Source organism: Streptomyces sp. JH14 (assembly GCF_029428675.1).
GTDB lineage: Bacteria > Actinomycetota > Actinomycetes > Streptomycetales > Streptomycetaceae > Streptomyces.
The window spans coordinates 1-56,792 of sequence record NZ_JAJNEL010000001.1 but is presented as its reverse complement, the minus strand read 5'-3'; the positions used below and the strand labels follow the sequence as shown (position 1 = coordinate 56,792).

Annotated in this window: 53 protein-coding genes and 1 pseudogene; 38 read left to right on the top strand and 16 right to left on the bottom strand. The window is 70.7% G+C overall.

Going from position 1 to position 56,792, the window contains the following annotated elements:
• Nucleotides 1-390: 390 nt before the first annotated feature.
• Both LRD69_RS00270 and LRD69_RS00265 read left to right on the top strand, forming a co-directional pair.
• Nucleotides 391-1,626, top strand: a complete 1,236-nt coding sequence (locus LRD69_RS00270) for a cytochrome P450 (protein ID WP_277329573.1) — start codon at nt 391-393, stop codon at nt 1,624-1,626.
• A gap of 211 nt (nt 1,627-1,837) precedes the next feature.
• Nucleotides 1,838-2,746: an NAD(P)-dependent oxidoreductase gene (locus LRD69_RS00265; protein WP_277324502.1), complete on the top strand. Its 909-nt coding sequence runs from the start codon at nt 1,838-1,840 to the stop codon at nt 2,744-2,746.
• On the opposite strand, the gene LRD69_RS00260 is transcribed toward LRD69_RS00265, so the two are convergent.
• Nucleotides 2,710-3,237: a nuclear transport factor 2 family protein gene (locus tag LRD69_RS00260; RefSeq protein ID WP_277324501.1), complete on the bottom strand. Its 528-nt coding sequence runs from the start codon at nt 3,235-3,237 to the stop codon at nt 2,710-2,712. The two genes, LRD69_RS00265 and LRD69_RS00260, sit on opposite strands and share 37 nt — an antisense overlap.
• A 388-nt stretch (nt 3,238-3,625) precedes the next feature.
• On the bottom strand, nt 3,626-3,973 hold the full coding sequence (locus tag LRD69_RS00255; protein WP_277324500.1) for a cupin domain-containing protein: 348 nt from the start codon (nt 3,971-3,973) through the stop codon (nt 3,626-3,628).
• Nucleotides 3,974-4,315: 342 nt separating this feature from the next.
• On the opposite strand from LRD69_RS00255, the gene LRD69_RS00250 reads away from it, so the two are divergent.
• The 4 genes from LRD69_RS00250 to LRD69_RS00235 all read left to right on the top strand — a co-directional run bounded on the left by LRD69_RS00250 (nt 4,316) and on the right by LRD69_RS00235 (nt 7,829).
• A complete protein-coding gene (locus LRD69_RS00250) occupies nt 4,316-5,239 on the top strand; it encodes an NADP-dependent oxidoreductase (RefSeq protein WP_277324499.1) in 924 nt (307 codons plus the stop codon).
• Nucleotides 5,236-6,006, top strand: coding sequence for a GNAT family N-acetyltransferase (locus LRD69_RS00245; RefSeq protein ID WP_277324498.1), 771 nt, complete (start codon nt 5,236-5,238; stop codon nt 6,004-6,006). Before LRD69_RS00250 ends, LRD69_RS00245 begins: the two co-directional genes overlap by 4 nt.
• A gap of 202 nt (nt 6,007-6,208) precedes the next feature.
• Nucleotides 6,209-7,411 (top strand): PP2C family protein-serine/threonine phosphatase, encoded by a 1,203-nt coding sequence (locus LRD69_RS00240; RefSeq protein ID WP_277324497.1) that lies wholly within the window; start codon nt 6,209-6,211, stop codon nt 7,409-7,411.
• An 88-nt stretch (nt 7,412-7,499) separates the two neighbouring features.
• Complete coding sequence (locus LRD69_RS00235; protein WP_277324496.1) at nt 7,500-7,829, top strand: DUF6191 domain-containing protein; 330 nt, start codon at nt 7,500-7,502, stop codon at nt 7,827-7,829.
• 72 nt (nt 7,830-7,901) lie between these two features.
• On the opposite strand, the gene LRD69_RS00230 is transcribed toward LRD69_RS00235, so the two are convergent.
• Genes LRD69_RS00230 through LRD69_RS00220 form a run of 3 tightly spaced genes read right to left on the bottom strand, consistent with a single transcriptional unit; the run spans nt 7,902 to nt 9,870 of the window.
• Nucleotides 7,902-8,603 carry a phosphatase PAP2 family protein gene (locus LRD69_RS00230; RefSeq protein ID WP_277324495.1) on the bottom strand — a complete coding sequence of 234 codons (702 nt, stop codon included), beginning with the start codon at nt 8,601-8,603 and terminating at the stop codon, nt 7,902-7,904.
• The gene (locus tag LRD69_RS00225; protein WP_277324494.1) at nt 8,600-9,202 is read right to left on the bottom strand and encodes a phosphatase PAP2 family protein; all 603 of its coding nucleotides are present in this window, start codon (nt 9,200-9,202) and stop codon (nt 8,600-8,602) included. Before LRD69_RS00225 ends, LRD69_RS00230 begins: the two co-directional genes overlap by 4 nt.
• On the bottom strand, nt 9,202-9,870 hold the full coding sequence (locus LRD69_RS00220) for a DedA family protein (protein WP_277324493.1): 669 nt from the start codon (nt 9,868-9,870) through the stop codon (nt 9,202-9,204). The genes LRD69_RS00225 and LRD69_RS00220 overlap by 1 nt, the downstream gene beginning before the upstream one ends.
• Nucleotides 9,871-9,983: 113 nt before the next feature.
• Between LRD69_RS00220 and LRD69_RS00215 the strand changes: the two genes are divergently transcribed.
• The 8 genes and pseudogenes from LRD69_RS00215 to LRD69_RS00180 all read left to right on the top strand — a co-directional run bounded on the left by LRD69_RS00215 (nt 9,984) and on the right by LRD69_RS00180 (nt 16,802).
• Entirely contained in the window at nt 9,984-10,445 is a 462-nt protein-coding gene (locus tag LRD69_RS00215) for a BlaI/MecI/CopY family transcriptional regulator (RefSeq protein ID WP_277324492.1), read from the top strand.
• Nucleotides 10,442-11,332 (top strand): M48 family metalloprotease, encoded by an 891-nt coding sequence (locus LRD69_RS00210; protein ID WP_277324491.1) that lies wholly within the window; start codon nt 10,442-10,444, stop codon nt 11,330-11,332. The genes LRD69_RS00215 and LRD69_RS00210 overlap by 4 nt, the downstream gene beginning before the upstream one ends.
• A 484-nt stretch (nt 11,333-11,816) precedes the next feature.
• The gene (abc-f, locus tag LRD69_RS00205) at nt 11,817-13,466 is read left to right on the top strand and encodes a ribosomal protection-like ABC-F family protein (protein WP_277324490.1); all 1,650 of its coding nucleotides are present in this window, start codon (nt 11,817-11,819) and stop codon (nt 13,464-13,466) included.
• Between the two features lie 49 nt (nt 13,467-13,515).
• Nucleotides 13,516-14,184, top strand: coding sequence for an NAD-dependent epimerase/dehydratase family protein (locus LRD69_RS00200; RefSeq protein ID WP_277324489.1), 669 nt, complete (start codon nt 13,516-13,518; stop codon nt 14,182-14,184).
• Nucleotides 14,185-14,349: 165 nt separating this feature from the next.
• Nucleotides 14,350-14,569 (top strand): annotated as a pseudogene (locus LRD69_RS00195) (IS5/IS1182 family transposase); the annotation flags it as partial.
• A gap of 47 nt (nt 14,570-14,616) precedes the next feature.
• Complete coding sequence (locus tag LRD69_RS00190) at nt 14,617-16,011, top strand: IS30 family transposase (protein ID WP_277324488.1); 1,395 nt, start codon at nt 14,617-14,619, stop codon at nt 16,009-16,011.
• Nucleotides 16,012-16,371: a transposase gene (locus LRD69_RS00185; protein ID WP_277329572.1), complete on the top strand. Its 360-nt coding sequence runs from the start codon at nt 16,012-16,014 to the stop codon at nt 16,369-16,371.
• A gap of 215 nt (nt 16,372-16,586) precedes the next feature.
• The gene (locus tag LRD69_RS00180) at nt 16,587-16,802 is read left to right on the top strand and encodes a hypothetical protein (protein WP_277324487.1); all 216 of its coding nucleotides are present in this window, start codon (nt 16,587-16,589) and stop codon (nt 16,800-16,802) included.
• Nucleotides 16,803-16,913: 111 nt separating this feature from the next.
• Here LRD69_RS00180 and LRD69_RS00175 read toward each other — a convergent pair whose 3' ends face one another.
• Both LRD69_RS00175 and LRD69_RS00170 read right to left on the bottom strand, forming a co-directional pair.
• Nucleotides 16,914-17,765, bottom strand: coding sequence for an IS5 family transposase (locus LRD69_RS00175; protein ID WP_277324486.1), 852 nt, complete (start codon nt 17,763-17,765; stop codon nt 16,914-16,916).
• A gap of 172 nt (nt 17,766-17,937) precedes the next feature.
• Nucleotides 17,938-18,699 (bottom strand): GNAT family N-acetyltransferase, encoded by a 762-nt coding sequence (locus LRD69_RS00170; RefSeq protein WP_277324485.1) that lies wholly within the window; start codon nt 18,697-18,699, stop codon nt 17,938-17,940.
• A 183-nt stretch (nt 18,700-18,882) separates the two neighbouring features.
• Here LRD69_RS00170 and LRD69_RS00165 point away from each other — a divergent pair, with 183 nt between their 5' ends.
• Nucleotides 18,883-19,623, top strand: a complete 741-nt coding sequence (locus tag LRD69_RS00165; RefSeq protein WP_277324484.1) for a YoaK family protein — start codon at nt 18,883-18,885, stop codon at nt 19,621-19,623.
• A 42-nt stretch (nt 19,624-19,665) separates the two neighbouring features.
• On the opposite strand, the gene LRD69_RS00160 is transcribed toward LRD69_RS00165, so the two are convergent.
• Nucleotides 19,666-20,478, bottom strand: a complete 813-nt coding sequence (locus LRD69_RS00160; protein WP_277324483.1) for a helix-turn-helix transcriptional regulator — start codon at nt 20,476-20,478, stop codon at nt 19,666-19,668.
• 62 nt (nt 20,479-20,540) lie between these two features.
• On the opposite strand from LRD69_RS00160, the gene LRD69_RS00155 reads away from it, so the two are divergent.
• Nucleotides 20,541-20,846: a 4a-hydroxytetrahydrobiopterin dehydratase gene (locus LRD69_RS00155; RefSeq protein WP_277324482.1), complete on the top strand. Its 306-nt coding sequence runs from the start codon at nt 20,541-20,543 to the stop codon at nt 20,844-20,846.
• Nucleotides 20,847-20,996: 150 nt separating this feature from the next.
• Nucleotides 20,997-21,593: an MBL fold metallo-hydrolase gene (locus LRD69_RS00150; protein ID WP_277324481.1), complete on the top strand. Its 597-nt coding sequence runs from the start codon at nt 20,997-20,999 to the stop codon at nt 21,591-21,593.
• Between the two features lie 142 nt (nt 21,594-21,735).
• On the opposite strand, the gene LRD69_RS00145 is transcribed toward LRD69_RS00150, so the two are convergent.
• Nucleotides 21,736-22,140 carry a DUF5997 family protein gene (locus tag LRD69_RS00145; RefSeq protein ID WP_277324480.1) on the bottom strand — a complete coding sequence of 135 codons (405 nt, stop codon included), beginning with the start codon at nt 22,138-22,140 and terminating at the stop codon, nt 21,736-21,738.
• A 58-nt stretch (nt 22,141-22,198) separates the two neighbouring features.
• Between LRD69_RS00145 and LRD69_RS00140 the strand changes: the two genes are divergently transcribed.
• The 3 genes from LRD69_RS00140 (at nt 22,199) to LRD69_RS00130 (ending at nt 24,858) form a co-directional block, all read left to right on the top strand.
• Entirely contained in the window at nt 22,199-22,972 is a 774-nt protein-coding gene (locus LRD69_RS00140; RefSeq protein WP_277324479.1) for a LysR family substrate-binding domain-containing protein, read from the top strand.
• 77 nt (nt 22,973-23,049) lie between these two features.
• Nucleotides 23,050-23,793: a class I SAM-dependent methyltransferase gene (locus LRD69_RS00135; RefSeq protein ID WP_277324478.1), complete on the top strand. Its 744-nt coding sequence runs from the start codon at nt 23,050-23,052 to the stop codon at nt 23,791-23,793.
• Nucleotides 23,794-23,928: 135 nt separating this feature from the next.
• Entirely contained in the window at nt 23,929-24,858 is a 930-nt protein-coding gene (locus LRD69_RS00130; RefSeq protein ID WP_277324477.1) for a class I SAM-dependent methyltransferase, read from the top strand.
• 862 nt (nt 24,859-25,720) lie between these two features.
• Here the strand turns inward: LRD69_RS00130 and LRD69_RS00125 are convergent.
• The 4 genes from LRD69_RS00125 to LRD69_RS00110 form a co-directional block, all read right to left on the bottom strand.
• The gene (locus tag LRD69_RS00125) at nt 25,721-26,194 is read right to left on the bottom strand and encodes an RICIN domain-containing protein (RefSeq protein ID WP_277324476.1); all 474 of its coding nucleotides are present in this window, start codon (nt 26,192-26,194) and stop codon (nt 25,721-25,723) included.
• An 89-nt stretch (nt 26,195-26,283) separates the two neighbouring features.
• A complete protein-coding gene (locus LRD69_RS00120) occupies nt 26,284-27,120 on the bottom strand; it encodes an aldo/keto reductase (RefSeq protein WP_277324475.1) in 837 nt (278 codons plus the stop codon).
• A gap of 111 nt (nt 27,121-27,231) precedes the next feature.
• Nucleotides 27,232-29,031: a long-chain fatty acid--CoA ligase gene (locus LRD69_RS00115; RefSeq protein ID WP_277324474.1), complete on the bottom strand. Its 1,800-nt coding sequence runs from the start codon at nt 29,029-29,031 to the stop codon at nt 27,232-27,234.
• A 228-nt stretch (nt 29,032-29,259) separates the two neighbouring features.
• Nucleotides 29,260-30,171: a LysR substrate-binding domain-containing protein gene (locus tag LRD69_RS00110; protein ID WP_277329571.1), complete on the bottom strand. Its 912-nt coding sequence runs from the start codon at nt 30,169-30,171 to the stop codon at nt 29,260-29,262.
• 108 nt (nt 30,172-30,279) lie between these two features.
• Here LRD69_RS00110 and LRD69_RS00105 point away from each other — a divergent pair, with 108 nt between their 5' ends.
• Nucleotides 30,280-31,326, top strand: coding sequence for a bile acid:sodium symporter family protein (locus LRD69_RS00105; RefSeq protein ID WP_277324473.1), 1,047 nt, complete (start codon nt 30,280-30,282; stop codon nt 31,324-31,326).
• 132 nt (nt 31,327-31,458) lie between these two features.
• Here LRD69_RS00105 and fdhD read toward each other — a convergent pair whose 3' ends face one another.
• Together fdhD and LRD69_RS00095 are read right to left on the bottom strand one after the other, a co-directional pair.
• Complete coding sequence (gene fdhD, locus LRD69_RS00100; RefSeq protein WP_277324472.1) at nt 31,459-32,307, bottom strand: formate dehydrogenase accessory sulfurtransferase FdhD; 849 nt, start codon at nt 32,305-32,307, stop codon at nt 31,459-31,461.
• A 5-nt stretch (nt 32,308-32,312) separates the two neighbouring features.
• Nucleotides 32,313-32,651 (bottom strand): 2-dehydropantoate 2-reductase N-terminal domain-containing protein, encoded by a 339-nt coding sequence (locus tag LRD69_RS00095; protein ID WP_277324471.1) that lies wholly within the window; start codon nt 32,649-32,651, stop codon nt 32,313-32,315.
• A gap of 212 nt (nt 32,652-32,863) precedes the next feature.
• Between LRD69_RS00095 and LRD69_RS00090 the strand changes: the two genes are divergently transcribed.
• The 17 genes from LRD69_RS00090 (at nt 32,864) to LRD69_RS00010 (ending at nt 55,124) form a co-directional block, all read left to right on the top strand.
• The gene (locus tag LRD69_RS00090; RefSeq protein WP_277324470.1) at nt 32,864-33,820 is read left to right on the top strand and encodes a beta-ketoacyl-ACP synthase III; all 957 of its coding nucleotides are present in this window, start codon (nt 32,864-32,866) and stop codon (nt 33,818-33,820) included.
• 64 nt (nt 33,821-33,884) lie between these two features.
• Entirely contained in the window at nt 33,885-34,562 is a 678-nt protein-coding gene (locus tag LRD69_RS00085; protein ID WP_277324469.1) for a GntR family transcriptional regulator, read from the top strand.
• Nucleotides 34,563-34,805: 243 nt separating this feature from the next.
• The gene (locus LRD69_RS00080) at nt 34,806-35,987 is read left to right on the top strand and encodes an ROK family transcriptional regulator (RefSeq protein WP_277324468.1); all 1,182 of its coding nucleotides are present in this window, start codon (nt 34,806-34,808) and stop codon (nt 35,985-35,987) included.
• Nucleotides 35,988-36,132: 145 nt separating this feature from the next.
• Nucleotides 36,133-37,668, top strand: a complete 1,536-nt coding sequence (locus LRD69_RS00075) for a sugar ABC transporter ATP-binding protein (protein WP_277324467.1) — start codon at nt 36,133-36,135, stop codon at nt 37,666-37,668.
• Nucleotides 37,665-38,714, top strand: coding sequence for an ABC transporter permease (locus tag LRD69_RS00070; RefSeq protein WP_277324466.1), 1,050 nt, complete (start codon nt 37,665-37,667; stop codon nt 38,712-38,714). Before LRD69_RS00075 ends, LRD69_RS00070 begins: the two co-directional genes overlap by 4 nt.
• A gap of 99 nt (nt 38,715-38,813) precedes the next feature.
• On the top strand, nt 38,814-39,851 hold the full coding sequence (locus tag LRD69_RS00065; RefSeq protein WP_277324465.1) for a substrate-binding domain-containing protein: 1,038 nt from the start codon (nt 38,814-38,816) through the stop codon (nt 39,849-39,851).
• 68 nt (nt 39,852-39,919) lie between these two features.
• Nucleotides 39,920-41,152 (top strand): Gfo/Idh/MocA family oxidoreductase, encoded by a 1,233-nt coding sequence (locus tag LRD69_RS00060; RefSeq protein ID WP_277324464.1) that lies wholly within the window; start codon nt 39,920-39,922, stop codon nt 41,150-41,152.
• Between the two features lie 12 nt (nt 41,153-41,164).
• Nucleotides 41,165-42,169, top strand: a complete 1,005-nt coding sequence (locus tag LRD69_RS00055; RefSeq protein WP_277324463.1) for a sugar phosphate isomerase/epimerase family protein — start codon at nt 41,165-41,167, stop codon at nt 42,167-42,169.
• Between the two features lie 442 nt (nt 42,170-42,611).
• The gene (locus LRD69_RS00050) at nt 42,612-46,337 is read left to right on the top strand and encodes a ThuA domain-containing protein (protein WP_277324462.1); all 3,726 of its coding nucleotides are present in this window, start codon (nt 42,612-42,614) and stop codon (nt 46,335-46,337) included.
• Between the two features lie 141 nt (nt 46,338-46,478).
• Nucleotides 46,479-47,597, top strand: a complete 1,119-nt coding sequence (locus tag LRD69_RS00045) for an inositol-3-phosphate synthase (protein ID WP_277324461.1) — start codon at nt 46,479-46,481, stop codon at nt 47,595-47,597.
• Nucleotides 47,594-48,922, top strand: coding sequence for a UbiA family prenyltransferase (locus LRD69_RS00040; protein ID WP_277324460.1), 1,329 nt, complete (start codon nt 47,594-47,596; stop codon nt 48,920-48,922). The genes LRD69_RS00045 and LRD69_RS00040 overlap by 4 nt, the downstream gene beginning before the upstream one ends.
• On the top strand, nt 48,919-49,800 hold the full coding sequence (locus LRD69_RS00035; protein WP_277324459.1) for a sugar phosphate isomerase/epimerase family protein: 882 nt from the start codon (nt 48,919-48,921) through the stop codon (nt 49,798-49,800). The genes LRD69_RS00040 and LRD69_RS00035 overlap by 4 nt, the downstream gene beginning before the upstream one ends.
• Nucleotides 49,791-50,480: an EboA domain-containing protein gene (locus tag LRD69_RS00030; RefSeq protein ID WP_277324458.1), complete on the top strand. Its 690-nt coding sequence runs from the start codon at nt 49,791-49,793 to the stop codon at nt 50,478-50,480. Before LRD69_RS00035 ends, LRD69_RS00030 begins: the two co-directional genes overlap by 10 nt.
• The gene (locus LRD69_RS00025; RefSeq protein ID WP_277324457.1) at nt 50,480-51,328 is read left to right on the top strand and encodes a TatD family hydrolase; all 849 of its coding nucleotides are present in this window, start codon (nt 50,480-50,482) and stop codon (nt 51,326-51,328) included. Before LRD69_RS00030 ends, LRD69_RS00025 begins: the two co-directional genes overlap by 1 nt.
• Nucleotides 51,329-51,332: 4 nt before the next feature.
• Entirely contained in the window at nt 51,333-52,508 is a 1,176-nt protein-coding gene (eboE, locus tag LRD69_RS00020) for a metabolite traffic protein EboE (protein WP_277324456.1), read from the top strand.
• On the top strand, nt 52,505-53,914 hold the full coding sequence (locus LRD69_RS00015) for a nucleotide pyrophosphatase/phosphodiesterase family protein (RefSeq protein ID WP_277324455.1): 1,410 nt from the start codon (nt 52,505-52,507) through the stop codon (nt 53,912-53,914). Before eboE ends, LRD69_RS00015 begins: the two co-directional genes overlap by 4 nt.
• A gap of 49 nt (nt 53,915-53,963) precedes the next feature.
• The gene (locus tag LRD69_RS00010; RefSeq protein WP_277324454.1) at nt 53,964-55,124 is read left to right on the top strand and encodes a sugar phosphate isomerase/epimerase family protein; all 1,161 of its coding nucleotides are present in this window, start codon (nt 53,964-53,966) and stop codon (nt 55,122-55,124) included.
• 284 nt (nt 55,125-55,408) lie between these two features.
• Here the strand turns inward: LRD69_RS00010 and LRD69_RS00005 are convergent, their stop codons facing one another.
• A complete protein-coding gene (locus tag LRD69_RS00005; protein ID WP_277329570.1) occupies nt 55,409-56,782 on the bottom strand; it encodes an OFA family MFS transporter in 1,374 nt (457 codons plus the stop codon).
• Nucleotides 56,783-56,792 lie beyond the last annotated feature (10 nt).

The window sequence follows — 56,792 nt, the reverse complement described above, 5'->3', positions numbered from 1 at the left end:
CACCCTGATGGACGGTGCAACCGCCCCGCCCGGAAAGGGCGGCCCGCCGCGCCTCAACGGCGGCCCGCCGCACCGGCGGAAGTCCCGCCGGAACGCTGGGCCATTCGGGTGAGGGGACCCTCGGGCTGTGATGACCTCCCTTCGCGGGCCGGCAGCCGGAGGCGCTCTGCACGGGGCGTGCCCCGGCGGTCCGGCGGTCCGGCCCGTACCGGCGCCTCATCGGCCCCCGGTCAACCATCCCTCGTGCCAGGCGCGTTGACCGTAGGATTTGCATCCTGTCACCCGCAGCCCCGTCCGGCAGCGCCGTTCGCCGCCGGTCCGGAGCCGACGACCGCCAGGAGAGACCCGTTGAACACCCCGCCCGAACACGGCCAGGCCACCGCCCACCGCATGGACCCGGCCGGCCGGTGCCCGCACGCCGACAACGCCCGGCTGCTCGCCCGGGGCGCCGTGGCATCCGTGGTGCTGCCCGGCGAGGTGCCGGGGATGGCGGTGCTCGGGCACGAGGCCCTGAAGGAGTTTCTCGCCCATCCCGATGTGGCGAAGGACGCACGCCACTTCACCGCGCTGACCGACGGACGCATCCCCGACGGCTGGCCGCTGCGGACGTTCGCCACCGTGCAGGGCATGACCACCGCCGACGACGCGGACCACCGGCGGCTGCGTACCCTGGTGAGCTCGGCGTTCACCCCCCGGCGGGTGGAGGCACTCCGGCCACGCATCGAATCCCTCGCCGCAGACCTGCTCGACCGGCTCGAAACCGCGGCCGCGGCAGGGGGCGGGACGGTGGATCTGCGTGCCGGGTTCGCGATGCCCCTGCCGATGGGCGTCATCTGCGAGCTTCTCGGGGTGGACGAACGGCATCAGGATCGCCTGCACCATCTGTCGAACCAGATCGTTGCCACAGACATCGGGCCCGCGGAGGCCATGGCCGCCAACCGGGAGCTGGTGGAACTGCTGAGCGCTGTCGCCGCAGCCCGCGCCGAGCAGCCCGGCGACGACCTGACCAGCGCGCTGATCGCCGCCCGCGACGGCGGCGGTGACCGCCTCGGCCCCCACGAACTCATCGGCACCCTGCTCCTGATGATCATCGCCGGTCATGAGACCACGCTGAATCTCGTCACCAACGCCGTACGCGCCCTGTGCACCCACCGGGACCAGCTCGACCTGGTCACCACGGGCGGTGCCGCGTGGGCCGATGTCGTGGAGGAGACGCTGCGCTGGGACAGTCCGGTCAGCTACTTCCCGTTCCGCTACCCGACCCGCGACCTGACCCTCGACGGGACCGTCATTCCGAAAGGCACCCCCGTACTTGCGGGGTACTCCGCCGCCGGACGCGACACGTCCGCACACGGGCCCGACGCCGACCGCTTCGACGTCACCCGCCCGTCCAGGACATCGGCGGCCCGCCACCTCTCCCTCGGCCACGGCCCGCACTACTGCCTGGGAGCGCCACTCGCCAGGATGGAGGCGACGATCGCGCTGGAGCAGCTGTTCCGCCGCTTCCCGGCACTGGACGTCGTCGTTCCCGACGACGAACTGGTGCGCCATGCCAGCTTCGTGGGCAACAGCGTGCGGACACTGCCCGTACGGCTCCGCCCCGGTACGGGTTCCGCCGAGGGCTGAGGCCCTGCGGGACACCGTGTGCACCGCCTCACCCGAACCTGCACACGGACCCGGGGCCGCGGCCGAGCCGTTCGTGGTCCGCGCCCGTGGCGGGGATCGCGACTCGCCAGAGCCGGGCGCCGTGCCGCGCCCGACGGCGCACTGCGGCACCCTTGACCTCTCACCGCCCCGCGCCGGCGCGGGGCGCGGCCGACGAAGGGACCACGCTCTCATGACGTCCACACCTGTCCACGCCACCCCCGAGCGGCCGACCGTGGCCGTCCTCGGCACCGGGATCATGGGATCAGGGATGACGCGGAGCCTGCTCCGGGCGGGACTCGACGTCCGCGCCTGGAACCGTACGCAGGCCAAGGCGGCCCCTCTGGCCGCCGACGGCGCCACAGTCACCGAAACGGCGGACGAAGCCGTACGCGGCGCCGATGTCATCGTGACGATGCTCAACGACGGCCTATCCGTCGCCGCCGCGCTCACCGCCGCCTCGTCAGGAGTGCGTCGCGGGCAGATTCTGCTGCAGTGCTCCACCGTCGGAATCGACGCCACCACCGAACTCGCCCAGCGAGCCGCTGATTTGGGACTCGTCTATCTCGATGCTCCGGTTTCCGGAACCAAGCAGCCTGCGGAGCAGGGCGCGTTGACGGTCTTCGTCGCCGGACCGTCCGCTGCCCGGCCGTCGGTGGGGCCGGTGCTGGACGCGATCGGGCAGCGCACGGTCTGGGTCGACGAAGCACCGGGTGCCGCCTCCCGGCTGAAGCTCGTGGTCAACACCTGGGTCATCAACCTGGTGGGCGGCATCGCGGAATGCCTCAACCTCGCGGAGGGGCTGTCCGTCGACCCGCAGTCGTTCCTCGACGTGATGAAGGGCGGCCCGCTCGACTCCGCCTATCTCCAGGGCAAGTCCGCGGCGGTCCTCTCCGGCGACCTCACCCCCAGCTTCGCCCTGTCCACCGCACTCAAGGACACCCGCCTCATCCTCGAGGCAGCCCAACGGTCCGGGGTGACACTGGACTTGGTGGCCGCGTCGGCAAAACGGTTCGAGCGTGCGGAAGCGGCCGGTCACGGCGAAGAGGACATGATCGCCACCTACTACGCGGGCCGTCCGGCGGAGAAGGACGGCGACTGACCGTCTCCGGCCGCAGCGGGAGCGGGGGCCACGCGTTCCGTGGCCCCGCCGAACGCCAGGAACGTGGTGCGTGAGGCCAGCAGCCAGACCCCGTCGACCTTGCGGAACGTGTCCTCGTAGTGCCCGACATTGGCGGGCAGCCGGGGCTGGGGCAGGCTGTCGCTCCTGCCGTCGACCCGGTAGGTCGCGAAGTAGGTCGTCGACGAGGCCCTCGTCGCCGAGTCCACGGTGACGAGGATGTTCGTACACATCCGCCGCGAGAGACGGTCCGCCGGGCGGCCGCCGAAATAGTCCCGCAGCGCCTCGCGTCCCGCGATGCGACGCCCGCCCGCGGGCCAATCCCAGGTGCCGTCGGAGGTGAACAGCTCGGCGACCGTGCCCGGTTCGCCGAGGTCGAGACGGCGGACGAACTCGATGACGAGACGCCCGCAGGCCCGCTCGGCGAGCAGCAGGTCCAACGGGTCCGGTGTGACAGCGGAGTTGATCGTCATCCCGCAGTCCTACCAGCCCGTGCGGCGCGCGTGCCAGGGCATTTCCTCCGGCCGCCCGCGCATGCGACGAAGGCGGTGCGGGCGACGGACGGCGGGGCGCGCATGCGATGAACGCGATGTGGGCGACGGACGGCGGGCGTGCGGCACGGGAGCCCGGCACGCGGCGGATGTCGTCGGGCCGACCTGCGGGCAGGTGCGGCGGCGGGGCCCGCGCCCTCCTTCCGTGTCCGGAAGGAGAGGCAGCGCGCAGAACCGCCCCACCGGTACGGGGGAGCCCGGTGGGGCGGTCGGCACCAGACTGCCACAGGCGGCGGCCGAATGGGGACCGACCGGCGGGCATCCGTGGTGGTTGAGTCGAAATCGCTCCCGGACCGGGTACCGGATCCGGTCAGTCGCGCGGGTATCCCACGATCGCGTGTGTGACGGCGGGGGACTTCTTCGTCGTGTAATGGTGACTGCTGAGCCCCGGGAAGCGGGCCGTGTCTCCCGTCTCCAGCACCTGCGGCACGACGTCCACCCCCAGCGTCACCTGGCCGGACTTCATCAGCACATGCTCCACCGAGGCCGCACCGTGCGAGCTGATCCGGCGCGGTGCGTGCGGGTGCAGACGGGCGCGGTAGATCTCGATACGGCCCTGCTCGTGGCCGGCGGACAGCAGATTGACCGAAGTCTCGTCATCGGGCTCGTCCGGCGACGAGGCGCGGATGATCTCCGGCCGGAGCAGCGGCTGGCGCAAAAGATCCGTGCAACTGGTATCCAGAGCACCGGCGATCGGTACCAGCACATCTACGGTCGGATGGGCTTCGGCGCGCTCGATCTGGGACAGCAGCCCTTTGCTGACGTCGGTCGTGCCGAGGGCGGGTCGCGCAGACTCCCCACCACGGGCCAGACGGGTCGACGGGCGGCGGCGGTCGCGCCGGGCCGACCGGCGTGCACCGGCGCACCGGTCCGGATTCGTTGCGGCCCTGTGAACAGTCCTCCGTCCGGGAATACGTGCATGTTGCAGTCGGCTTTTGATGGGTGTAGCCGGCGCGGGCTGCCGCGGCAGCCGATGCCACGATCCGGAGCGAGGGAGCACATGCCCAAGGCGTACGTATTCACCCGCAGCGGCGGACCGGAGGTGGAAGCCCTCGTCGAGCAGGAGGTGCCCACGCCCGGGCCGGGGGAGCTGCTCGTCGCGGTGCGGGCGGCCGGGGTCAATCCGGTCGACTGGAAGCTGCGCAACGGATACACCAGGCCCGGCAGCACGCCGCCGCAGTTTCCCGCCGTGTTCGGCAGTGAGGCCGCCGGGGTGGTCGAGCGCGTCGGTCCCGGTGTCGAAGGGTTCGAGGTCGGGGACGCGGTCTTCGGCAACCCACTGACCGGCGGGTACGCCGAATACACCCTGCTGCCCGTGGCGGTCACCGCGCACAAGCCGGCGGGCCTGTCGTTCGCCGACGCGGCCGTCCTGCCGGTCGCGGCGGCCACCGCGTACGACGGCATCCGGCAGCTGGACCCCGCACCCGGGTCGACCTTGCTGGTCAACGGGGCCGGAGGCGGCGTCGGTGTGGCCGCCGTGCAGATCGCACGTCACTTCGGGGTCCGGGTCATCGGCACGTCGAGCGCGGCCAAGAAGGACTTCGTCGAATCGCTCGGCGCCGTGCACGTACCGTCGGGGCCCGGCGTCGCCGACCGCGTACGGGCAGTGGCCCCGGACGGTGTCGACGCCGTCTACGACCTGGTCGGCGGTGACGCCCTGCGGGCCGTCGCCGAGCTCGTCACCGACCGGAAGCGGCTGATCAGTGCCGGAGGCAAGCCGCTCGCCGTCGAACTGGGAGGAGCGGCCGTCGAACGGCTCCGTAACGCCGCAGTCCTCGACGAAGTGGCCCGCCTCGCTGTCAGCGGCGCCCTCAGCACGTACGTGACACAGACCTTCACGCTCTCCGACGCGGCCGCAGCCCTGCGAGCCGTGGAGAGCGGGCACACCCGAGGAAAGATCGTGATCGAGGTGGCCGGCGCATGAGTGCCCCGCACCACACCACCCCTGCGGCGCATCCGCTCGACAACCCGGCCCGCGCCTCGCTGACCGGAACGCACGCCCACTTTGCCGAGCGCCGGGGCCGCGTCCTGCGCTACCCGACGGATGTCTCGCCCTGGTTCGCGTTGCCGGATTCCCCGGACGCCGACGACTGGGCCGATGTCGCCGCGCTGGCCGGCCCCGGAGGGTCCGTCACTGTGATCGGGCTGCGCGAGCCGCCGCTCGGCGACTGGGAGGTCACCTTCCAGGCGGAGGGGGTCCAGCTCGTCGACGACGGGGTGGCGGCGGCCCCGGACGCGGAAGCCGTACGCCTCGGGCCGGCCGATGTGCCGGACATGCTCGAGCTGGTCGCCCGCACCCGCCCCGGACCGTTCCTGCCGCGCACCGTCGAGCTCGGAACCTACCTCGGGGTCCGCCGCGGCGGGGCCCTCGTCGCCATGGCCGGGGAACGGCTGCGCCCGTCCGGCTGGAGCGAGATCAGCGGCGTCTGCACGGACGAAACGGTGCGCGGCCAGGGGCTCGCCGGCCGGCTCGTCCGCGCCGTCGCCCACGAGGTCAGGGAGCGTGGGGAGACGCCGTTCCTGCACGCGGCTGCGGCCAACACCAACGCCATCCGGCTCTACGAATCGCTGGGCTTCCGGCTCCGCCGCCGGACGTCGTTCCTCTCCGTCGTCGTACCGCACGACCTGCCTGCGGGCGACCGCAGCGGCGCGCGCGGCGTGGACGAGGCGCAGGCCGCGGCTGTGCGCTGACGCCGGGCGCCGTCTCCTCCCCTCCCGGGCCGAAGGACTTTCGGCCCGGGACTTCCGGCCCGAATCCAGCCGGTTCTCCCCGGCCCGGGACCTTCGGCACGGCCCATCAGGCCGTAAGCCTCGTGCGCCGGCAGCCCGGTCCGAGTGGACTTGGTGGGTGAGTGCCGGTACGGGACCGGCGCCTGCCGGAGGAGGCAGCGCAGTGACCATCGGGCTCCAGCGCTCCGCAACCGAGTCCAGGGCGGCGCTGCCGGGCGCCTGTGCGGAGGCCGAGGCCTCCGCACCCAGGGTCGGGAACACCGCGCTGTTCGGCGGACTGGTGCTGCTGACCTTCGCGATCGTCGTCCTCGACATGAAGACCGGGGAGGGCCTGCGCCTCGTTCCCCTCCTGGTCGTCGTGCCCGCACTCGTCTCGGTCTTCGGCACCATTCGGCAGACGGTGGGCGTCGCTGCCTGGATCATGGCCGTCGTCGTCGCCTCCCGGCTCGTGTCCGGCGGCACGTTCTGGGATCTCGCCAGCGGTGTCGGCTTCACGGTTCTGGCCTGCGGCCTGGGTGTCGGTTCCTGTTCGATGCGGATCCGGCGCGCCACCGAGATCGCCAGACTGCGCACCGCGGCCGTCGCGCTCCAGCGGCAGATCCTGCGCCCTCTTCCCGTCCTGACCGGGCAGGTCGTCGCCCACGGGGTCTACGCCCCGATCGAGGAGGACCGGCTGGTCGGCGGTGACATCTACGAGGTCGTCGAGTCGCCGTACGGAACGCGGGTGATCATCGGCGACGTCCAGGGCAAGGGGATCGCCGCGATCGGAGCGGGGTTCGCCGCGCTCGGGGCGTTCCGCGAGGCGGCCATCCGCGAGCCCATGCTGACCGGGGTGGCGGACGCCCTGGAGGACGCGGTCGTACGCCACAACACCTTCTCCGCCCAGACCGGCGAGACCGAACGGTTCGTGACCGCCCTGATCCTGGGCTTCGACGGCGGCACCCAGGTGCAGGTCGTCAACTGCGGCCACCTGCCGCCCCGGCTGCTGCACGAAGGCACGGCGGTCGCGGTGCCGCTGCGGCACGCCTCCGTCCCGCTCGGCATGGCCGAACTCAGCAGCGAGGGACGCGTCGCGGAAGAGTTCCGCCTGCCGGTCGGCGCGACGCTGCTGGCGTTCACCGACGGAGTGACCGAAGCCCGCGACGCCGATGGCATCTTCTACCCGCTGGACACCCGCCTCGGCCGCTGGGCCGGGAACGGGCCCCGCGAGCTCCTGGACGCTCTCCACCGGGACCTCGTTGCCTTCACCGGCGGAGTACGACGCGACGACATCGCCGTGCTCGCCCTGCGCGGAGCGCCGGTCGGCAGCCGCCGACCCGTGGCGTCCGGCGGGGGTGCGCGGCGGTCCGCGCAGGCGTTCAGCTAAGGGCTGTCCCGTCGCCCCTGCGCGCCGGCCCGCAATCTCGTGCTCCGGACCGATACCCACGGCACGGCACTCCGTCGACACTGGACGGATGGAATTCGTCGCGCTGATGACGCTGCCCGGACTGGTGATCGGCCTGACTCTGGTCGCGTTTGTCGACCAGTTGATGCTGCGGGCCGGACGCGCCGGGATGCTGCCGTGGCGCAACGGCGCGCGGCAGGGCCAGGTGTCGGCGACCGGTTTCGAGCAGCTGCACGCGAGCTTCTCGCCGGGCAAGCAGAGTGAACTCAAGGAGCGCCAGAGCGCCCTGCTGCTCCGCGACGACGAGGAGGACGGCGCCCCGCCGAACCGCACCACCGTCGACCTCGACGCCGGCCGCGCCGTCATTCGCTCACCGCGGCGACTTCCTCCCGCGGCGTGAGCGCGCGGAGGCGCGACCGGCGGACGGGGCATCGTGCGGGACCTCCGTGAGGGTGGGACCGGCACCGGCAGGTCAACCGGGGCGCTCGGGCAGTGCCATCCGTACCAGCGCGGCCCCGAGCCCCAGCCAGCATGCGGCGAACAGCCAGCCGGCCACGACGTCTGTCGCCCAGTGCACCCCGAGCAGAATCCGGCTCAGTCCGACGGCCGCGGCCCAGCAGCCGAGCAGTACGGCCGCGATGCTTCCGACTCCGCTCCCGCGCGCCCGGTGGCCGATCGCCGCCACCAGCAGGCCCGCCATCAGCGTGGATGTCGTTGCGTGCCCGGACGGGAACGCGAACCCCGAGGCGTGCGTCGCCCAGTCACCCACCGGCGGGCGGGACCGGCCGATCGCCTCCATCAGCCCGTAGCGCAGCGCCTGCCCGAGCAGCAGGAAGGCCAGGGCTCCGAGCGCGAACCCCAGGCGGCGGCGTATGTCCCGGCCGGCGATCAGCCCGGCCGCCACCGCGGCGGCGTAAGGGAACACACCCGTCCCCGTTGCCGTGACGACCCCGGCCACCGTGACGAGCGAGCCGGGCCGATGGTGCATCGACCATGTGTGTGCGGCTCGGTCGATCGGCAGTACGGACCCGTGCCCGGCCGTGAGGACCAGCACCGTCAGGCCGAGGAGGCCACACGCCCCGGTCAGTGCGGCCCCGAGCGCCGCACCGAGTCGGAGGACCATCGGGCTGTCCGCGAACTGGGTGCGCGCCGTCACCCGCGCCTTGTCGGTCACCGCGCCGCCACCAGCGGGCGCAACCGGCTGTCGCGCAGCCGCTCCACCGCGGGAGCGCAGCGCCGCGCGGCGACCGTCAGCGGCCAGCCGACGAGCGCACCGGTGGCCAGACCGGTCAGCGCATCGTGTGGATAGTGCACACCGATCCAGACCCGGGACGCAGCCATCAGCAGCGCCGCAGGTATGGCGATGGCACCGAGCCGGCGGTCGGTCAGCACAAGGGCGACCGCCGCCGCTGCCGCGATCGCGGCGTGATTGCTGGGGAAGGACCAGTCGCCGAGCGGCGGGCACGACTCCAGCGTGACCGCGTGCAGCGTCTGGCAGGGCCGCTGCTCATGGACGGCAATCTTCAGCAGGTCGTTGACCGTGTAAGAGGCCACCACGACCAGCGGCGCGCAGAGTGCCATGGCCGCCCGTGCGGGGGCCGAGGAACGGGACCGCCACCAGGCCGCGAGCATCAGCAGGGCGAAGAGCCCGAGACCGAAGTCGGACCAGACGCGCACCGCGGTGTCGAGAGTGACGGGGGCGCGCTCGGCCAGCCCGGTGATCCAGGTGTACAGGCCACCGTCGAGCGAGGTGGCGGCAGAGGCGAGCGGCATCAGGTCCGGTCTCCTTCGACGGCATGCCGGTCGCGCGAGCGCAGCAGTTCGGCGGCGAGGGGGATGAGGGACACGACGACCACGACGGCGACGATCGGCAGCAGATAGCGGTCGACATTCGGCACCGACGACCCCAGCCCGTACCCCGCGAGCACCAGCCCGACCGTCCAGATCGTGCCGCCGACGATCTGCCATAGCGTGAACAGCCGGGCCGGTACGTTGAGCGCCCCGGCCAGCGGGTTGAGCACCGTACGCACCACGGGGACGAAGCGCGCCAGCACGATCGCCCGCGCATGGCCGTATCTGCCGAGCAGCTCCTCCGCGCGGGCCGCGCCCTCGTGCAGCCGCTTGGCCCGGCTCCGGGACAGCAGCGCGCGACCGCCACGACGCCCGATCGCGTATCCGGTCTGCGCGCCGAGCAGCGCTCCGGACACGGAGGCGATCAGCACCTGGGCCAGCGAGAGGTGGACCGGCCCGTGAGTGCCCGGCACGCTGAACAGACCCGCCGTGAAGAGCAGGGAGTCGCCGGGGAGGAAGAAGCCGACGAGCAGCCCCGTCTCGGCGAACAGCACGGCGGCGATGCCGAGCGCGCCGAAAGCGGCGAGCAGTGATCCCGCGTCGAGCAGGTTCACCGCTTGTGGCGCGGCCGCCAGTGAGGATACGGACACGGCGGAGGGCCTCCCATAATGGTGAGCGGGCGCATCGGCAGGGCGCCCTACTGACTACAGTGATGTAGACGGTCTACATCACTGTAGACGCTCGAAGCGGGAGGAGAGTTCCCATGCCCGAGGTGCAGGGGATATCCAGCAGCGATCCGGACCCTCGCGCGGCCGGCGAGCCGAGTCCCCGGCCGCACAGCGGGCCGGGCCCGGAACACGGTGCGGTGCCGGAGCGGCGTCCGGCCGGCGAGCTGGAATCCACCGTTCTCGCGGCCCTCTGGGCGGCCGACGCCCCGCTCACCCCCGGCCAGGTGCAGGGCTCCCTCGGCGCGCCGCTGGCGCGCACCACCGTCACCACGATCCTGACCAGGCTGTACGAGAAGGGCACGGTCAGCCGTACCCGGTCGGGGCGCGGCTTCGCGTACACCCCCACCGAGGACGCGCCCGGACTCACCGCCCGCCGGATGCACAGCGAGCTGCAGAAGGAGGAGGACCGCAGCACCGTGCTGGCCCGGTTCGTCTCACAGCTCACCGACGAGGACGAGCAGCTGCTCCGCCGGCTGCTCGACGGAGACGCCCGATGATCTACGCCGTGTGGGTTCCGCTGCTCATGCCGTTCGTCACGGTTCCCGCCGCCCGCCGCCTGGCGGACGCCCTGTCACCTCGGCAGGCCGCGAGACTGCTCGCCTCGGCGGCCGTCGGTCTCGCCCTGTGCAGCACGATCGCCCTGGTCCTGCTGGTGGTGCCCGGCGCGACCCGGCTGACCGCCGTGGCCGCGGTCGGCGAGTTCGTGAAGCCGCTCGCCGCCGCGCCCGCGGTGGCCGTCCCGCTCGCATGCGCCGCCCTGGCGGTGCTGGCCGGCTGCGCCGCCGCAGTGGTGCGTTCCACCCGCCGGCACTGGAAGGAGCTGCACCGCGCAGTCGAGGCCACCGACGGTTCGGACGGCGAACTCGCCGTCGTGCGCGACAGCCGTCCGGACGCCTATGCACTGCCCGGTCTCCCGGGCAGCCGGGGCCGGATCGTCGTGACCACGGGCATGCTGCGCGCCCTGGACCCCGTCGAACGCGACGCCCTGCTCGCCCACGAACGCGCCCATCTCGCGGGCCGACACCATCTCCTCCACGCCGCAGCCGAACTGGCTGCCCTCTGCCATCCCGCGCTGCGCTCCCTGCGCGCCCCCATGGGCTACGCGCTGGAGCGCTGCGCCGACGAGGCGGCTGCCGCGGCGATCGGCGACCGGCGGGTCGCAGCGCGCGCGATCGGCCGCGCCGCGCTCGCCGCACGGGCCGCCGAAGGGGGGGCAGGCGCGCCCCCGCGTGGCGCTCGCCGCAGCGGCCGGGCCGGTGCCGCGCCGGGTCGCGGCACTCCTCGGCGGCGCGGCTCCCCGCCCCCGCGCAGGCCGTGCGGCCGCGGCGGCGCTGCTGGCCTGCATGGCCCTGTCCGGAGCGGCCGCGATCGATGCGACGCATGATCTGCACACCAGCATCGAGGTGGCGCAGGGCGAGAGTCCGCAGCGCTGAATCCGCACCGGCTGGAGTGCAGGCCGGAGCGTCCGCGGTGAGCCGGAACGCGCGGCAGCGAGTCCGTACGGCGCGCGGCGCGCCACGGCCGGCAGGCGTGCGAGCGCAGCCCGTGGTGAGCCGGGGAGTATCGGGTCCCTGCCCGGGCTCTCGATGCGGACCGGGTGCAGATCCCGGACAGGATCCTCCGGCCGCAAGCGTCATCAGGACTCGCGGCCGCATGCCGTGGTTAGACTGAGCGTCATGGGTTCGTACTACTTCTTCCGCTGACTCCGGGCAGAGGCGCCGCCACGCGCCGCTGAGCGCCGCCGTGCGACCCGTACGGGTCGCTCCCGCGCGTGCCGCTCCCTCCCCTTTCCGCCCGTCCGGACCCCGCCCCGCAGCGCCCTTCCGCGCGTCGTCCGGGGCACCTCGTCTCAGGGAAGCCACCCACCCATGACTGTTCAGCACGATCGTGCCCAGCTGACCATGAAGAACGTCTCCAAGGCGTACGGAGACCGAACCGTCCTCGACCAGGTGTCGCTCACCGTCCGCCCCGGCGACCGCGTGGGCGTGATCGGTGAGAACGGATCCGGGAAGTCCACACTGCTCCGGCTGATGGCCGGGGCGGAGAAGCCGGACGCCGGCGACATCACCGTCCGGTTCCACGCCGGCATCGGCCATCTCGCCCAGACCCTCGCGCTCGCCGCCACCCGCACCGTGCAGGACGCCGTCGACACCGCCCTCGCCGAACTGCGCGAACTGGAACGGCGGATCCGCACCGCAGAAGCCGAACTCGCCGTGTCGGACACCCCCACCGAGGCCGAACTCACTGCATACGGCGACCTGTTGACAGCGTACGAGGAACGTGACGGCTACCGGTCCGACGCCCGGGTCGACGCGGCGCTGCACGGACTCGGTATCGGTCACCTGACCCGTGACCGACCCCTCGGCACCCTGTCCGGTGGTGAACAGTCCAGGCTCGCGCTCGCCTGCGTGCTGGCCTCCGCCCCCGAACTGCTGCTGCTCGACGAGCCGACCAATCACCTCGACCACCGTGCCACCGACTGGCTGGAGGAGCATCTCCGCGCCCACCGGGGGACCCTCGTCGTCATCACCCACGACCGGGCCTTCCTGGAGCGCACCACCACGGTGATCCTGGAGGTCGACCGGGATCTGCGCACCGTCGTCCGGTACGGGGACGGCTGGGACGGCTACCGCACCGCAAAGGCCGCCGCCCGGCGCCGCTGGGCGCTGGACCACCAGGAATGGCTCGACGAGGTGGCCCGTACCGAGGAGCTTGTCGGCGCCGCGGGCCGACGGCTGGCCGGCGCCGGAAAGGACCCCCACGAGGGCTGGGGCAAGCACCGCCGCTCGCACGAGGCCAAGCTGTCGGGGCAGGTCAGGGCGGCCAGAACCCGACTGGACGAACTGCGGCGGTCACCCGTGCCCGCCCCGCCCAGGCCGCTGCGCTTCACCGCCGACCTGGCCGTGGCGGCCGACGGTGAACCGCAGCCGGAGCCCCTGGCGGAACTCGACTCCATCGTCGTCGGCGACCGGCTCCACCTGCCCGCCTGGCAGGTGACTGCGGGACAGCGCCTGCTGGTCACCGGGCCCAACGGCGCCGGAAAGACCACCCTGTTGCGGGTTCTGGCCGGAGACATCCGACCCGACCGGGGCACCGTCCGCCGCCGGGCCAGGATTGGCTACCTCCCGCAGGAACTTCCGGCCAGGCCGACCCGCCGCTCCCTGCTCGCGACCTTCGCGGCCGGGCGCCCCGGCCGACCCGACGAGTGGGTTGAGCAGCTCCTGGCCCTGGGCCTGTTCCGGCCGGAGGACCTGACAGTGCCCGTGGCCGACCTCTCCGTCGGACAGCAGCGACGGCTCGCCATCGCCCGGCTCGTCACCCGCCCGGCCGATCTGCTAGTGCTCGACGAGCCGACGAACCACATCGCGCTCGGCCTGGTGGAGGAGCTGGAGGCGGCACTGGCCCAGTACCGGGGAGCGGTGGTCGTGGTCTCGCACGACCGCAGCTTCCGCAGCCGGTTCACCGGCGACCGGTTCGAACTCCGTGCCGGACGACCGGCCGCCGGGCACCGCACGTAGAGTGCGTGCCGCACCAGCGACGCGATTCGAGACACCCGGAGCAGCAGCTGTGAGAGTGATCATTTTCGGCGCCACCGGGATGGTGGGCCAGGGCGTGCTGCGGGCCTGTCTGCTCGACGACCGGGTCGAGAGCGTCCTGATCGTCGGCCGTACGACGTCCGGCGTGCGGCACCCCAAGGTCCGTGAGGTCCTCCACGGCGACTTCAAGGACTTCTCCGCGATCGACGCCGAACTCACCAGTCTCGACGCGTGCTTCTACTGCCTGGGCGTCACCTCCACGGGTATCGGCGAGGAGGAGTACACCCGCATCACCTACACGTACACCCTGGCCGCGGCCCGCGCGGTCGCCGCCCACAACCCGGGGCTGACCTTCACGTACGTCTCCGGAGAAGGCACGGACAGCACCGAGAAGGGCCGCTCTGTGTGGGCGCGGGTCAAGGGGCGCACGGAGAACGAGCTGCTCGCGATGGACTTCCACGCGTACATGTTCCGGCCGGGCTACATCCAGCCGCTGCACGGCGCCACGTCCAAGACCTCCTTGTACCGCTGGATGTACCGGGGCGTCTCCTGGCTGTATCCGGTGCTCCGGCGGATCATGCCGAGCCACGTGACGACCACCGACGACCTGGGGCGCGCCATGATCGCCGTCGTCGGACGGAAGGGCTCCGGCGAACACATCCTGCACAGCCCGGAGATCAACCGCGCAGCCGGCGCCTAAGGGCTGTCCCGTCATCCTTGGCGGGCGCACGACGACAGCTGCGGCACCTCGCCGCGTTGTCGGAACGCCCGAATACACACAGTATGAGGACGCTCCTCCGCCTTGCGATGCACCACATCTGACGCCGCGCGCTGATCCACCAGGGATGACGGGGGACAGCCCTTAGAGGCCGGCGTCTTCGACCAGCTCCACCGCATCCTGCTCGCCGAGCTCAATGCAGCCGGCCAGCTCGACTGGTCCCGGGCCTGCGTGGATGGCTCCCACATCCGCGCGAAAAGGGGGCGCCGACACCGGTCCGTCGCCGGTCGACCGGCGGAAGACGGGCAGCAAACACCACCTGATCTGCGACGGACGCGGCACTCCACTCAAGGTCATCACCACTGGGTGGATTCAATCGGTCGTCGCAACACCTCGTGATCAGCGAGGTGTGGGATGGTTCGTCGTCAGCAGGCAGCTGATCGGGCGATTCGGCCAAAGTTGAGGTCTCCGGGGCATCCGAAATTTCAGCGTCATATCGAAGCGGCGTTCTGGGATGCAATCGCCATGGGTCTCCTCGCGGAGGAAGCGGCCGGGGTTATCGGCGTGGCGCCGGCGGTGGCCACGCGCTGGTTTCGGCAGTGTGGCGGCATGCGACCGTTCGATCCGAAGCCGCATTCGGGCAGGTACCTGTCGTTCTCTGAGCGGGAGGAGATCGCGCTCCTCAACGCCCAAGGCATGGGCGTTCGTGAAATCGCTCGGCAAGTCGGCCGTGATCCGGGGACGATTTCCCGTGAGTTGCGGCGCAACGCGGCCACCAGGGGTGGGAAGCTCGATTACCGGGCCTCGGTCGCGCAATGGAAGTCGGACATGGCCGCCCGCCGTCCGAAGACATCGAAGCTGGTCGCCAATCCGCGGTTGCACGCGTACGTCCAGGAGCGGCTGTCCGGAAAGATCAGCACGCCTGGCGGCGGGGCGATCGCAGGACCTTCGACAGGCGCGTGGACGGGGCGGAACAAGCCGCACCGCAAGGACCGCGCGTGGGTGCAGGCGTGGAGTCCGGAGCAGATCGCGAACCGGATCAAGGTTGATTTCCCGGATGATGAGTCCATGCGCATCAGCCACGAGGCGATCTACCAGGCTCTCTACGTTCAGGGCCGCGGGGCGCTGAAGCGGGAGCTGATCTTGTGCCTTCGCACGGGCCGCGCGCTGCGTGCCCCGCGCGCTCGTTCGCGCCGTAAGACCTGGGCGCATGTGACGCCCGAAGCGCTGATCAGTGAACGGCCTGCCGAAGTCGAGGACCGTGCCGTTCCTGGCCACTGGGAAGGCGACCTGATCATCGGGCTGGAGCGGTCCGCGATCGGCACTGTCGTCGAGCGGTCAACTCGATTCACGATGTTGGTTTACCTGCCGCGCGAGGAAGGGTACCGGCACAAGCAATCGGTCAAGAATGGTCCTGCGCTGGCCGGTTATGGGGCGATCACGATGAAGGCCGCCCTCGCCAATACGATGTCGACGCTGCCCGAACAGCTGGCACAGTCGCTGACCTGGGATCGTGGCAAGGAGATGTCGGCCCATGCGCAATTCAGAGTCGAGACGGGCATTCCCGTGTTCTTCGCCGATCCGCATAGTCCGTGGCAGCGCGGCACAAACGAGAACACCAATGGACTCTTGCGCCAGTACTTCCCGAAAGGCACTGATCTCTCGAGATGGTCCGCCGAGGAAGTCGAGGCCGTCGCTCACACTCTCAACAGCAGACCCCGCAAGACGCTCGGTTGGAAGACGCCCGCCGAGGCGTTCAACGAGCAGCTACAGTTACTTCAACAAGCTGGTGTTGCAACGACCGGTTGAATCCGGTCTGCAGCGAACGTCAACGACGTCACCCAGACCCTCGCCCTGGTCGACGGCATCCCGCCCGTCGCGGGCAGGCCCGGCCGGCCCCGCCGACGCCCAGAAGCCCTGCTCGGCGACAAGGGCTACGACTCGAACCCGAACCGCGATGAGCTGCGCAAACGCCGGATCCTGCCCGTCATCTCCCGCAAGGGCTGCCCGAACATCAATGACATGGGCAAGCTCCGCTACGTCGTCGAGCAGACCTTCGCCCTGCTCCACCAGTTCAAACGACTCGCCGTCCGCTGGGAACGCCGCACCGAACTCCACGACGCCTTCGTCTCCCTCGCCTGCAGCCTCATCTGCTGGCGCCGGCTCTAAGGATTGTCGTACTGGTGATACCTGCGTACTTGAATGCGAGCACGGCCCTCAGGGCCTCTCCGGCGGGTTGCGGCACCGGCCATCCGTCCCTGCGTCGCCGGTGGCCCACTCCCGGCAGGTGTCACTCGAATGGAGTAACCAAACGCGCCACCCACATGGGTGAAGATCAAGCTGAGTAGTGCCCCAACCGAGGCAATCCGTGAAAGGGAAACCACATGCGCATTCGACGAACTCTCGCCGCCGTCACCGCCACGGCAGCCCTCGCCGGACTCGGCCTCACAGGTGCCGTCACCGCCACGGCCGCCACCCATAACGCCACCGCCACCGCCCCCACCGAAAGCCTCACCCCGGGTGAGTGCGTGGACGGCGGCGGAAAGGTGGTCGGGATGAAGTGCGTCGGCGGTACGGGCGACGGGCAGATGGTCGACTAACGCCCACTGGGCGCCCCGCAGCCACGCGCCGCGGGGCGCTCCCGCGCGAGCATGCTGCAACATCACGTTTACACCGAGATACGTACGCCACTAAGAGCGTCCGCCAGTAGGTCATCGGATGCGTGGGTTTCGGGGTCGGGTGTTCCAGCGGTAGAGGGGCCAGGAGCGTCGGATCAGGCAGCGGACGGTGATGATGGCGGCGGCCAGGGCGAGGAAGAACTCGATGGCCGCTCTCCGACGTTCGGTGCAGCGTCGGAGTTTGCCGAAGTTGTTCATCCAGGAGTTCGTGCGCTCTACCACCCAACGGCCGCCGGTCTGGATCGGGGTCTTCGCGCCGCGCGCGGCGATGCGCGCATCGATCCCGCGGGCGGCCAGGTCGTCGTGGACCATCTGGTAGTCGTATCCGGCATCCAGGGCAAGGCGCGGGTGCTTGGGCAGCGGCCCGAGGGTCGGCTCCAGGGCGGTGAAGCGGTCGAGGGTAGCGGGCAGCAGGGTGTGGTCGCGGGCGTTGGCCGGTGCGGGCTCGGTGACCAGCGGTATACCGGTACCGTCGGTCAACTGCGAGCGTTTCATGCCGAGTTTGGCTCGGTCGACCGGGCTCCTGCCGGCGCACTCGCCACCAGAGGGCGCCTTGGTGATGCAGCCATCGGCGCTCAGGCGGTCGAGTTCGAGGCCGATCATGCGGTCGTAGGCGGAGAGCGCGATCAGCCGCAAGGTCTCCATCACGCCAGCGGCGATCCACTCGTCGCGGCGCCGGCGCAAGGTGGTGGCCGAGCAGTGCTCGTCGGCGGCACGTTCGTATCCGCAGCCGAAGACCAGGACCTGTACCAGGCGGTCGAAGACGAGCGCATCGCTGATCCTCGGGTTGTGGCAGCCCAGCGGGTGCCGGTCCTCGCGCACGGGCAGCAGCGCGAGGAACTGGTCGCGGATCGGGGCGAGAATGCATGATGGGACAGCAGGCACGGATCCCCCGGTGATCATGAAGCATAGAGAGCTCCATGATCGGGCGAACCGTGTCTGCCCTGCTATCGCCTACTCGCATACACCTTGGGGAAGTTGGCGCACTGTCGCTGGTTTGCAGCCGAACCCGGGCTCAGGGTGCTCGGCAGCAGTGGGCACCGGTTCATCCCCGCCGTCAGCGGTTGAGGAAGGAGTAGCTGCGGCCGAGCTCGGTGAAGCCGCGGCAGGAGTACCACTCGCGCGGCCAGTCGGTCGCGTCCGCGACGAGGAAGAGCTGCGGGATCCCGGCAGAGGCGGCCAACGCCAGCCCTGTGGCGAGCAAGGTGTCTCCGTGGCCCTGCTTACGGTGCAGCACAGCGGTGACGAGGTCCTCCAGCTGAGCCAGCCCGGCGGTTCGGTCGAGGTAGAGGTCGGCCCAGGCCGCGACCTCCCCATCCGGTGTCCGGGCGGCCAGGAAGGACACCTTCTCGGCGCCGCGCAGGCGGGCGGTACGGCGCTCGGTGAGCTGTCGAGCGAGATCCTCGTCCAAGCCCCAGTCCAGCTGCTGGCGGAACACCGCCGCTCGCAGCTCGGCCAGCTCGACCGGGTGCGCGGCAGGTTCGGGCAGCGCGCAGCCAGCTGTCTCCCGGGCCAGTATCAGCTCGGTGTCCCGGTCGTAGCCGGCCGCCGCCAGCACCGGGGTGGCCCGCTCCCCGAGCGCCTCGTCCAGCACCGTGATCCGGTACTGCTGGCGCGGTCCGAGGCCCTGCGCAGCCAGTTCGGGCAGTGCGGCCGGGTCGGCGTCTGAGGCGTGGACGATCAGTTGGTTGTGCTCCTGGGATTGGGGGAAGTCCGAGTCGCGGACGGCGAAGGCCCCGGGCAGCTCGACGGTCTCAGAGGCCTGGCGGCGGGCGAAGGCGGCGCGGAAGGCGGTCACGCGCTCAAGCAGATCCGACATCTTTGTCATGATCGTCCCGCCCACTGCCGGGGGCAACACCTTTTCCCTACCGGCGGACGCTCTTACACAGCGTGTGCCGCCCCCACCCAGCGGTGCGGGGGCGGCACACGCTGCGGCGGTCCTCCGTTCCGCACCCCGATCACGGCACAATCCTGATTCCGTCCTGGTGATTGGAGCGTGCCCATGCCCGTCCTGTTTCGTGAGGCATGGGCCACCCTCGTACCGGACATGACCGACCGGCACGGGCCGTTGCCGCCCATGATGCTCGCCCTGACCGTCGTCACCGGACTGGTCGACGCGGTGAGCTTTCTGCAGCTCGGCCGGGTCTTCGTCGCCAACATGACCGGCAATGTGGTCTTCTCCGGCTTCGCGGTGGCCGGAGCCCCGGGCTTCTCGGTCACCGCCTCGCTCGTGGCGCTCGTCTCGTTCATCGCCGGTGCGGTGCTCAGTGGCCTGCTCGTGCACCGTCACGCCCACCGGGGCAAGATGCTCCAGTACGCGCTCCTGGCCGAAACCCTGTGCTTCACGGCCGCCGTGATCGTCACCCAGACGTCCGGCAGCCCGTACGTCGGCGAGGTCCGCTTCACCCTCATCGTGCTGCTCGCCCTGGGCCTCGGCGTGCAGAACGCCGCCGCGCGTGCCCTCGCGGTCCCCGACCTCATGACCACCGTGCTGACCCTCACCATCACCGGCATCGCCGCCGACAGCCGCCTCGTCGGAGGGACGGGCAGCAAGGCAGGGCGACGGGTGCTCTCCGCCTGCGCCATGCTGCTCGGCGCCGTCGCCGGCACCTTCGCCTTCCTGCACGGACACCCGGCGCTGCCGCTGCTCTTCGCTCTGATCATCCTGGCCGGGGTGACTGCGGCCGCAACCGTACTGGCGCGCGCCGATGCCCCGTGGATCCGCCCGCTCGCCAAGAACTGACACGCCGTCGGGCCCGACGGGGCAGGACCTGACGCCCGGCGGTCACGGTGCGAGTGACCGCAGATACGCGGCGGTTTCCTGATCGGCGGGCAGAAACGTCTCGATCGCCAGCTCGGACACCGTCACGTCCATCGGCGTATTGAACGTCGCGATGGAGGAGACGAAGGACAGCACCCGACCGTCGTGCTCGATCACCAGCGGCAGCGCGAACGACAGCGCCGAAAGCGGCCGCGCCGGCTCGTCCCGACCGCCGGAGAACTCCTCGGGGAGCGGATAGGCGGCGACCTCCTCGTACAGCTCGCGCAGCTCCGCCGACCGGACCAACGCGATCTGACGCTCCATCTGTGCCAGCAGATCGGCCCGCCACTCGCGCAGATTGCGGATGCGCGGTGCCAGACCCTGCGGATGGAGGGTGAGCCGCATGGCGTTCAGCGGCGGCGTTAGCAGATGCTCCGCCACCCCGTCCAACAGCATCGCGATACCCCGATTGGCGGCCACCACGGTGTACGTGCCGTCGACGACGAGTGCCGGATACGGGTCGTACCCCTGCAACAGCTGCTCCATGCCGTCGCGCAGCGCGCCCATCGCCGGGTCGTCGAAGGCGGTCTCGGCGTACCGGGGCGCGTAACCGCCCACGAGCAGAAGGGTGTTGCGTTCCCGGACCGGTATGTCGAGGTGCTCGGCCAGCCGCAGGATCATCTCTTCGCTGGGGCGGGAACGCCCCGTCTCGATGAACGAGATGTGGCGGGCCGAGGAGTCGGCGCGCAGGGCCAGCTCCAGCTGACTGATCCGGCGCTGCTCCCGCCAGCTGCGCAGTAGTGGCCCTACCCCCGTGTCAGGCGCGACAGTTGTCATACGGAGACCGTAACGTCACCGCCACCGCCCATCACCGACCGACCTCGTGAGGGAGCCGCCCCGTGCCCACCGAACCGCTGTCGCAGAAAGAGATCGAGGACCGGCTGCGCGAGCTGCCCGGCTGGGCGCTGGAGGGAGACCGGATCACCCGCACGTACCGGCTCGCCTCGCACTTCGCCGCCGCCGCGCTGACCGTCCATGTCGCCCAGATCCAGGACGAGCTGAACCACCACTCGGATCTGACACTCGGCTACAACACCGTCTCCCTGGCGGTGCACACGCACGACGCGGGCGGCGTGGTCACCGAGAAGGACATGACGCTGGCGGCGCGGCTGGAGGCGATCGCTCCGGGGCACGGGGCGCACTGACGGAGGGGGACGCCGCGCACAGGAGGAACGGGGTGCCCGCGCTCGTCAGGGCGCGGGCCATGACACGCGCCGGCGGGAGCGTGGCCCGGCACGGCCCGCGTGTCCGTCCCAGCGGTTCGGGGTGCCGTGGCCTGGGTACGTCTGTGCGCCATGCGGATCACGAAATACACCCACGCATGTGTACGGCTTGAACACGAAGGCCGAGTGCTCGTCATCGATCCCGGGACGTGGAGCGAGCCTGCCGCCCTGACCGGTGCCGACGCCGTGCTGGTGACTCACGAACACGCCGACCACATCGACGCCCTTCGCCTGGCGGGACTCGGTGTGCCGGTCCACGCCCCCGCCGAAGCGGACATTCCACGGCTGCAGGTCACCGGGGTGTCCACCGGCGATACGTTCACCGCCGCCGGCTTCCGTGTACGGGCGGTCGGCGGCCGTCACGCGTTCATCTACGGTGACCAACCGGACTGTGCGAACCTCGGTTACATCGTCGACGAGGCGCTCTACCACCCCGGTGACTCGCTGCACGTGCCCGACCAGCCGATCGAGACGCTCCTGGTCCCGGCCCACGGCTCGTGGATGAAGACGGCGGAGGCGATCGACTTCGTCAAGGCGATCGAACCGCAGCGGGCCTTCGCAATCCACGATGCCCAGATCAACGAGCGCGGCCTCAGCAGCCTCAACGGGTGGCTCGCCCAGGAGACCGACAGCGGCTACCGGTATCTGAGGCCCGGCGAATCGGCCTGAGAGATGCGCCGGAAGACCCGCCGCGGGACGATCTTGCAGCGCCTCAGCGTGCCGTGGCCGGGCGCAGCGCATCGGAGGGTGGGCCTACGCCGACGCCTCCGGCTCTGCGTACGGAGCCGGAGGCGTTGTGCGTGTGCGGCGGTCAGGAACGAGGACGGTCGGCCTGCTCGCTCCGCTCCGCGTTCTTCTCCTTGATGCGCACTGCTTCCTTCCGGACCTCGGCCTGGGTGGCGCGTTCCTTCTGCAGCCACTCGGGGAGGTCCTTCTTCAGCGCGTCGATCTGCTCCGTGGTGAGGGCGTCCGTGATTCCGCCCCGGGCCAGACCCGAGATGGAGATGCCGAGCTTCGCCGCGACCACCGGGCGCGGGTGCGGGCCGTTGCGGCGCAGCTCCTGCAGCCACTCGGGCGGATCGGCCTGCAGCGCGTTCAGCTCGCTGCGCGAGACGACACCCTCCTGGAACTCGGCGGGGGTGGCCTCGAGGTACACACCCAGCTTCTTTGCCGCGGTCGCGGGCTTCATCGTCTGGGTGGTCTGGTGGGACGTCATGGTGTCAAGAGTAGCGAGCGTGTGCGATACCTCCGACCACGACCGGTAACCTGGCGGGGTGACAGGCTCCCAGGTACCCCCTTCTTTCCGGCTCGCTTATGTACCGGGCGTGACGCCGACGAAGTGGGTGCGTATCTGGAACGAGCGGCTGCCGGACATCCCGCTGGCCCTCGTCGCGGTGACTCCTGCCGAGGCCCCGGACGTGTTGCGGGCCGGTGGTGCCGACGCGGGTTTCGTGCGGTTGCCGATGGACCGGACGGACCTCAGCGCGATCCCTCTCTACACCGAGACGACGGTGGTCGTGGTCCCGAAGGACCACCTGATCGCGGCGGTCGAGGAGGTGTCCGTGGACGATCTGGCCGACGACATCGTGCTGCATCCCCTCGACGACACCCTCGACTGGGAGCGTCCGCCGGGACAGTCCGCGAACGAGCGCCCCGCCACGACTGCGGATGCCATCGAACTGGTGGCGGCCGGGGTGGGTCTTCTCGTCGTCCCGCAGTCCCTGGCCCGTCTGCACCATCGCAAGGACCTCACGTACCGGCCGGTCACCGGTGTCCCCGAGTCGCGCGTCGCGCTGTCGTGGCCGGAGGATGCGACCACCGACATGGTGGAGGACTTCATCGGGATCGTCCGCGGCCGCACCGTGAACAGTTCCCGGGGGCGCACCGCCACTGCGCCACAGCCGAAGGAGCGCAAGCGCCCCGACGGGGGCGACGCACGGCGCAAGCCCGCAGCCGGCAAGTCGGCGGGCAGGAGTCCGCGGGGCGGGTCCGCCGGATCCGGCGGCTCCAAGGGCGCCAAGCGCGGCAAGCCCCGCCGCCGGTCGTAGGCCCGGACTTCGCCCGCATCCACGCGTTCCCGGCTTTCCCCATCCGGGATTCGGCCCGGTGACCTACAGTCGCACGCATGTTGGACTACAACACCGAAGCGGCTGTCTACGACGCGACCCGCGGCGGCGTGCCCAGGGCCGAATCCGCAGCCCGCGCCGTGCTGGACCTGGTCCCGGAATCCGCCCGCACGCTGCTGGACATCGGTTGCGGTACGGGGCTCGTCGGCGAACGGATCGTGCTCGCTCGGCCCGGATTGAAGGTGTTCGGTACCGACGCCTCGTACGGCATGGCGAGGTTCGCCCGGCAGCGGATCGGCGCGGTGGCGCTCGCCGACGCGCGGCGGCTGCCGCTGGCTGACGGCGCGGTCGATGCGGTCGGGGCGATCTGGCTGCTGCATCTGCTGCGAGGAGCGGGGGACGTGCGGGCGGTGGTGTCCGAAGCGGCCCGGGTACTGCGGCCCGGCGGGGTGTTCGTCACCACGGTCGACAAGGACGCGGCGCACGACGTGGGCAGCGACATCGACGAGGCGTTCGCCCCGTATCTGAGGCCGAGGCCGTCCGACCGCGAGGAGCTGGTCGTCGGCTACGGGGCGGAGGCCGGGCTCGACGTCATGGGAGAGGCCCGCTTCCTCGGCCACGGCCAGGGGCGGACGCCGCGGTCGGCGGCGCGCGCGGTGCGCAAGGGCGACTTCGTCTCGCGCCTGGAGCTGCCGGGGGAGGCGGCCGAACAGCTGGCGGCGGCGCTGCTGGGCCTGCCCGACCAGGACCGGCCGCGCCCCGATCCCGAGTACCGGCTGGTGGTGTTCCGGCGCCGGGGCTGAGCCGGGCCGGTACCTGCCGGTCCGGCCCTTCCCGCAGCGCCGGCCGGGTCCTTTCGGGACCACCGGAGCGACGGCCGGTTGCCGAATCGGCAACAAAGTTTGCCGGACGTCCGATGCGCAGGGAATGTTGTGCGCATGGACAGCCACGCCGGTCACGGACCTCACCACGACGCCGCCCGCGGCCCCCACGACCGCGCCGCGCACCGTCACCACCACGACAGCGCCGACTTGGACTGGGACGTCATGGCCCCGGTTCTGGAGAAGAACGCCGAGCTCAGCAGCGCGCAGTACCGAGAGGCCGCCCAATGGATCGCGAGTCTGCCGAACGCCCCGCGGGTACGCCGGGTCCTCGACATCGGCAGCGGTCCCGGCGTGGTCACGTGTCTGCTCGCCGAGATGTTCCCCGAGGCCGAAGTCGTTGCCGTGGACGGCACCCCGGCGCTCCTGGAGCGCACCCGGGCCCGCGCCGAACGGCTGGGTCTCGGCGATCGCGTCCGCACCCTGCACGCCGAACTCCCTGACGAGCTGGCCACGCTGGGGGCCGCGGACATCGTCTGGGCGGGCAACGCGCTGCACCATATGGGTGACCAGCGCGCCGCCCTCGCCGGGTTCGCCGGTCTGCTGCGCCCCGGGGGCACCGTCGCCCTCGTCGAGGGCGGGCTGCAGCCCCGTCAGCTGCCGCGCGACATCGGGATGGGCCGGCCGGGTCTGGAGGCCAGGCTCGATGCGGTGACCGCGGACTGGTTCGAGGGTATGCGGGCGGCCCTGCCGGAGGCCAAGCGGGAGATCGAGGACTGGAGCGCCCTGTTCGCCGCAGTGGGGCTGTCGCCGCAGGGCACCCGCAGTTTCCTCCTCGACCTTCCCGCACCGCTCCCCGACCGGGCCCGCGACCCTGTCATCGCCGAATTCGCCCGGCGGCGAGAGACGTACGTCGACGCGCTCGAGGACGACGACCTCGCCGTACTCGACCGGCTGCTCGACCCCGACGACCCGGCGGGGCTGCGCCGGCGCCCGGACGTATTCCTGCTCACGGTGCGCACGGTCCACCTGGGTCGGCACACCTGACCAGGCAGAAGGCGGTCTCTCGTGCGGGCGGCGGCCGCGAGGCCCGGTGGTGTCGCGGCAGCCGAGAACCGGGGCTGCTTGCTCACCATGAATCGATCGAAGGGGGCACTGAGCCCTGGCGCCGGACGTCCGGCAGGGAGGATGGCGCTGATCATCGGGGCTCCACGCGGCACGGCCCGGACCACAGTCCACTCCACGGGGATCAGCAGACGGAGACGGATTCGCCGCGTCCGTCTGCGCCACTGCGGCTGAGCACGAGCCCCCGCGCAGTGAGATCCCGAGCCCGGTCACGCCGGCGTCACACCACGGCAATGCCCCCCGTTCCACGATGGCCGGTACGGGGCAGGCGCATCCCACCTTCGCAAGCAAGGACACTGTCATGGTGAGAAGAATCCGGCACCGAAAAGCTTCTCTGATAGGCGCATCGTGCCTGGTCACGATGATCGTCGGCGGGACGGGCGCGGTGAGCGCCGCGGCAGCGCCGCAGGGCCTGGCCACGGCCGCGGCGCCGGGCACGCATATCTGCCTCCAGACGGAGCCACCGATCTGTCCCGAGCATCCCTCGGGTATGCAGCCAGGAAATGTGGAGCGGGGGCAGGGCAGGCCGAACAATCGGCTGGAGCAGCCACAGGGGCCGGGCACGTCGAGCACCCTGCTGCTGGAGGTGGGCAGGGGGCAGAACCCGGAGGGCGGGATCCGGATCCGTCCCACGAACCCGCCTCCCGTGCTGACGCCTTCGACGGGGCTGGGCAACTGCAGGTGCGTCACGGCTCCGTGCGTGTGCCCGAACGGTCTCCCGCCGACGCCGTGACCATGTCTGCGTGAAGGCCCGGTGGCGGAGTGCAGCGCGACAGGACAGTCCTCAGACGACCGGCTCCAACTGCCACCACTGGCCGGGGGAGTCGGTGTCCTCCCCCTGCTGGACGTTGGCGCCGTCCGCCGTACTGCCGTCGGCCACTTCGAGGACGAGGCCGCTGATGAAGCTGACCAGCGTCACGGTGCCCGATGCCTCCAGGTGCTGTTCGATCAGCCACTCCTGGGCGCCGTAGTTGTTGGCTTTCCACTGCTGGACGTTGGCGCCGTTCTCCGTGGAGGCGTTGGCGACGTCCAGTCGTTTGCCGCTGTGGACGTTGGTCAGGTGGTAGAGGGCGGCGCCCTCGTGCACGGGGGAGAGCTGCCACTGCTGGGCGCCCGCCCCGTCCTCCCTCTCCCTGCCCTGCTGCACATTCGCGCCACTGCCCCTGGCGGAGCCGTGGACCTCCAGCAGCAGCCCGCTGCCGACATTGCGCAGCCGGTACGGACCGGCTGCGACGACGGGCGCGGTCTCGCCGCTCATGTGCGGTCCTCCAGGGTCAGGCATGCGACCGCCGCCCGGCGGGAGGCCGGGCGGCGGTCGTGCGCGATGCGGTGGTGGAGCGGCAGGGCTCAGGCGCCTGCGTTGAACTCGCCCGGGTTGGGGCCGAGACGCCTGTCCTCGTCCAGCGCGGCGAACGCGGCGAGGTCGTCGGCGTCCAGCTCGAAGTCGAACAGATCGATGTTCTCAGCGATCCGCGACGGCGTCACGGACTTCGGAATCACCACATTGCCCGTCTGGAGGTGCCAGCGGAGTACCACCTGCGCGGGCGTGCGACCGTGCTTCCGGGCGATCGCGACGACCGTCGGAACCTCCAGGAGACCCCGGCCCGAACCCAGCGGCGACCAGGCCTCGGTCGCGATGCCGTGCTTGGCGTGGAAGGCGCGCGACTCGGCCTGCTGGAGCTGCGGGTGCAGTTCGATCTGGTTGATCACGGGGACCACGGAGGTCTCGCCGAGCAGGCGCTCCAGGTGCTCGGGCAGGAAGTTCGAGACACCGATGGCCTTCGCGCGCCCGTCCGCGTAGATCCTCTCGAAGGCCTTGTAGGTGTCGATGTACGCGTCCTTGGCCGGCACCGGCCAGTGGATCAGGTACAGGTCGACATAGTCGAGACCCAGCTTCTCCAGCGAGGCGTCGAAGGCGCGGAGCGTGGAGTCGTAGCCCTGTTCGCTGTTCCACAGCTTTGTGGTGATGAACAGCTCTTCGCGGGCGACACCGGAGGCGGCGACGGCCTCGCCGGTGCCCTTCTCGTTCTCGTAGATCGCGGCGGTGTCGATGCTCCGGTACCCGGACTCGATGGCCGTCGTGACCGCCTCCGCGGCCTCGCTGTCCGGCACCTGCCAGACACCGAACCCGAGCTGCGGCATCTCGATGCCGTTGTTGAGGGTGAGGGAGGGGACCTTGCTCACGAGCGGTCGATCCTTACGTCGTCGGTTTCGTACTCCCATGGTCAACGATCAAGGGCCGTGATGCATTCCCCTGCGAGAGGCATTTCAGGACTGCTCCCCGCGGGCGGCACCTCAGCCGTACAGCGCGTCGACCTCGGTCGCGTACGCCGTCTCGATCGCCTTCCGCTTCAGTTTCAGCGACGGGGTCAGCATGCCGTGCTCCTCGGTGAACTGATGCGCCAGAATCCGGAACGTACGGATCGACTCGGCCTGCGACACCGCCGTATTGGCGGCCACCACCGCCCGCCGGACCTCCATCTCCAGATCCGGGTCGCGCACCAGGTTCGCCGCGTTCATCGGCGGCCGCCCCTGCATCGAGAGCCAGTGGTCGACGGACTCCTGGTCCACAGTCACCAGCGCCGCGATGTACGGCCGGTCGTTGCCCACCACGATGCACTGCGCGACCAGCGGATGCGCCCGGACCCGCTCCTCCAGGCCGGCCGGCGACACACTCTTGCCGCCCGACGTCACCAGGATCTCCTTCTTCCGCCCGGTGATGGTCAGATAGCCGTCCTCGTCGAGCGCGCCCAGGTCGCCGGTGGCCAGCCAGCCGTCGTGCAGCACCGCGTCGGTGGACTTCGGGTCGCCCAGATAGCCGCCGAAGACATTGCCGCCGTACACCCACACCTCGCCGTCGTCGGCGATGTGCACGGTGGTGCCGGGGATCGGCTGCCCGACCGTGCCGTACCGGGTGCGCTCCGGCGGATTGGCGGTGGCTGCCGCCGTCGACTCGGTCAGCCCGTACCCCTCGTAGACCGTGATGCCCGCGCCCTCGAAGAACAGGCCGAGCTGCCGCTCCATGCCGGAGCCGCCCGACATGGCGTGCCGCACCCGGCCGCCCATCGCGTCGCGGACCTTCTTGTACACGACCTTGTCGAAGAACTGGTGCTGCATCCGCAGCCCCGGCGACGGGCCGGGGCCGGTGCCGAACGCCTTGTGCTCCATCGCCTCCGCGTACTTCACCGCGACGTCGAAGGCCTTGTCGAACGGCCCGAGCTTGCCCTCGGCCTCGGCCTTGCGCCGGGCCCCGTTGAAGACCTTCTCGAAGATGTACGGCACCGCCAGGATGAAGGTCGGCCGGAACGTCACCAGGTCCGGCATCAGTGCCTTCGCCGACAGCTCCGGCTGATGGCCCAGCTTCACCCGGCCGCGGATCGCCGTGATCTCCACCATACGGCCGAAGACGTGCGCCAGCGGCAGGAAGAGGAGCGTCGCGGCCTCGTCGCCCGGTTTGGAGTGGAAGACCGGCTCCCAGCGCGAGGCCATGGTGTCCGTCTCGAACATGAAGTTGGCGTGGGTGATCACACAGCCCTTGGGGCGGCCCGTCGTCCCCGAGGTGTAGATCACGGTCGCCACGGACTCGGGCGTCACCGCCCGCCGGTGCCGGTGCACGACCTCGTCCTCGACATGGGCGCCCGCGTCGACGAGCTCGGCCACCGCGTCGGCGTCCAGCTGCCACAGCCGTCTCAGCAGCGGCAGCCGGTCGATCACCGAGGCGATCGTCATCGCATGGTCCTCGTGCTCGACCATGACGGCGGACACCTCGGCGTCGTGCAGCATCCAGAAGACCTGCTCCGCCGAGGACGTCGGATAGACGGGGACGGACTGCGCGCCGACCGTCCACAGTGCGAAGTCGAAGAGGGTCCACTCGTAGCGGGTGCGGGACATCAGGGCGACCCGGTCACCGAACCGGACTCCATGGGCGATCAGCCCCTTGGCGAGCGCGAGCACCTCGTCGCGGAACGTGGCCGCGGTGACATCGCGCCACTGTCCGGCCGCGTCCTTCCGGCCGAGCGCGACCCGGTGCGGATCCTCCTCCGCGTAGTCGAAGACGGCATCAGCCAGCCCGCCGACATGGGGCGCGGCCGCCATGGGTGGGACCGTGAACTCGCGCAATGAACTGCTCCTTGTGGCGCTCCGCACAGCGCCGTGACGCTACCCGATCGGACGGCGCAGCGGGAGAGCCCCGAAGCGGCGGACAGTGTGGGATATGCACAGGTCAGCCACAGATATCCGGCCAGATGGGCAAGGCTCGGGCGCGCTTCTGCCGGAGGAGTATGCAGCTCGCGCGGGAATCTCCACCGAATCTGTACGCCACGGTCACGCGCCGTCGCGTCCGCCGATCGCGTTGATCCCCCCGACGGAACGGATGAGCCGGTCGCCCCCCGCCAGGATCGCCGCCGCAAGAGCATCCGCGGCCTCCTGCGCCGCGTCCCGGCGTCGGCCGTGCAGCAGGACGAAGTCCACATCGCCGAGTTCCGGCAGACCCGCCCTGGCCGGCACCGGGGCCAGTCCCGGCGGGATGAGGCCGCGGGTGTGCGCCATGACGCCCAGCCCGGCGTGGGCGGCCGCGATCAGTCCGCTCAGACTCGTGCTCGTGCAGGCGACCCGCCAGGACCTGCCGTGCTCCTCCAGCACCTCCAGAGCGCGGGCGCGGGTGATGCCCGGCGGCGGGAAGAGGACCAACGGAACCGGGCGGTCCGGATCGACCCGCACATGCGGTGCACCGATCCAGGTCAGCGCGTCCTGCCAGACCAGCTCGCCGTGCGTGTCGCCGGCCCGCCGCTTGGCGAGCACCAGATCGAGCCGGCCCGCCGCCAGCTGCTGGTGCAGCGTGCCGGACAGCTCCACGGTCAGCTCCAGCTCGACGTCCGGGTGGTCGCGGCGGAACGCCTCGAGGATCTCCGGCAGCCGGGTCAGTACGAAATCCTCGGAGGCCCCGAACCGCAGTCGGCCGCGCAGCCGCGTCCCGGTGAAGAACGCCGCAGCCCGCTCGTGGGCCTGCAGGATCGTCCGCGCGAAGCCGAGCATCGCCTCACCGTCCACGGTGAGATCGACCCGGTGCGTGTCCCGGGTGAACAACTGCCGTCCCGTCGCATCCTCCAGCCGCCGCACATGCTGGCTGACCGTCGACTGCTGCACACCCAGCCGGCGGGCGGCCTGGGTGAAACTCAGCGTCTGGGCGACGGCGAGAAAGGTACGCAGCTGCGCAGGGTCGTACATAGCGCCCAGGCTATCGCGAAGCGTGATGACAGTGAGAGTGGTATATGGGATTCCCGATTGCGGTGATCAAGAGCAGGATGGAGAGGGCACGACCTGAACGAGAGACACGTGGAGCACATGAGCCGCCGCACAATGAAGCTGCCGTCCTGGCTGCCGATCGACCCCTACATCCTCGCGTTGATCGGCACCGTCGTGCTTGCGGCGCTGCTGCCCGCGTCGGGCGCCGCCGCCGATGTGGCGGGCGGCGTCTCCACCGGAGCGGTCGCCCTCCTCTTCTTCCTGTACGGCGCCCGCCTCTCGACCGCCGAGGCGCTCGACGGCCTCAGGCACTGGCGGCTCCATCTGACGGTCCTGGCCTGCACGTTCGTCGCGTTCCCGCTGCTGGGGCTGGCGGGTGAGGGCCTCGTTCCGTACGTCCTGACACCAGAGCTCTACAGCGGCTTCCTCTTCCTCTGCCTCGTCCCGTCGACGATCCAGTCGTCGATCGCCTTCACCTCGATCGCCCGCGGCAACGTGCCCGCGGCGATCTGCGCGGGCTCCTTCTCCTCGCTCGCCGGCATCTTCGTCACGCCGCTGCTCGCCGCCGCACTGCTCGGCAACAGCGGCGGCGGATTCTCCGCGGACGCGCTGCTGAAGATCGGGGTCCAGCTGCTGCTGCCGTTCGCTGCCGGGCAGTTGCTGCGCCGCTGGATCGGCGGTTTCCTCACCCGGCACAAGAAGGTGCTCGGCTATGTCGACCGGGGATCGATCCTGCTGGTCGTCTACACCGCGTTCAGCGAGGGCATGGTCGCCGGTATCTGGCACCAGGTCACCCCGGTCCGGCTCGGCGCGCTGCTCGTCGCCGAAGCGGCGCTGCTCGCGCTGATGCTGGCATTGACCTGGTACGGGGCGAAGCGGCTCGGCTTCGACCGGGGGGACCGGATCGCCATTCAGTTCGCCGGTTCGAAGAAGAGCCTGGCCTCGGGCCTGCCGATGGCGAGCGTGCTCTTCGGGGCGCAGGCGAGCCTGGCCGTGCTGCCGCTGATGCTCTTCCACCAGATGCAGCTGATGGTGTGCGCGGTGATCGCGAAGCGTCGCTCGCGCGACCCGGAGGAGGAGTTCCGGGAGCGGCCGACGGCTCCGGCCGGCGGCCGGATGGCGGAGGAGCCGGTCGCGGTGGGCTGATGCGCCCGCCCGCGGGGTTGCGTGGACCGTGTGCGGCGTCGTTCGACGATGCACTCAGGGGGGAGGGACCGGCCGGCGCAGGGGGCGCTCCCCGCCGGCCGGACCCCTGACCCGTGTCGCGGGCCGGGCGGCTCAGCCCGTGCCGACCGTCGCCTCCAGGGCGATGCGGTGGTCACCCGCGTACACGTTCATGGACGGACCCCGCAGAAAGCCGACCAGGGTCAGTCCGGTCTCGGCCGCCAGATCGACGGCGAGCGACGACGGTGCCGAGACGGCGGCGAGCACCGGGATCCCGGCCATCACCGCCTTCTGGGCCAGTTCGAACGAGGCCCGTCCCGACACCAGCAGGATCGCCCGGGACAGCGGCAGCCGGCCGTCGGTCAGCGCCCGGCCCACGAGCTTGTCGACCGCGTTGTGCCGGCCGACGTCCTCCCGGATGTCGAGCAGTTCCCCCGTCTCGGAGAACAGTGCCGCCGCGTGCAGACCCCCGGTCCGGTCGAAGACCCGCTGCGACTCGCGCAGCCGGTCGGGGAGGGCCGAGAGCAGCGCGGGCTCGACCCGGACCGGGGGAGTGTCTGCGATGGGGTGCCGGGTGGTGGTGCGGACCGCGTCGAGGCTCGCCTTGCCGCACAGCCCGCAGGACGACGTCGTGTAGACGTTGCGCTCGAGCGTGATGTCGGGGACCTCCACGCCGGGTGCGAGCTTCACATCCACCACGTTGTACGTGTTCACGCCGTCCGCCGTCGCCCCTGCGCAGTACACGATCGACTGCACTTCGGACCCGTCGCCGATCACGCCCTCGCTGACGAGGAACCCCGCGGCCAGCGCGAAGTCGTCGCCGGGCGTGCGCATCGTGATGGCCAGCGGCCGGCCGTTCAGCCGGATCTCCAGGGGCTCCTCGGCGACAAGGGTGTCGGGGCGGGCGGAGACCACTCCGTCCCGGATGCGGATGGTGCGGCGGCGCTCGGTGACCCGTCCCATGGCGGTTAAACCCGATTCTGTACGTGTTGGAAGCCGAAACGGCCCTTGATGCAGAGATTGCCATGGCCGTGGGTCACCGGGTTGTCGTGCGGTGAGGTGACCTTGGCGATCTCATTGTCCTGCACATGGAGGGTGACGTTGCGTCCGACACCGCAGTGGACACACGCCGAGTCGGTGAGCGGCGCCTCGTGCTCCGTGGAGATGCGGGCGTCGAAGCCGCGGCCCGCGACGGCGAATCCATTCGGCCGCCCGCGGGCGATGAGACTGACCTCGGCGTCGGCGTGGTGCAGGGCGGCCCCGGCATGGGCGCCGATCGCACCGGCGCCGACAACTGTGACTTTCACGGGGCTCTCCGTTCGGTAAGGGACCGAGCGAGGGAACAGGAGACGACGTCAAGTCGACAGAATATTGTCTACAGTATGCGGAGAGGGGGGTCAAGGCTGTCGTCAAGCCTCCAACCCCCGGCCGGTAATCCTGTGGGATCACGTGCCCCCGTACCGGGCGGTAGCCACCAAGACTGGATAGTTCCTGCCATACGTAGCGAGGGGACCCGTACATGACCGGCTCACGTGTAGTGGCGCTCGGCCACTATCAGCCCGCCAGGGTGCTCACCAACGACGATCTGGCCGCCATGGTCGACACCAGCGACGAGTGGATCACCAGCCGTGTCGGGATCAGGACCCGCCATGTGGGAGGTCCTGACGAGCCGGTGGACGAGCTGGCCGCGCACGCGGCGGCCAAGGCGCTGGCCACGGCCGGTCTGCTCCCTGCGGATATCGATCTGGTCCTCGTCGCGACCTCCACCGCAATCGACCGTTCGCCGAGCATGTCGGCTCGGGTCGCCGCCCGCCTCGGTATGGGTTCGCCGGCCGTGATGGACATCAACGTCGTCTGCTCCGGCTTCACCCACGCCCTGGCCACCGCTGACCACGCCATCCGGGCGGGCGCCGCCACCCGGGCGCTGGTGATCGGTGCCGACAAGATGGGTGATGTCGCCGACTGGACCGACCGCTCCAGCTGTGTCCTCCTCGGCGACGGCGCGGGCGCCGCGGTCGTGGTCGCGGACCCGCAGGGAGGCGGCGACGCCGCGCCCGGAATCGGGCCCGTGCTGTGGGGCTCGGTGCCGGAGATGGGCCGTGCGGTACGGATCGAGGGGACGCCGCCGCGCTTCGCCCAGGAGGGGCAGTCCGTCTACCGCTGGGCCACCACCCAGCTGCCGCCCATCGCGCGCGAGGTGTGCGAAAGGGCCGGTGTCGCCCCCGAGGACCTCGGCGCGGTGGTACTGCATCAGGCCAACTTGCGGATCATCGAACCGGTTGCCAAGAAGATCGGTGCGGTCAACGCGGTCATCGCCCGGGATGTGGTGGATTCGGGCAATACATCCGCGGCCTCGATCCCGATGGCCCTGTCCAAGCTGATCGAACGTGGCGAGGTCGAGAGCGGCGCCCCGGCGCTCCTTTTCGGATTCGGCGGGAATCTCTCGTACGCGGGTCAGGTGATCCTCTGTCCCTGAGCCCCATTGCGCTCGGTAGACTGTAGACGATAAGCAATTGCTCGTCGCCCGGAGGGGGACCGCGATGTTGTCCACAGGACTGCCGCAAGGGGCCGTGCCGAAGCTGGAACGGCCCGGTCCGCTGCGCGAGCGCGTCTATGAGGCGCTGCTCGAACTGATCACCACGCGTGCGCTCCGCCCCGGCCAGCATCTGGTCGAGAGCGAGCTCGCGGGGCACCTCGGTGTGTCCCGCCAGCCAGTGCGCGAGGCGTTGCAGCGGTTGAACACCGAGGGCTGGGTCGATCTGCGGCCCGCGCAGGGTGCGTTCGTCCACGAACCCACCGAGGAGGAGGCGGACCAGCTGCTCTCGGTCCGTACGCTCCTGGAGGCGGAGGCCGCCCGGCTGGCCGCGGCCAATTCGGGCACGGCCGGCATTGCCGCGCTGGAGGAGCTCTGCGCCAAGGGTGAGCAGGCCGTCGCCGCCGACGATGTGGATCTCGCCGTTGCCACCAATGCGGAGTTCCATGCCAAGGTCATGGAGCTGGCGGGCAATGTCGTCCTCGCCGAACTCGCCGGACAGGTCGACCGCCGGGTCCGCTGGTACTACACGCCGGTGGCCCGCCAGCGTGGCACCCAGTCCTGGATCGAGCACCGCGCCCTGATCTCGGCGATCTCCTCGCGCGACGAACAGCGCGCCACGGAGGTCATGCGGGCTCACACGGAGCACACCCGCAGGACCTACCACCAGCGCGAAGAGGGCTAGAGCCTTACGTTCGGATCAGGGCCGGGGCGTGGCGCCCCGGCCCTTTCTGCGTTGCCCGCCGCGCGACCGTCCCCGCGTCGCGGGGACCTCGTGTCGGCGAAGGCGTACGTCTTTGTCCTGCGGGTGGAGAAAGTTGGAGCGGATTCCTGCTCAACTTCTTCCCACTCCGGGCAAGCGCTGCTACGTTCCACTCGAAAGCCCGACGGACAAGGCCGACGCGGCGGGGAGGGGCGCGTGAGACGTATGACGGCACGACCCGCGAATGCGCATCAGGCGCGGCTACTGCGGCTGTTGCGCGACGGCGGGCCCAACTCGCGGGCGCAGCTGGGGGATCAGGTCGACCTCTCCCGTTCCAAGCTCGCCGTCGAAGTGGACCGGCTGCTGGAGACCGGACTTGTCGTGGCCGACGGACTCGCCGCCTCCCGTGGCGGCCGCCGTTCGCACAACATCCGGCTCGCTCCCGCACTGCGCTTCCTCGGCGTCGACATCGGTGCCACATCGATCGATGTGGCAGTCACCAACGCGGAGCTGGAGGTCCTCGGTCACCTCAACCACCCCATGGACGTACGCGAGGGGCCCGTCGCGGTCTTCGAGCAGGTGCTGTCCCTGGCTGCCAAGCTCCGGGCCTCCGGGCTCGCGGAGGGCTTCGACGGCGCGGGCATCGGCGTACCCGGACCGGTCCGCTTCCCCGAAGGCGTACCGGTCGCACCCCCGATCATGCCCGGCTGGGACGGCTTCCCGGTCCGCGAGGCGCTCAGTCAGGAACTGGGCTGCCCCGTCATGGTCGACAACGACGTGAACCTGATGGCGATGGGGGAGCAGCACGCGGGCGTCGCACGCTCCGTGGGCGACTTCCTCTGCGTCAAGATCGGTACCGGCATCGGCTGCGGAATCGTCGTCGGCGGCGACGTCTACCGCGGTACGACGGGCAGCGCGGGCGACATCGGCCATATTCAGGTCGAGCCCGACGGGCGTGCCTGCGCCTGCGGCAACCGGGGTTGCCTGGAAGCCCACTTCAGCGGCGCGGCGCTCGCCCACGACGCCGAGGAGGCGGCACGGTCCGGACAGTCGCCGGAGCTCGCGGCCCGGCTGGAGGCGGCCGGTCGGCTCACCGCCGCCGATGTCGCCGCGGCGGCCGCGGCCGGAGACGAGACCTCGCTCGATCTGATCCGCGAAGGCGGCAACCGGGTCGGTCAGGTCATCGCCGGACTCGTCAGCTTCTTCAACCCCGGACTGGTGGTGATCGGCGGTGGTGTGACCGGCCTCGGCCACACGCTTCTGGCCAGCGTCCGGACCCAGGTCTACCGGCAGTCCCTGCCGCTGGCCACCGGCAATCTCCCCATTGTGCTGGGTGAGTTGGGACCGGCCGCAGGAGTGATCGGCGCCGCCCGGCTCATCAGCGACCACCTGTTCTCACCGGCCTGATCACCGGCCGGCTGCACGTCACCAGCGAGATATCGGAAACCGAGCACCACCCGTACCTGGCACAGCCTTGCCCGCTCACCGGCCCTTCCCACGCTCTCGGCTTCGCTCGAGCAGGGGAGACCTCGTTTCGCCGAGGGGATTTGTCATGGCACCAGAACCACCCCTGCTCACGATGTCCGGCATCACCAAGTCGTTCCCCGGCGTGCGCGCCCTCGACGGCGTGGACCTGGAGGTCCAGGCCGGCGAAGTCCACTGCCTGCTCGGGCAGAACGGCGCCGGCAAGTCCACGCTCATCAAGGTGCTCGCCGGCGCCCACCAGCCCGACGACGGCGAAATCACCTGGCGCGGCGCACCCGTCGCACTGAAGTCTCCGATCGCCGCCATGCGCCTCGGTGTCGCCACCATCTACCAGGAACTCGACCTGGTCGAGGGTCTCTCGGTCGCCGAGAACATCTTCCTCGGACACGAACCCACCACCGCCCGCTTCGTCGTCCGTACCCGCGAGGGCCGTACGGCGGCCGCCGCACTGCTGAAGCGACTCGGTCACCCCGAGATCGATCCCGCCCGCCCGGTCGGTGCGCTCTCCGCAGCCCAGCAGCAGATCGTCTCCATGGCCAGGGCCCTCTCCCACGAGGTGCGGCTCATCGTCATGGACGAGCCGTCAGCGGCCCTCGACCCCGACGAGGTCGACAACCTCTTCCGTATCGTCGCCGCACTCACCGCCGACGGTGTCGCCGTCGTCTACATCTCCCACCGGCTGGAGGAGATCCGCCGGATCGGCGACCGGGTGACCGTACTGAAGGACGGCCGGGCCGTCGCGGTCGGTCTGCCCGCGAAGTCCACCCCGACACGGGACATCGTCGCCCTGATGACCGGCCGCAATGTCGAGTACGTCTTCCCGCCGCGCCCCGACGCGACCACGGATGCCGGGGAGACCGCCCGCCGGGAGCCCGTACTCGCCGTCGAAGGGCTGTCCAGGGAGGGCGAGTTCGCCCCGTTCGACCTGGAGGTGCGGCCCGGCGAGATCGTCGGCCTCGCCGGCCTGGTCGGCTCCGGGCGCTCCGAGATCCTGGAGACGGTCTACGGGGCACGCAGGCCGAGCTCGGGCCGGGCCCTCGTCGACGGACGGCCGCTGCGCCCCGGCAGCGTCCGAGCCGCCGTCGCCGCAGGCATCGGGCTCGCCCCCGAGGAGCGCAAGGCGCAGGCGCTGCTGATGCTCGAATCCGTCACCCGCAACGTCTCCGTCTCCTCCATGTCCCGCTTCTCCAGGGTGGGTTGGCTCGACCGCGGGGCCGAGCGCCGAGCGGCCCGTGCCGCCACCCGCGAACTGTCGCTGCGGCCCGACAACCCGGACACCCCGGTCCGCACCCTCTCCGGCGGCAACCAGCAGAAGGCCGTCCTGGCCCGCTGGCTGCTGCGCGGCTGCCGGGTGCTGCTGCTCGACGAACCGACCCGCGGCGTCGACGTCGGCGCTCGCGCCGAGCTCTACGCCGTGATCCGCCGGCTGGCCGACGAAGGCCTCGCCGTTCTGCTGGTCTCCAGCGAAGTGCCCGAAGTACTGGGCCTCGCCGACCGGGTGCTGGTGCTCCGTGAGGGCCGCGTCGTGCATACGGCGGACGCCCGGGAGCTCGACGAGCACCGCGTACTCGATCTCGTGATGGAAGGGAGCCCGACGTCATGACACAGCCCGTCTCCTCGGCGCAGCACGGTGGGCCGGACAAGGCGGCCCCGCCGGCCTCCGCCACGCTGCCGCCCTCGAAGGGCGGTGGACTGCGCGCCTTCGGGGTGCGCATGGACGTGCGCAACCTGTCGCTGCTCGGCGTCCTCGCCGTACTGATCGCCGTCGGGGGGTTCACCGAACCCGACGCCTTCCTGGACACCGGGAATCTGCAGCTGATCCTGACCCAGTCGTCCGTCATCGGCGTCGTCACCGTCGGCATGACCTTCGTCATCACCAGTGGCGGCATCGACCTGTCGGTCGGTGCGATGGTCGCGCTCGCCTCGGTCTGGGCGACCACGCTCGCCACCCAGGAGTACGGCTTCGCGGGCATCCTCTTCACCGCGGTGCTCGTCGGTGTCGGTGCCGGATTCGTCAACGGGCTGCTGATCGCGTACGGGAGGATGGTGCCGTTCATCGCGACGCTGGCCATGCTCGCCTCGGCCCGCGGCCTCGCCCTGCAGATCACCGACGGCAAGACGCAGATCGTGACCGTCCAGTCGGTCCTCGACCTCGGCCTGCCGGACTCGTACGTCCTCGGCATACCGCCCCTGGTGCTGGCGTTCGCCGCGGTCACCGTCATCGGCTGGCTGGTGCTGAACCGGACGACCTTCGGACGCCGCACGGTGGCGGTCGGCGGCAACGCGGAAGCGGCCCGGCTCGCCGGGATCGACGTACGGCGCCAGCGGCTCTATCTGTATCTGCTCTCCGGGCTGTGCTGCGGTATCGCCGCCTTCATGCTGATCATCCTGTCCGGCTCGGGACAGAACACCAACGGCAACCTGTACGAGCTCGACGCCATCGCCGCCGCGATCATCGGCGGCACCCTGCTCAGCGGCGGACGCGGCACGATCGTCGGCTCCGTCCTCGGCGTCCTCGTCTTCACCACCATCACCAATATCTTCGCGCTCAACAATCTGCAGAGCGATGTCCAGCAGATCGCGAAGGGCGCGATCATCGTCGCCGCCGTCCTGGTCCAGCGCCGAACCTCGGCCCACGGGGAGACCTGACCCCCGGTCCTCCACCCCATATCCCCTCACCGCACCCCACCCCGTCCCACCCAACAGTTCCGCATGCCACCCACGTACCGGATGAAGGGTTCGACAGCCATGCCAGAAACCAGCCGCAGAGGCCTGCTCTTCGGCACCGCAGCCGTCTCCGCGGGCGCCCTCCTCACCGCCTGCACCAGCAACGAGCCCAAGAAGTCGGAGACCGCGCAGACCAATCAGCCGGCCGCCGACGACAAGCCCGGCAAGGCGGTCACCATCGGCTTCGCCGGCCCGCAGGCCGATCACGGGTGGCTCAACGCCATCAATGACAACGCCAAGTCGCGGGCGGAGAAGTACTCCGAGGTGACCCTGGAGATCACCGAGGGCTCCAACGACACCGCCACCCAGATCGGCCAGGTCAAGACCCTCATCAACAAGAAGGTCGATGTCCTCGTCATCCTCCCCGCCGACGGCAAGGCGCTCACCCAGGTCGGTCTGGAAGCGATGAAGGCGGGCATCCCCGTCATCAACCTGGACCGCATCTTCGCCTCACCGCAGGCCTACCGCTGCTGGGTCGGCGGCGACAACTACGGCATGGGCCTCAATGCCGGTACGTTCATCGGCGAGCAGCTCAAGGACAAGGCGGACGCCAAGGTCGTCGAGCTCGCGGGTATCGACAACCTGGAGCTCACCAAGCAGCGCAGCCAGGGATTTGCCGACGCCCTCAAGAACTACCCCAACGTCAAGCTGGTCGCGCGGCAGGCCGCCGAGTTCACCGTTGAGTCCGGCCAGGCGAAGATGGCCCAACTTCTGCAGGCGCAGAAGCAGTTCGACGCACTGTGGAACCACGACGACGACCAGGGTGTCGGTGCGCTGCGCGCCATCCAGCAGGCCGGCCGGGACGAGTTCCTGATGGTCGGCGGAGCCGGGGCGAAGTCCGCCATGGACGCCATCAAGGCCGACAACAGCGTCCTGAAGGCCACCGTCCTCTACCCGCCGACGATGGCGGCGTCCGCCATCGACCTGGCGCGTGCGCTCGGCCAGGGCAAGGGCATCGGCGGTCTCTCCGAACTGGAGATCCCGACCAGCCTCACCCTCTACTCCGCCGTCGTCACCAAGGACAACATCGACCAGTACCTGCCGACGGGCTTCAGCTGATCCGCCGTCCGGGAGGGTGCTGACCCTCCTGCAGCCCCCACCGAAGCACCGATGAGGAGGAAGCCCGTATGGCCCGTAGGGAAGAGACGGAGCAGGAGGCCGCTGCGCCGCCGACGAGGAAGCCGGAGCGACCGCTCGGGATCGGCATGGTCGGATACGCGTTCATGGGCGCCGCCCACTCCCAGGGGTGGCGCACCGTGGGACACGTTTTCGACCTGCCGATGCGGCCGGCTCTCGCCGCGATCTGCGGACGCGACCGTGCGGCGGTCACCGCCGCCGCCGAGCGTCACGGCTGGGCGGCGGCGGAGACCGACTGGCGCGCCCTGATCGCCCGGGACGACGTCCAGCTCGTCGACATCTGCACTCCCGGCGACAGCCATGCGGAAATCGCCATCGCCGCCCTGGAGGCCGGCAAGCACGTGCTGTGCGAGAAGCCGCTCGCCAACACGGTTGCCGAGGCGGAGGCCATGACCGAGGCCGCGGAACGGGCCAGGGCCCGTGGCCAGGTGGCGATGGTCGGCTTCAACTACCGCAAGGCGCCGGCGATCGCCTACGCACGGAAGATGATCAGCGACGGCAGGCTCGGCTCCCTGCGGCACGTACGGGCCACCTACCTCCAGGACTGGCTGGTCGATCCCGAGTCGCCGCTCACCTGGCGGCTGGACCGCGAGCGCGCCGGATCCGGTGCGCTGGGCGACCTCGGGGCCCACATCGTCGACCTCGCGCAGTATCTGGCGGGGGAGCTGCTGGTGGGGGTGTCCGCGATGTCCGAGACCTTCGTACGGGACAGGCCCCTGCTCGCAGGAGCGTCGGCGGGGCTCTCGGGCTCGGCCGACAGCGAGGCGCGGGGGGCGGTCACCGTCGACGACGCGGCTCTGTTCACCGGCAGGCTCGCTTCCGGAGCGCTGGCCTCGTTCGAGGCGACGCGTATGGCGGCGGGCCGCAAGAACGCGCTGCGGCTGGAGCTCAACGGGGAGCGCGGCTCGCTCGCCTTCGACCTGGAGCGACTGAACGAGCTGTCCTTCCACGACCACACCGAACCCGCCACCACCGCGGGGTTCCGCCGCATCCTCGTCACGGAGCCCGAGCATCCGTACCTGGAGGCGTGGTGGCCGCCGGGTCACGCCCTCGGCTACGAGCACACCTTCATCCACCAGGCCCGCGACCTCGTCCGGACGATCGCCGAAGGGGCGGACCCCGTGCCGTCGTTCGCCGACGGACTCCAGGTGCAGCGGGTGCTCGCGGCGGTGGAGGAGAGCGCCGAGAAGAACTCCGTACTCACCCCGGTACACACCCCGTAGGAGGTTCCGCGCATGCCCCGTCCCTTCACTCTCTTCACCGGCCAGTGGGCCGATCTGCCGCTGGAGGAGGTCTGCCGGCTGGCCCGCGACTTCGGCTACGACGGGCTCGAACTCGCCTGTTGGGGCGACCACTTCGAGGTCGACAAGGCCCTCGCCGACCCGGGCTACCTGCCGGGGCGGCACCAGCTGCTCGACAAGTACGGGCTGAAGTGCTGGGCGATCTCCAACCACCTTGTCGGCCAGGCGGTCTGCGACAACCCGATCGACGAGCGGCACCAGGGGATCCTGCCCGCCAGGATCTGGGGCGACGGCGAGCCCGAAGGGGTACGGCAGCGGGCCGCCGAGGAGATCAAGAACACCGCGCGCGCCGCCGCGGCCTTCGGGGTCGACACCGTCATCGGCTTCACCGGCTCGTCGATCTGGCACCTGGTGGCGATGTTCCCGCCGGTGCCGCCGCGGATGATCGAGCGGGGGTACGAGGACTTCGCCGAGCGCTGGAACCCGATCCTCGACGTGTTCGACGCGGAGGGCGTGCGGTTCGCCCACGAGGTGCACCCCAGCGAGATCGCGTACGACTACTGGACCACGCACCGTGCTCTGGAGGCCGTCGACCACCGTGCCGCGTTCGGGCTGAACTTCGACCCGAGCCACTTCGTCTGGCAGGACCTCGATCCGGTCGGCTTCCTCTACGACTTCCGGGACCGGATCTACCACGTGGACTGCAAGGAGGCCCGCAAGCGCCTCGACGGGCGCAACGGCCGCCTCGGCTCGCACCTGCCATGGGGTGATCCGCGGCGCGGCTGGGACTTCGTCTCCGGCGGGCACGGTGACGTGCCGTGGGAGGACGTGTTCCGCATGCTCCGGTCGATCCACTACGAGGGGCCGATCTCGGTGGAGTGGGAGGACGCGGGCATGGACCGGCTGGCGGGCGCGCCCGAAGCGCTTGCCACGCTGAAGCGGTACGACTTCGACCCGCCGGCGGCGTCGTTCGACGCGGCGTTCGGGGGCGGCGACTGACGGTGTTTCCGGGGGCTCGGCCCCCGGAACCCCGCTCCTCGATCGCCGGGGAAGCCTGATTCTCCGTCCGGGCGGCGCCTTGGGTGCTGCCCGGCACGACCAGGCCTGCCCGGCGTCCGAGGACCGGGGGCCCGGGGCACTGCCCCGGTTTCGGGAAGGACGGGCAGGGGGAACAGCCCCCGCCCGGCGTCACTCCGCGCACCCCCGGGGCGATTCCGCATGCCCTCACCGGCCTTTGTCCTGATGCAGGAAAAAGTTCAACTCAACTGCTGCGCAAAGGCTTTCCGTGCAGGACGAACGGGTCTACGGTCCATGGGGTGTACACGACATAACTCTCGTCACCGGGGCCCCATCAGGCCCTCATGTGACCTGCGCGGCAGTCCCCGCGCGGAACGGCTCGGCACTACCCGCCCGTACAACCGGCACTTTCCGGAGGACACTCGTGCACAGAAGCAGAAGCAGAAGCAAACGCAGGACCGGGCTCCGTAAGTCCCTCGCCCTGCTCACCGGCGGCCTCCTCACCGCCGCCACCCTCGCCCTCGGCGCCACCCCCGGCGCCTCCGCAGCGTCCGCGGCCTCGCCGGCCGCCACCGATGCCGCGGCGGCCGAGGACTTCCAGCAGGTCACCCTCGCCAAGGGTGCCGCCGAAACCGGCGAACCCATGTCGCTGGCGGTCCTCCCGGACCGCAGCGTCCTGCACACCTCGCGCAGCGGCGAGCTGCGGATTACCGACAGCGCCGGCAACACCAGGGTCTCCGGTGTCCTGCCCGTCTACTCGCACGACGAGGAAGGCCTCCAGGGCGTAGGCGTCGACCCCGACTTCGACACGAACCGGGCGATCTACCTCTACTACGCGCCCCCGCTGGACACCCCGTCCGGCGACGCCCCGGAGACAGGCACCGCCGCCGACTTCGCCAAGTTCGACGGCGTCAACCGGCTCTCCCGCTTCGTCCTCAAGGAGGACGGCACCCTCGACCTGAGCAGCGAGAAGAAGGTCCTCGACGTCAAGACGTCGCGCGGCATCTGCTGTCACGTCGGCGGCGACATCGACTTCGACGCGCAGGGCAACCTGTACCTGTCGACCGGCGACGACTCCAACCCCTTCGCCTCCGACGGTTACGCACCGATCGACGAGCGCCCGGACCGGAACCCAGCGTTCGACGCCCGGCGCTCCGCGGGCAACACCAACGACCTGCGCGGCAAGCTCCTCCGGATCAAGGTCGCGGAGGACGGCTCGTACACCATCCCCGAGGGCAACCTCTTCGCCCCGGGCACGGACAAGACGCGGCCCGAGATCTACGCGATGGGCTTCCGCAACCCGTTCCGCTTCAGCGTCGACAAGGCCACCGGTATCGCGTACGTCGGTGACTACGGTCCCGACGCGGGCGCGGCCGACCCGAAGCGCGGACCCGGCGGACAGGTCGAGTTCGCCCGGGTGACCAAGGCGGCCAACTTCGGCTGGCCGTTCTGCACCGGGAACAACGATCCCTTCGTCGACTACGACTTCGCGACGCAGACGTCCGGCGCGACCTTCGACTGCGCCGCACCGAAGAACACCTCGCCGCACAACACCGGCCTGGTCGACCTTCCCCCGGCGCAGCCCGCCTGGATCCCGTACGACGGCGGATCCGTGCCCGAGTTCGGCACCGGCTCCGAGTCGCCGATGGGCGGCCCCGTCTACCACTACGACCCGAACCTCGACTCGCCCGTGAAGTTCCCCGAGGCGTACGACGGGGACTTCTTCGCCGGTGAGTTCGGCCGGCAGTGGATCAAGCGGATCGAGCAGGACGGCGACGGCGCCGTTCAGTCCATCAACGACATCCCGTGGTCCGGGACCCAGGTGATGGACATGGCCTTCGGCCCGGACGGGGCGCTGTACGTCCTGGACTACGGCCTCTCCTGGTTCGGCGGCGACGAGCACTCCGCGCTCTACCGCATCGAGAACGCCACCGGCGGGCACTCGCCGATCGCCGAGGCCACTTCCAACAAGACGTCCGGTACCGCACCGCTGAAGGTGCAGTTCTCCTCCGCGGGCACCACGGACTCCGACAACGACTCGCTCACCTACGCCTGGGACTTCGGCGACGGCGGTACGTCGACCGCCGCGAACCCCACGTACACGTACAAGAAGAACGGCACCTACACCGCGACCGTCACCGCCAAGGACCCCACCGGCCGCACCGGTTCGGCAAGTGCCCATGTGACCGTCGGCAACACCGCACCCACGGTGAATCTGGAACTCCCGGGTGACGGGCAGCTGTTCACCTTCGGCGACGAGATCCCGTTCAAGGTGACCGTCACCGACCCGGAGGACGGCACGATCGACTGCTCGAAGGTCCAGGTCAGCTTCGTACTCGGCCATGACAACCATGGCCACCCGATCACCACGGAGCACGGCTGCTCCGGCACCGTCAAGACCGAGATGGACGGCGGGCACGACCCGAACGCCAACATCTTCGGAGTCATCGACGCCTCGTACACCGATGGCGGGGGCGGCGGCCAGGCCGCACTCTCCGGCCACGACCAGGCGCAGCTCCAGCCCCGCCACCGGCAGGCCGAGCACTTCACCTCGTCGTCTGGCATCCAGACGTTCGACAAGGCGAACGCAGAGGGCGGCAAGACGGTCGGCGACATCAACAACGACGACTGGATCGCCTTCAAGCCGTACATCCTCGGTGACTCCACCAAGCTCACCGCCCGGATCTCGTCCGGTGGCGCCGGTGGCTTCCTCGAGGTACGGACCGGCTCCGCGACCGGCAAGATCCTCGGCTCCGCCCCGGTGCCGGTGACCGGCAGCTGGGAGACCTTCCAGGACATCGACGTACCGCTGCGCGGCGTCCCGAAGCAGGCCACGGAACTCTTCCTGGTCTTCAAGGGCGGCGACGGTGCGCTCTACGACATCGACGACTTCGAGCTCTCCAACAGCGCCCCCGACCGGACCGCCAAGCGGGTCCTGGTCTTCTCGAAGACGGCCGGCTTCCGCCACGACGCGATTCCCGAGGGCATCGCCGCACTGAAGGAACTCGGCGCGAGCAGCAACATCACCGTCGACGCCACGGAGGAGGCAGGCCAGTTCACCACCAGCAACCTGGCCCGCTACGACGCCGTCGTCTTCCTCTCCACGACCGGTGACGTTCTCAACGCCGACCAGCAGAAGGCGTTCGAGAACTACATCGCCGGCGGTGGCGGCTACATGGGCGTGCACGCCGCCGCGGACACCGAGTACGACTGGGCGTTCTACGGCGGACTGGTCGGCTCGTACTTCGCCGGGCACCCCGCGATCCAGCCCGTCACCGTCCGCGTCGAGGACCACAAGAACCCGGCGACCGCCCACCTCGACGACGCCTGGGTCCGAACCGATGAGCTGTACAACTACCGCACCAACCCGCGCGACAAGGTGAAGGTCCTCGCCACGCTCGACGAGACGACCTACACCGGCGGCACCATGAAGGGCGATCACCCGATCACCTGGTGCCAGTCCTACGGGGGCGGCCGCTCCTTCTACACCGGCCTCGGCCACACCAAGGAGTCGTACGCCGAACCGGCCTTCCGCCAGCTCCTCCTCGGCGGTGTCCGGTACGCGGCCGGCCAGGTCAGTGCCGACTGCAAGCCGGACACCGGCTACCGGCCGATCTTCAACGGCAAGACGCTGGAAGGCTGGAAGCAGGCCGGCCCGGGGAAGTTCAACGTCGTCGACGGTGAACTCCGCTCCGAGGGCGGCCTGGGCCTCCTCACCTACCAGCCCAAGGAGCTCGGGTCCTACTCGCTGAAGCTCGACTGGAAGCTGGCGGGCGACGACAACTCCGGTGTCTTCGTCGGCTTCCCGGAGTCCGACGACCCCTGGTCCGCGGTGAACAACGGCTACGAGGTCCAGATCGACGCCACCGACGCCCCCGACCGCACCACGGGCGCCATCTACACCTTCAAGGCGGCGAACATCAAGGCCCGCGACCAGGTCCTGCGGCCGCCGGGCCAGTGGAACAGCTACGAGATCAAGGTCCAGGGTGAACGGCTCCAGGTCTTCCTCAACGGAGTCAAGATCAACGACTTCACCAACACCGATCCCGTACGCAGCCTGAAGGACGGCTACATCGGCCTGCAGAACCACGGGGCCGACGACCAGGTGTCCTTCCGCAACATCGAGTTGAAGGAGCTGCCCGCCGCATAGGCGGCAGCCACAGTCCGACGGCGGGCGGGGCGACGGCCCTACCCCGCCCGCCGTCACCACCACTTCCCTGCCCGCCACCGACCGAACAGCGCCGCGCTCTTCGCACTGCCCAGCCAGGATCCCAGCCAGGGAGGCAGCCCCGTGTCAGCACATGCCGTTCGTACCGGAGTCTGGTTCATCGGAGCACGCGGCTCCGTCGCCACCACCGCCACAGCGGGCTGCGCGGCCGTCGCGGCGGGGCTCCACCCGGCGGCGGGCATGGTCACCGAGACCGCGCCCTTCGCCGGCAGCGGGCTGCCGGCGCTGACCTCCCTGGTATTCGGCGGACACGACACCGTCGACTGCCCCCTGCCCAAGCGGGCCGAGGCCCTGGCCGCCGGGGGAGTGCTCCCGCACGGGCTGCCCTCGGCAGTACGGTCCGAACTCGCCGCGGCCGACGCGGAGATACGCCCCGGTGGGCCGCTGCCCGGCGACACCCGCACCGACGAAGAGCTCATCGCCGCATTCGCCGCCGACCTCACCGACTTCGGCCGCCGCAACGACCTGGCCCGCACCGTCGTGGTGAACGTCGCCTCGACCGAACCGCTCCCGGAACCCGGGCAGCACCGGCTGCCCGCCAGCTCGCTCTACGCCGCGGCGGCGCTCCGGGCCGGCTGCCCCTACGTCAACTTCACCCCCTCGACCGGGCTGCGCACCCCCGCGCTCCAGGACGCCGTCGCGGAATGCGGACTTCCTCACGCAGGCCGCGACGGCAAGACGGGCCAGACGCTGCTCCGCTCCGTACTCGCCCCGATGTTCGTGCAGCGCGCCCTGCCCGTACGGGCCTGGTCCGGCACGAATCTGCTGGGCGGCGGGGACGGGGCGGCGCTGGCCGACCCGGCCGCGGCGGCGGCGAAGAACGCGGGCAAGGAACGGGTTCTCGCCGACACCCTGGGCGCCGCTCCCGAGGGCGAGGTGCACATCGACGACGTGCCGGCCCTCGGCGACTGGAAGACGGCCTGGGACCACATCGCGTTCGACGGATTCCTCGGGGCGCGTATGGTCCTCCAGACGACATGGCAGGGGTGTGACTCGGCGCTGGCCGCCCCGCTGGTCCTGGACCTGGCGCGGCTGCTCGCCCGCGCCCATGAAGCGGGACTGGTGGGCCCACGGCCCGAACTCGGCTTCTACTTCAAGGACCCGGACGGCGGGCCCGCCGCACTCTCCGACCAGTATCTGCAGCTGCTGGCCTTCGCCGAAACGCTGCGGGGGCAGGAATGACGGCCGCGGTACGCGCCTGGGCCGAACTGCTGCGGGTATCGGCGCTGTTCACCGTCCCCGGTGATGCGCTGGCCGGGGCGGCGGCCATCGGCCGGCGCCCCAACGGGGGCACTGCACTGGCTGTCGGGGCCTCCCTCTGTCTCTACGAGGCGGGCATGGCCCTCAACGACTGGGCGGACCGCGACGAGGACGCCGTCGACCGCCCGCACCGCCCGATCCCCTCGGGCCAGATCACTCCCGGCGCGGCCCTGGCTGCAGCCGGTGCCCTGACGGCCGCAGGTCTGACGCTGGCCGCCCACGCGGGCCGTCCGGCCCTGACGGTGGCCACGGGCCTCGCGGCAACGGTCTGGGCGTACGACCTCCGCCTGAAGCACACCCAGGCCGGCCCGGCAGCGATGGCGGCGGCCCGCGCACTGGACCTCCTGCTGGGAGCGACGGCGACGGCGACGGCGACGGCGGGGGCGGGGGCAGGTACGGGTGCGACGAGCTCACGCACCGCAGCCCCGCCCGCTGCTGGCGCGGTCACTCCGTCCGCGACAGCCACGGGCTTCGTCGGGGCATCCGCCCCCTCCCGGTCCGTGGCGGGGAAGCGGCGAGGCGGCCCGGTCGCCCGGCTGCTCGGCCGGATCGGCCGTGCGGTGGCGACGGCGACCGCGGATCGCGAACCCCGCCGCGCGGAGCCGCCCCGGCACGTACAGGCCCCTGCCCGCCCGGTCGGCATCGCCCGCACCGAGGGCCCGACCGGCACGCCGGGCGCCGTACGCAGGGCCGGCACCGTCCATCCCGGGCGCACCGCCCTTCCCCGGGGCACCACCCGCACCCTGAGCCCCGTCGACTCCGCGGTTCGTGCTGCCGTGCCGGCCGCCGCCCTGCTCGGGGCGCACACCTACGCCGTCACCGCGGTCTCACGCCACGAGGCGCAGGGCGGTTCCACCGCCGTGCCCCTCGGCGCGCTCGCGGCGGTCGCCGCGCTGGGCGCCGTCACGGTGCGTGGGCAGCAGGGGCTCGGTGGCCTGCCCCGACTACCGGGAAGGGACGGGCCGGGGGACCACCACCGCCCCCGGGCCGGAACCTCCACGCCACCCGGCGTCCTCCTCACCGCACTCACCGCCACCTACTTCCGCACCGCCGCCGAGCCGCTCCTCCACGCCGCCCTCAATCCGTCAGCGCCCCTCACCCAACGCGCCGTCGGCAGCGGCATCCGGGCGATGATCCCGCTCCAGGCCGCGCTCGCCGCCCGCGCCGGAGCGGCCGCCACCGGGCTCGCCGTCATGGGGCTGGTTCCCCTCGCCCGGACCCTCGCCCGGAAGGTGAGCCTCACATGACGATCCGCCTCGGCTACGGCACCAACGGCCTCACCGACCTCCGCCTGGACGACGCCCTGGAACTCCTCGCGGACCTCGGCTACGACGGCGTCGGCCTCACCCTCGACCACATGCACCTCGACCCTCTCGCCCCGGACCTCGCCGCACGCACCCGGCACGTGGCGGCCGCGCTCGACCGGTCCGGGCTCGGCGTGACCATCGAGACGGGGGCCCGCTATGTCCTCGACCCACGCCGCAAACACGGACCGTCCCTCCTCGATCCGGACCCGGAGGCCCGCGCCGTCCGGACCCGGCTGCTGCTGCGCGCCGTCGACGTCGCCGCCGACCTCGGCGCCCACGCCGTGCACTGCTTCAGCGGCATCACCCCACCCGGCACCTGCCCTGAGACGGCCTGGCAGCGGCTGACGGACGCGCTCGCCCCCGTGCTCGACGCCGCGGCCCGCACCGGCGTCCCGCTCGCCATCGAGCCCGAACCCGGTCATCTCCTCGCCACCCTCTCGGACTTCCACCATCTCCGTGTCCTCAGCGGCGACCCCGAACCGCTCGGGCTCACCCTCGACATCGGTCACTGCCAGTGCCTGGAACCGGCCGCGCCCGCCGACTGCGTGCGGGCCGCCGCCCCCTGGCTGCGGCACGTGCAGATCGAGGACATGCGCCGGGGCGTCCACGAACACCTTCCGTTCGGCGACGGCGAGATCGACTTCCCACCCGTGCTCGAGGCGCTCGACGCCCTGGGCGACACCGGATACCACGGCCTCACCGTCGTCGAACTGCCCCGCCACTCCCACGCGGGGCCCGAACTGGCCAGGACGTCCGTCGAGTTCCTGCGGTCCCGGATCCCGTCGATGTCCTCGAAGGGAGCGACACCATGCCGATGACCCCGCCGGTGACCCGCGAACAACTTGACGCACAACTGGGCGGTGCCGCACGCGCCTGGCTCGACGAGGCCCTCGCCGAGGCCGCCCACACCGCCGTCCACGCGGACACCGCACCCGGCAGCCGTTACGCCGTACCCCCGTGGGAGCTCAGATTCGCCGCCGCGGGCCGGCACTGCGGACTCGAGCACGCCGACTCCGTGCGCGCCCTGCTGCTCCTCGAAGCCCGCGCCGGTCTGCCCGTCGCGACCAGGCTCTACGAACACGGCACCGCCGCCGAACGCCGCGCCGTCCTCCTCACCCTGCACCGGCTGGACCTCGGCCCCACCGCTCTCGCGCTCGTCGAGGACGCCCTGCGTACCAACGACACCCGGCTGGTCGCCGCCGCCGTCGGCCCGTACGCCGCCGCCCATCTCGACGCGCACCAATGGCGGCACGCCATCCTCAAGTGCCTCTTCACCGGTGTCCCCGTAGATGCCGTCGACGGACTGGCGCGGCGCGCGCGAGGCGACGCCGAACTCGCCCGCATGCTCGGCGACTTCGCGGCCGAGCGCACCGCTGCCGGCCGCACCGTCCCCGACGACCTGCGCCGGGTCCTCGCCCTCACGGCCCCCGCCCCCTTCCCCGAACCCTCGAACGAACTCGAGCAGGGGAGCGCCCAACCCCCCACGGAGGAGTCCTGATGCGCATCTTCGACCCGCACATCCATATGACCTCCCGCACCACGGACGACTACCAGGCGATGTACGACGCAGGTGTCCGTGCCCTCGTCGAACCCTCCTTCTGGCTCGGCCAGCCCCGGACCTCGCCCGCCAGCTTCATCGACTACTTCGACGCCCTGCTCGGCTGGGAACCCTTCCGTGCCGCCCAGTACGGCATCGCCCACCACTGCACGCTCGCCCTCAACCCCAAGGAGGCGAACGACCCCCGCTGCACTCCGGTGCTGGACGCCCTGCCGCGCTATCTCGTCAAGGACTCGGTCGTCGCCGTCGGCGAGATCGGCTACGACTCCATGACCCCCGCCGAGGACACCGCCCTCGCCGCCCAGCTCCAGCTCGCCGCCGACCACGGGCTCCCCGCCCTCGTCCACACCCCGCACCGCGACAAGCTCGCCGGTCTGCAGCGCACCATCGACGTCATCCGCGAGTCCCACCTCGCCCCGGAACGGGTCGTGCTCGATCACCTCAACGAGACGACCGTGAAGGACGCCGTTGACAGCGGCTGCTGGGCCGGCTTCTCCATCTACCCCGACACCAAGATGGACGAGGACCGCATGGTCGCGGTCCTGAGGACCTACGGCACCGAGAAGATCCTGGTCAACTCGGCCGCGGACTGGGGCAAGAGCGATCCCCTCAAGACCCGCGGGGTCGGCGACGCCATGCTCGCCGCCGGGTTCAGCGACGACGACGTCGACCAGGTGCTCTGGCGCAACCCCGTCGCCTTCTACGGCCAGAGCGGCCGACTCCGACTCGACCTCACCACCCCCGATCCGCTCCACGAGGGGAACTCCATCCTCCGCGGAGGGGAGTGATCCGATGCGCTTCCGCCACCCCGACGGATCCACCGTCCACCTCGCGTACTGCACCAACGTGCACCCCGCCGAGACGCTGGACGGTGTCCGCGCCCAGCTGCGCGACCACTGCGAGCCCGTCCGCAAGCGCCTCGGCCGCGACCGCCTCGGCATCGGCCTCTGGCTCGCCAAGGACGCCGCGAACACCCTGATCAACGACCCCGCCCAGCTGCGTTCCCTGCGCGGGGAACTCGACCGGCGCGGTCTGGAGGTCGTCACCCTCAACGGCTTCCCGTACGAGGGCTTCGGGGCCGAAGAGGTCAAGTACCGGGTGTACAAGCCGGACTGGGCGGACCCCGAACGGCTCGCCCACACCACCGATCTCGCCCGGCTGCTCGCCACCCTGCTCCCCGAGGACGTCACCGAAGGCACCGTCTCCACCCTCCCGATCGCCTGGCGCACCCCGTACGCCGAGGACCCCGAGGCCGCCCGCACCGCGCACACCGCCCTCGTCACCCTCGCCGAACGCCTCGACGCCCTGGCCGAGCTGACCGGCAAGTCCATCCGGATCGGCCTCGAACCCGAACCGGGCTGCACGATCGAGACCACCGCCGACGCGATCGCCCCGCTCACCGCCGTCGGACACCACCGCATCGGCATCTGCGTCGACACCTGCCACCTCGCCACCTCCTTCGAGGACCCCGGCACCGCCCTCGACGCGCTCGCCGCAGCGGGCATCCCCGTCGCCAAGACCCAGCTCTCCGCCGCGCTCCACGCCGAACACCCGCACCTGCCGGAGGTGCGCGCCGCACTCGCCGCCTTCGCCGAACCGCGCTTCCTCCACCAGACCCGCACGCTCACCACCCACGGACTGCGCGGCACCGACGACCTCGAGGAAGCCGTCAGCGGCCGGGCCCTGCCCGACGGCACCCCGTGGCGAGCCCACTTCCATGTGCCGCTGCACGCACCACCCGCCCCACCGCTCACCTCCACCCTCCCGGTGCTCGGGGCCGCGCTGACCCGCCTGGTCGGCGGTGCCCACCCGCTGACCCGTCACCTGGAGGTCGAGACGTACACCTGGCAGGCGCTCCCCGCCGAGCTGCGCCCCCGTACCCGCGCCCAGCTCGCCGACGGCATAGCCGCCGAACTCACCCTCGCCCGCGACCTCCTGGTCGACCTCGGCCTCAAGGAGCTCCCATGACCGCAGCCGAAACGGGTACGTCCCCGGACTCCACCCCCACCCCGCTTCTCGTCCTCGACGTCGTCGGGCTCACCCCCCGGCTCCTCGACCACATGCCGCACCTCAAGTCCCTCGGGCGGTCCGGCACCCACGCCCCCCTGGGCACGGTGCTGCCCGCCGTCACCTGCGCCGCCCAGTCCACCTTCCTCACCGGCACCACCCCCGCCGAGCACGGCATCGTCGCCAACGGCTGGTACTTCCGCGAGCTCGGCGACGTCCTGCTGTGGCGTCAGCACAACGGCCTGGTCGCCGGCGACAAGCTCTGGGACGCCGCCCGCCGTGTCCACCCCGGCTACACCGTCGCCAACATCTGCTGGTGGTACGCCATGGGCGCCGACACCGACATCACCGTCACCCCGCGCCCCGTCTACTACGCGGACGGGCGCAAGGAACCCGACTGCTACACCCGGCCGCCCGCCCTCCACGACGAACTCACCGAGAAGTTCGGCACGTTCCCCCTCTTCCACTTCTGGGGCCCCGGCGCCGACCTGGTCTCCTCGCAGTGGATCATCGACGCGACCCGGCACATCCTCGACACCCGCCGCCCCGACCTGGCCCTGTGCTACCTCCCGCACCTCGACTACGACCTCCAGCGCTACGGCCCCGACGACCCCCGCTCCTACCGCGCCGCCGCCGACCTCGACCGGGCCATGGCCCCGCTCCTGGACGACGCCCGCCGCGAGGGCCGCACCGTCGTGGCGCTCTCCGAATACGGCATCACCCGCGTCGACCGCCCGGTCGACATCAACCGGGCCCTGCGCCGCGCCGGACTGCTGGAGGTCCACACCCAGGACGGCATGGAGTACCTGGACCCGATGGCGTCCCGGGCCTTCGCCGTCGCCGACCACCAGCTCGCCCACGTCTACGTACGCCGCCCCGAGGACCTCGATGTCACCCGTGAAGCTCTCCAGGACGTCCAGGGCATCGAGCAGCTCCTCGACGACGAGGGCAAGAAGGCACACGGCCTCGACCACCCGCGCTCCGGCGAACTCGTCGCCGTCGCCGAGCCGGACGCCTGGTTCACGTACTACTACTGGCTCGACGACGCGCGCGCCCCCGACTTCGCGCAGCTCGTCGAGATCCACCGCAAACCCGGCTACGACCCGGTCGAACTCTTCCTGGACCCCCAGGACCCGTACGTACGGGTCAAGGCGGCCACCGCCGTGGCCCGCAAGAAGCTCGGCATGCGCTACCGCATGGCAGTCGTGCCCCTCGACCCCTCACCCATTCGAGGCAGCCACGGCCGCCTCCCCATGAGCGACGAAGAAGGTCCGCTCATCCTCTGCTCCACCCCCCACGCGTTCACCGGACCTGTCCGGGCCACCGAAGTGAAGTCCCTGCTCCTCACGCTTGCCGGCCTCGCATGAGTTCGGTCCGCGCACAGCGTTGCGAGCATCTTCGAGAAAGAGAGAGACCGTGACCGTGTACAACGACGAATCCGGAACGGACGGCGCCCTGCGCCGCAGCCTCGGCGTCAGTCGCCGCCGCTTTCTCAGCACCTGCACCGCCGCTGCGGCAACGGCGATCGCCGCGCCCGCCTTCGGCGCGTCGCCGGCCTTCGCCCAGCCCGCACCCCACCAGGGGCACGACGACCACGGCCACGGCCAGGATCTGGTCCCGGCGTCGAAGCGCGGAATCATCCTGTACACCGTGCGTGACGCCACGGGCCGGGATCCGCTCAGCACCGACCTTCCCTCGGGCTTCCGCGAGGTCTTCAAGGAGCTGGCCCGCTACGGCTACAAGCAGGTCGAGTTCGCCGGGTACGGCCAGCACGCCAATGCACCCGGCGGAAGCAACCTCGAAACGGTGGAGGGTGCGAAGCTGCTGCGCTCGTGGCTGGACGAATACGGTCTGCGCGCCCAGGGCAACCACGGCTTCATCCCGTCGTCCTGGCCGCTGAGCCAGAGCGACCTGGACCAGTTCAAGCGGACGCTCGAAATCGCGAACATCCTCGGCATGGACCACATGGGCACCGGTGGCGACCCCACCGGCAGCGCCTACCGTGCCGACTGGGACGTGGCCGCCGACAAGTGGAACGCCCTGGGGCAGATCGCTCATCGTGCGGGCATCAAGCTGTACACCCACAACCACGATGCGGCCTACGGCTTCCTGCTCGACGGCGGTCCGCTGGACGCACAGGGCCGGCCGACCCGCAGCTCCGGCATCCGCAAGCTCGAGTACTTCCTCACGGTCACCGACCCGAAGACCGTATGGCTGGAGATGGACATCTTCTGGGCGCACGTCGCCCAGTACAAGTTCCACACCTACACCGCGCACGACGGATCGCAGCAGGAGAACATCTTCGACCCCGCGGCACTGGTCCGCCGCAACAACAAGCGCTACCCGCTGTTCCACGCCAAGGACGGCGTCGTCAACACAACCAGCGGACAGGGCTACGACATGGTCCCCTTCGGTACCGGGGTCATCGACTACCGGACGTTCCTCAGCCGCGTCGGGCAGAAGAACTACCGCAACCCGATGGTCGAGCAGGACAACGCACCGAGCTCGACCGACCTCGCGCAGTCCCTGAAGCATGCGCGGATCGGCTACGACAACCTGGCGGCGCTGCGCAAGTAGGACCGAGACGGCACCGGACGGGCGGTCCGTGCCTCACCCCGGGCTCCTGACACCGGGGAGCAGCGCGAACGCCCGCCCGATGACGTCAGGGACCGTACGCTCCAAGGCTGTTACCAGGAGCGTACGGTCCCTGTCCGGCTTCCGGAACCGCGCGGGCGGCCGGGAATCTGTCGGTCGGTCTGGCGGATGGGGTGGACGTGGCGGGGGGCGTCGGTGATTGCGTGGGAGTCCGCGCCGGCCCGGGTGGCCGGCGCGGACTGGGTCAGGTGCGGTCCGGCGTCATGTCAGGAGATCTCCCGGCTGATCGGATGCGGGTTGGGTGCGATGTGTTTGGTGCTCGGCCGGCCCGGTGCGCGCAGGAACACCGCCAGTACCGCGGAGGCGAGTCCGATGCTGCCTGCCAGGGCGAAGGCCCCGCCGTAGCCCCAGGCGCCGACCACGAGCGCGCCGACACCGGAGCCGACCAGGCCGGAGATCAGCTTGGAGCTGTAGACCATTCCGTAGTTGGAGGCGTTGTTGTTCTCACCGAAGTAGTCCGCGGTCATCGCCGCGAACAGCGGGAAGATGGCGCCGCCACCGAAGCCGGAGACCATCGAGCAGAACAGGAAGAACGGCATCGACCCGATGTCGCCGGAGAAGAACACCCCGAACTGTGCGGATCCCAGGACGAGACAGACGATGATCAGTGTGTTGCGGCGTCCGTACCGGTCGGAGATCCAGCCGATGACTCCCCGGCCGGTCCCGTTCACGATCGCCTTGAGTGACATGGCCGTGGCCACGATGCCGCCGGCGAATCCCATTTCCTTGCCGAACGGCACCTGCATGGCGATACCGAAGATGTTGATGCCTGCCGTGCACAGCAGACAGAACCACATCATCCACAGCACCGGGGTCCGGGCCGCCTCGCGCGGGGTGTACTGCTTGACCGCCGGCGGGTTCTTGGCCAGCGACCGCACGATGCGCGGGTCGTCGGAGACCTTCAGCGGGTCGACGTGCGACGGCCACCAGTTCTTCGGCGGGTCCTTGAAGAACCAGCCGGCGACCGCGACGACCGCACAGCAGATGACCCCGACCGAGACCAGGACACCCTGGTAGTTGGACAGGTCCATGTACGAGGTGAAGAGGAACACGAACGGCACCGAGCCATAGGCGAAACCGCCGTTGACCATGCCGGTCTTGCCGCCCTTGCGTTCCGGGTACCACTTGCCGACCATGTTCACGCAGGTCGCGTAGACGAGTCCGGCGCCGATACCGCTGAACATGCCGAAGCCGAAGTAGGCGACGATGACATGCGGTGCGTACGCCAGTGAGAGATAGCCGAGCAGGGTGCCCAGCGCCCCGAGAAGCATCGCGCTCCTGGCCGGCAGCCGACCGCTCTCACGGAGCTGCCCCGCCGGGAAGGCGACGGCCGCCTGGAAGAAGATCCAGACACCCATCAGCCAGAAGATATGGCCGCTGGCCCACAAGTGGGCCTCGTGCAGCGTGTCCTCGGCGGACGTGAACGCGTACTCCGACGAGCTGATGCCCAGCATGCCCATCCAGGGGAAGAGCACCATCGTCCAGCGTGGGCGGCCCATGATGTCCCGGTCGGACTCACCCATCCGGTACACACGGCCGTTGCGGTCCGTCACCTCCCGATAGCGGGCATGTGATGGTATGTCAGTTGTC

Excerpts from the sequence above, each read along its gene's own strand:
- LRD69_RS00270 (WP_277329573.1), top strand. The coding sequence starts at position 391 with ATGGACCCGGCCGGCCGGTGCCCGCACGCCGACAACGCCCGGCTGCTC.
- LRD69_RS00265 (WP_277324502.1), top strand. The coding sequence starts at position 1,838 with ATGACGTCCACACCTGTCCACGCCACCCCCGAGCGGCCGACCGTGGCC.
- LRD69_RS00260 (WP_277324501.1), bottom strand. The coding sequence starts at position 3,237 with ATGACGATCAACTCCGCTGTCACACCGGACCCGTTGGACCTGCTGCTC.
- LRD69_RS00250 (WP_277324499.1), top strand. The coding sequence starts at position 4,316 with ATGCCCAAGGCGTACGTATTCACCCGCAGCGGCGGACCGGAGGTGGAA.
- LRD69_RS00245 (WP_277324498.1), top strand. The coding sequence starts at position 5,236 with ATGAGTGCCCCGCACCACACCACCCCTGCGGCGCATCCGCTCGACAAC.
- LRD69_RS00235 (WP_277324496.1), top strand. The coding sequence starts at position 7,500 with ATGGAATTCGTCGCGCTGATGACGCTGCCCGGACTGGTGATCGGCCTG.
- LRD69_RS00225 (WP_277324494.1), bottom strand. The coding sequence starts at position 9,202 with ATGCCGCTCGCCTCTGCCGCCACCTCGCTCGACGGTGGCCTGTACACC.
- LRD69_RS00215 (WP_277324492.1), top strand. The coding sequence starts at position 9,984 with ATGCCCGAGGTGCAGGGGATATCCAGCAGCGATCCGGACCCTCGCGCG.
- LRD69_RS00210 (WP_277324491.1), top strand. The coding sequence starts at position 10,442 with ATGATCTACGCCGTGTGGGTTCCGCTGCTCATGCCGTTCGTCACGGTT.
- abc-f (WP_277324490.1), top strand. The coding sequence starts at position 11,817 with ATGACTGTTCAGCACGATCGTGCCCAGCTGACCATGAAGAACGTCTCC.
- LRD69_RS00190 (WP_277324488.1), top strand. The coding sequence starts at position 14,617 with ATGGTTCGTCGTCAGCAGGCAGCTGATCGGGCGATTCGGCCAAAGTTG.
- LRD69_RS00180 (WP_277324487.1), top strand. The coding sequence starts at position 16,587 with ATGCGCATTCGACGAACTCTCGCCGCCGTCACCGCCACGGCAGCCCTC.
- LRD69_RS00170 (WP_277324485.1), bottom strand. The coding sequence starts at position 18,699 with ATGTCGGATCTGCTTGAGCGCGTGACCGCCTTCCGCGCCGCCTTCGCC.
- LRD69_RS00165 (WP_277324484.1), top strand. The coding sequence starts at position 18,883 with ATGCCCGTCCTGTTTCGTGAGGCATGGGCCACCCTCGTACCGGACATG.
- LRD69_RS00160 (WP_277324483.1), bottom strand. The coding sequence starts at position 20,478 with ATGACAACTGTCGCGCCTGACACGGGGGTAGGGCCACTACTGCGCAGC.
- LRD69_RS00150 (WP_277324481.1), top strand. The coding sequence starts at position 20,997 with ATGCGGATCACGAAATACACCCACGCATGTGTACGGCTTGAACACGAA.
- LRD69_RS00145 (WP_277324480.1), bottom strand. The coding sequence starts at position 22,140 with ATGACGTCCCACCAGACCACCCAGACGATGAAGCCCGCGACCGCGGCA.
- LRD69_RS00135 (WP_277324478.1), top strand. The coding sequence starts at position 23,050 with ATGTTGGACTACAACACCGAAGCGGCTGTCTACGACGCGACCCGCGGC.
- LRD69_RS00130 (WP_277324477.1), top strand. The coding sequence starts at position 23,929 with ATGGACAGCCACGCCGGTCACGGACCTCACCACGACGCCGCCCGCGGC.
- LRD69_RS00125 (WP_277324476.1), bottom strand. The coding sequence starts at position 26,194 with ATGAGCGGCGAGACCGCGCCCGTCGTCGCAGCCGGTCCGTACCGGCTG.
- LRD69_RS00115 (WP_277324474.1), bottom strand. The coding sequence starts at position 29,031 with ATGGCGGCCGCGCCCCATGTCGGCGGGCTGGCTGATGCCGTCTTCGAC.
- LRD69_RS00105 (WP_277324473.1), top strand. The coding sequence starts at position 30,280 with ATGAGCCGCCGCACAATGAAGCTGCCGTCCTGGCTGCCGATCGACCCC.
- fdhD (WP_277324472.1), bottom strand. The coding sequence starts at position 32,307 with ATGGGACGGGTCACCGAGCGCCGCCGCACCATCCGCATCCGGGACGGA.
- LRD69_RS00090 (WP_277324470.1), top strand. The coding sequence starts at position 32,864 with ATGACCGGCTCACGTGTAGTGGCGCTCGGCCACTATCAGCCCGCCAGG.
- LRD69_RS00085 (WP_277324469.1), top strand. The coding sequence starts at position 33,885 with ATGTTGTCCACAGGACTGCCGCAAGGGGCCGTGCCGAAGCTGGAACGG.
- LRD69_RS00080 (WP_277324468.1), top strand. The coding sequence starts at position 34,806 with ATGACGGCACGACCCGCGAATGCGCATCAGGCGCGGCTACTGCGGCTG.
- LRD69_RS00075 (WP_277324467.1), top strand. The coding sequence starts at position 36,133 with ATGGCACCAGAACCACCCCTGCTCACGATGTCCGGCATCACCAAGTCG.
- LRD69_RS00070 (WP_277324466.1), top strand. The coding sequence starts at position 37,665 with ATGACACAGCCCGTCTCCTCGGCGCAGCACGGTGGGCCGGACAAGGCG.
- LRD69_RS00065 (WP_277324465.1), top strand. The coding sequence starts at position 38,814 with ATGCCAGAAACCAGCCGCAGAGGCCTGCTCTTCGGCACCGCAGCCGTC.
- LRD69_RS00060 (WP_277324464.1), top strand. The coding sequence starts at position 39,920 with ATGGCCCGTAGGGAAGAGACGGAGCAGGAGGCCGCTGCGCCGCCGACG.
- LRD69_RS00055 (WP_277324463.1), top strand. The coding sequence starts at position 41,165 with ATGCCCCGTCCCTTCACTCTCTTCACCGGCCAGTGGGCCGATCTGCCG.
- LRD69_RS00040 (WP_277324460.1), top strand. The coding sequence starts at position 47,594 with ATGACGGCCGCGGTACGCGCCTGGGCCGAACTGCTGCGGGTATCGGCG.
- LRD69_RS00035 (WP_277324459.1), top strand. The coding sequence starts at position 48,919 with ATGACGATCCGCCTCGGCTACGGCACCAACGGCCTCACCGACCTCCGC.
- LRD69_RS00030 (WP_277324458.1), top strand. The coding sequence starts at position 49,791 with ATGCCGATGACCCCGCCGGTGACCCGCGAACAACTTGACGCACAACTG.
- LRD69_RS00025 (WP_277324457.1), top strand. The coding sequence starts at position 50,480 with ATGCGCATCTTCGACCCGCACATCCATATGACCTCCCGCACCACGGAC.
- eboE (WP_277324456.1), top strand. The coding sequence starts at position 51,333 with ATGCGCTTCCGCCACCCCGACGGATCCACCGTCCACCTCGCGTACTGC.
- LRD69_RS00015 (WP_277324455.1), top strand. The coding sequence starts at position 52,505 with ATGACCGCAGCCGAAACGGGTACGTCCCCGGACTCCACCCCCACCCCG.